The organism is Verrucomicrobiia bacterium (assembly GCA_035495615.1).
Lineage (GTDB): Bacteria > Omnitrophota > Omnitrophia > Omnitrophales > Aquincolibacteriaceae > DATJFP01.
This window is the reverse complement of the sequence record DATJFP010000026.1, coordinates 1-56770: the sequence shown is the minus strand read 5'-3', so window position 1 is coordinate 56770 and position 56770 is coordinate 1. Positions and strand designations below refer to the sequence as shown.

Sequence of the window (56770 nt, the reverse complement as noted above, 5' to 3'; positions counted from 1 at the left end):
CCGAATGCAACCGGTCCGTGCCGTCAATCCGAGCATGGGGAAGCGCGATTCCCGGAGCCACGATCGTCCCGCCGACTTGTTCCCTGCGAAGAACGGCTTCCAAAGCGAACTCCCGGTTTGGTATCGAGAGAGTGCCTATCAAATCCGAGAATACCCTGAGCGCGTTTGTTCCCTCGGGGAAAAAACAAATCTGTTCGGACGTCAGGTAGTCGGAAATTTTTAACGCCGCTTGGCCTAAGCTCTGATTCGCGGCGGCCTGCCCGCGCCTTAATGATGTTTCCTGCCTTTGCTTTCGAAACGACAGCATTTTTGCTCCTCCTAACACGATGAGTGAAACCATGGCGTCCTCCTTGAAAGCCCGTCTGCGCGGAACGCTTCGGCGGTGAAACCAGGGGAAACGGAAAGGATTGAAAAGCGCGGTTCGAAAATGCGGTGCACAGTTCTCTCCGTTTCGCCTACGGGGTTAGCTGTCGGGCTAAGGTCGAGTGGAAACCTTTCACTTTGCAGTGATTCGCCCCGATAGCTAAAAACACCAAGTTTCGAGCTGCTTATCGCCCCGAAGCATCGAGCTCCGGAGCCTTCTCTGGGTCCCCCGATCCGTCATCCGGATTCGGCTTGTTCGATCTATGCAAAAGATAGCCGTGAGGCAAAGGAAGGCCAAGTCAAAAGAGAGTCAAAAGAGGAAATGGGTAAGCGGAAAATCTTTCAAATCAATCTTCGGTATGAAGGCGGTATCCCACGCCCGGCTCGGTGAGAAGATAGGTGGGACGGTCGGGATTGGGCTCGATTTTGTTGCGCAGATTGCTGATGGTGACGCGGAGAAGATGGGAAGCCCCTTCCATTTCTTCGGTTTTGTTCCAGACTTCTTTCAAGATCTGCTTTTGAGTCACGACTTTTCCGGCGTTCATGACCAGCACTTTAACGATGTCGAATTCGGTCGGCGAGAGCTGGAGGGCGCGGCCGTTTAATTCCACCGTGTGCTTGCCGATATCGATCGCTAATTTGCCGGCTTTAAAAAATGTGGTTTCGTTTTGCGGAACTAGGCGGCGGATGACGGCCCGCAGACGCGCCATCAATTCGCCTGCGCTGAAAGGCTTGGTGAGGTAGTCGTCCGCGCCCGCGTCGAGCGCCTGGATTTTGTCCTCTTCGCGGTCGCGCACCGACAAAATGATGATGGGCGTCTTCGTGCGCCGGCGGATCTCGCGCGTGACCTCGATGCCGTCCTTGTCGGGCAGGCCCAGGTCGATGATGATGACGTCGGGATGGCAGGATACGGATTCTTCGAGGGCCTCTAGGCCGTTGCCGGCTTCGAACACTTGATAGCCGTGGGACGACAGTGCGGTCTTGAGAAAACGGCGCAAGGCCTTCTCGTCATCGACAATCAACGCGCGCAAGGCGTGCTGCTCCTTCATGCGGTCTCCTTGGAGTAAGGCAAAAGCACGACGAATGTCGTCCCTTTTCCCGCGCCGCTTTCCGCCCAGATTTCGCCATGATGCGCCTCCACGATTCCTTTCGCTATCGAGAGCCCAAGCCCGAGACCCTCGACCGTCGACGGATGGGAAGCGCGGTAAAATTTGTCGAAGATAGGTTTCAAGTCTTTGGGGGCAATTCCAATTCCCTCGTCCATGATTTCAATTTTAATCCGGTCGCCCTGCGTTTTGGCGGCAATGCGGATCGGTGTGTCCTCAGACGAATATTTCGCCGCATTATCGATTAAATTCACGAGCACCTTCATGATCAAAGAAAAGTCCGCGCTGATTTCCGGGAGGTCGTGAGGGATCTGGGTTTTAATTCGGCGCTGCTCCAATTTGTCGGCGAGCTCCTGCAAAGCCACGCCGAGCACGTCTCTTAAATCGCAGGATTTAAAAGAAAGATTCAGAGCGCCGGCTTCAAGCCGCGTCATGTCGAGGAGGTTCCCGACCAAGCGATTCAAGCGCAGCGATTCCCCATAGGCGTCCCGGAGCAGCCCCTTTATGGTTTCTTCGGCGAGGGAAGGCTCGTCTTGCAGGAGCATGCTGATGGATCCGATGATCGAAGCCAGCGGCGTGCGCAAGTCGTGCGAGACTGAATTGAGGAGCGCTGTCTGCAGTTTTTTTGTCGCTCGAAGCAGTTCCAATTGCCGCGCTTTGCGCGCCTGCTCCTTTGTTTTTGTCATCAGTTCGCTTGTGATCAGACCTACAATGAGAAAACCCGCGAAGGTAAAGACGTACTGGAAATCTTCGACGCCGAAAGTCAGATAGGGAGGGATGAGAAAAAAATCAAAGGCAAGCACGCTCAGAACGGAAGTCAGGACAGCGGGGCCGTGGCCCCAGCGGATGCCCGCGACGATCACGGCCAAAAGATAGAACATGATAAGGTTGATGGGCTCGATCGTGCGCTTGAGTAGTTCCCCGCCAAGCGTGACCAGAACCACCATGAGAAGGCTCTGGGCATAACCGTGCCAGATAAAATGATATTTGATCGGCGAGTCTTGTCTCTGCATGTGCGTTTACCGACAGTTCACGGTCCGGTGATGGGCCATTTTAGCAAAAGGACTTCTCAGCAACATCCCCATTTTTAATATTTTGCGCCGGGTTTTGCGGATTTGATCAAATTTTGATATTTTCTTTCCCTGACGTTCGATACAATTATCGATCCGTAGGGGCTCTCATGACCATGAAGTGGGGTGGAAAAAAAACCGATCGCGTCATGCCATATATCCTGAGCCTGATGTTGGTGGCAGCGGCTTTTCTTGCGGGTTGGATTGCCTATGCCAAAGCCTTTCTGATCACAACCGACCTCATTATTTTTTATCTCTTAGGGGTCGTAATTATTGCGCTCAAATGGGGCCGTGGCCCCGCAATCGCCTCTTCGATCGCCAGCGTGCTGGCTTTTGATTACCTTTTCATCCCGCCGCAATTCAGCTTCGCCACATTCAGTCAGCACGATTTCGTCACCCTGGCCGGATTCTTGATTGTAGGAATCACGATCAGCACTTTGACGACGCGCCTCCGACGCAGCCTCATGAAAACTCAGCAGATGGAGCTTTTGCGGGAGAAGGAGAAACTGTATTCAACTTTGTTGAACTCGATCTCTCATGATCTAAAAACGCCGTTGTCCTCGATCACTGCGGCCCTGGGGAATCTGATGCACCACAACATGGACCTGGATGAATCCTCCCGCCGGCAGCTCATTACGACAGCCAACGCGGAGGCGGGGAGACTCAGTCAGCTCGTTGAAAATTTATTGGACATGACCAAGGTCGAGGGAGGCATTTTAGAGCTGACCCGGAAACCATGCGACTTAAGCGATCTCATCGGAGTGGCATTGCAGCAGTTATCCCGGGGGGAGGAAGGATATCGTGTGCGCGTCCTTCTTCCGGATGAGCTCCCGGAAGCCTGCGTCGACTACGACCTGATGCTGAAAGTCTTAGTCAATGTGATCGACAATGCCCTGAAGTATTCGCCCAGGGGTTCTTTGGTTTTGCTCGAGATCAAAACCTCGATGCAAAGCGTCCGTATTGAAATTTCTGACGAGGGCCCGGGCATTCCGGAACGGGAATTGCATCGTATCTTTGATAAGTTCTACCGCGGTGAACGAACGCAGAAAATTCCGGGTACAGGTCTCGGCCTCTCGATTTGCCAAGGAATTGTTGAGGCGCACCAAGGAAAAATCTGGGCCGAAAATCTGCCGGAAAAGGGGACGAAAATGATTGTGGAATTGCCTTTTTGCATCGAGAAGCCCCATGCTTAGGCCTAAAAAAGACGGGGTGCGTATTTTGATCGTGGATGACGAACGTCCGCTGAGGCGCGTTCTCAAAAGAATGCTCCAATCCCAGGGGTACCGCACCTTTGAAGCGGCTAACGGCCGCGCGGCTTTGAAAGCCGCGGTAAAAGCGCATCCTGATGCGATTATTCTGGATTTGAAACTGCCCGATATCAGCGGAGTCGAGGTGGCCAGAGAGATACGCCAGCGCGCGGCTACACCCATCATGATTCTCTCGGTCCGCGGAGACGAAGCGGATAAAGTGGCGGCGCTTGACGCAGGCGCCGACGACTATGTCACCAAGCCCTTCAGCCCTTCGGAGTTTCTAGCCCGCGTTCGAGCGCTCATGCGCCGCTGGCTGCCGAAAGGCGGAACTCCGATTTTCAAGACCGGCGAACTTGTTTTCGATGGCGAGCAGCGTATCGTCAAAGTCGGGGACCGCACGCAGCATCTCACGCCGACGGAATACGATGTGCTGAAGGCCCTGGTTTTGAGCGCGGGTAAAATCGTCAGAACGGAGCAGCTCTACAAACAAGTTTGGAATAATGATCAGAGTGTCCATCGGATGGACCATCTTTTGCGTGTCGTTATTTATAACCTGCGCAAGAAACTCGAGCCCGACCCGGCGCGTCCTATTTATATTCTCACGGAGCCCGCCGTGGGATATCGTCTTCGTATTGATCCTCCGTCCATTTCCGTCCCCGCCTAAGCAGTCAATTTTGTGTTTGTCTTCATTTTTGTAAGCCCGCCCGATTTTCGTGACATAAAAGCATTGCTTCTAAAAAGAAAGTTTCAAGCATTGATATCAATATGGCATCAATAAAAAAGTCGATGGCATGAACCTTGATTAAGACCTCGTCAAATTCACAGATTTGTCTCGCAAACAGAAGGAGCCAACGAAATGCAAAAGAAATTAGTGAGTCTTTTTTTCCTAGGGCTATTCGCTTTCGGGCTGATAGTGCCGGTCCTGGCTTTCGCCAAGGATGCCGATCCGAGCGGCGCACTGACCGGAACTGCTGCTGACGTTACGGCTGCCACGGCGGGCGCGCCGACTCTCCAAGAACTCGCGACCGCAGTGGGCCATAACAAGGTCTCGATTAACTTTGTATGGACGCTAATCACCGGATTTCTCGTGATGTTCATGCAAGCGGGTTTTGCCATGGTGGAAACCGGGCTTTGCCGCGCAAAAAACGCGGCGCATACGATGTCCATGAACTTCATGATCTATCCCTTGGGCATGCTGGGTTTCTACGTGTGCGGGTTTGCGTTAATGTTCGGAGGCATCGGAGCGTTTGGCACGCTGGGAGGCGTGGATGTCCTGAACCATGAGTTTACGCTGCACCTTTTCGGAAAAAGTTTCGGCCTTTTCGGCATGAAAGGCTTTTTCCTGACGGGACAATCCTATGACGCCGCGATCTTCGCGATGTTCCTTTTCCAGATGGTGTTCATGGACACGACCGCAACGATTCCTACGGGATCCATGGCCGAGCGTTGGAAATTTTCGGCGTTTGTCGTGTACGGCCTTTTCGTGGGCAGCATCATCTATCCGATTTATGGCAACTGGACCTGGGGCGGCGGCTGGCTGGCCATGCTCGGCCAGAATTTCGGTCTGGGCCATGGGCATGTGGACTTCGCAGGCTCTTCGGTGGTGCATTTGACGGGCGGCGTCCTGGCTTTCGTGGGCGCGAAACTCATTGGCCCCAGGATCGGGAAGTTCAATGCGGACGGAACTCCCAACGCGATTCCCGGGCATAATATCCCGATGGCCATTGTCGGCACGTTCATTCTCGCCTTCGGATGGTTCGGATTTAATCCCGGCTCCACGCTGGCGGGCACGGACCTGCGTATTTCCGTCGTGGCTACGAACACGATGCTGGCCTCCATGACCGGCGCGCTCGTCGCAACGCTTTGGATGTGGCTAGTCCGCACCAAGAAGCCGGATCCCAGCATGATGTGCAACGGTATGCTCGCGGGCCTTGTCGCCATCACGGCGCCCTGCGCTTTCGTGAATTCGGTGAACGCCTGCATCATCGGCGCGGTTTCGGGCCTGCTCGTCGTCGAAGCCGTGTATTTCTTTGAAGGCGTGCTTAAGATCGATGATCCCGTCGGCGCCGTAGCGGTTCATGGCGTGAACGGCGCATGGGGCATTCTGGCCACGGGCCTTTTCGCCGACGGAACGTACGGCGACGGCTGGAACGGCGTTGCGGGAACGGTTCGCGGACTTTTTTATGGCGATCCCAGTCAGTTTGTGGCTTCCTGCATCGGCGTTCTTGCAAACGTGGTTTACGTGGGCGTCATCGGCTACATTGTGCTTAAGGCGATCGATGTCACGATCGGGCTGCGTGTCCGGCCGGATGACGAAGTCGAAGGTTTGGACATTCCCGAAATGGGCGTTCCGGGTTATGTGGGCGTGAAGCTGGACAAGTTTTCAGAGACACCGCTGTCTACACGCAAGAACGGCCCCGGCCCGAAGAGCAATTACGTTTATAACGAGCCGGCTAGTGTCGGGAAAGGGAGATAATCAAATGAAGATGATTCAAGCTATCATTCGCAGGGAAAGACTCGGCGATGTGAAGCAGGCGCTTGACGGCATCAGCTGCCCAGGCATGCAAGTGTGGGAAATCGTCGGGCACGGCAAGCAGGCCGGGATCACGGAGCAATTCCGCGGCAGAGAATTCAAAGTCGACCTCCTGCCGAAAACCAAGATCGAAATCGTTGCGCGCGATACGCAGGTGAAAAAAATCGTTGAGGCCATCGTGCGCACCGCAAGCACCAACTCGGTCGGAGACGGCAAGATCTTCATCACGACGATTGATGACGCGATCCGCATCCGCACGGGTGAAAACGGGGAAGTGGCGGTCGACTGACCTGTACCTACGCTTTCTGCGCCGCTGCAGGGGCCGCATGGGTCTTCATGGCCTCGGCTCCTGCAGCGGCACTTTTTGTCAGGCTTCCTGTGTCTATTCCTTCTTATCCCGCCTTCGAACGAATGATTTCTCGGGTTCCCGCAGCTCCAAAAGGCTGATGCCAAAAGCCGCGATTTGATATAAAATCCCACTCATGAAACCGCCCTTTAAAACTTTCGCCGGGTGCGTCACAATCGCCCTGTTCGGCGCGCTTCAACAAACGCCTGCGAATGCCCAAGCACCGTTGAATCCTGCCGGATCCTATTCGATCAGCCACGGCATGGGCCCGGGGGGCTCTGAATACTCCGGCGAAGTCGAGATTGAAGATCTCGGGGATGAGGTTTTTTCCGTGGGTTGGAATACAGGCGGCGGAACCGCCTATCACGGCATTGGGCTTCATGATCAGAACGGGCTCGCGGCCGCCTGGAGCGATGCGGATTCCTACGGCCTTGTGATCTATAAAGTGGAAGGCGGGAAGCTCTATGGTGATTGGATCTCGAACACGACGGAATTCGACTTGGGCACGGAATCGCTCGAGGGGCCGTCCGGCCTGAATGGCGTCTATCAGATCGTCGATGCCGCCGGGGAGGATGGAGGAGCCGCTTATTCCGGCACGGTGGAGATCCGTCCGAGCGGCCAGATTTACCGACTGACATGGCACATCAATAATATTGTGTATACTGGAGTCGGCCTCTTACGGGGTGATTTCCTGTTCGTGGGATGGGGAATCGGTGCCGGTGTTATTTATTATGAGATTAAGGGCGATGAATTAATCGGGCGGTGGGCTAGCCAGTCTTCCGACCAGGTCGGTTCTGAAACGCTGGTCCGCGATCGAGGGATACAATGAGCGAGCAGAAGTTAAAAGTTTCGATCAAGACGTTCGGCTGTCAGATGAACATGTATGACAGCGAAGTGGCCGGAGGTCTTTTGTCCGCGAAGGGCTTCGAGATCATTCCCGAAGAATGGGAACGCTCCGGGGACGGCCGCAAGCTGCTTCCTGCGGCGGACGTGGTGCTCATGAACACGTGTTCGGTGCGCGAGCACGCGGAAGACCGCGTTTATGGGCGGCTTGGAATGCTCGGCAAGGCCAAGGAAACGAATCCGGAGCTCATCGTCGGCCTCATGGGCTGCATGGTGGAAGAGCACAAAGAGAAATTGTTCCGGCGTTTTCCCCAGCTCGACCTCATGGTCGGCACGCGCAACATCGCGGACCTTCCCGCGCTGGTCGAAGAAGTCCGCAGGACCCGCCGCCAGGTTTCCAAGATCAAGCAGGATGGCGTTTCCATTGAATATACGGACCAAATCCAGCGCCAGGGCCATCATCACGCCTGGCTGCCCATCATGACCGGATGCAACAAGGTCTGCACGTTTTGCATCGTGCCCATCACGCGCGGCAGCGAAGTTTCCATGCCGGCTCGGGAAGTCTACCGCGAGGCCGGCCGTCTCGCGGGCGAGGGCGTCAAATGGATCACGCTTCTCGGGCAGAACGTCAATTCATACACGGGCAGCGGGAGAGACGCGGACGCCAAGCAGACGGGATTTCCCGAACTCCTGGAAATGCTGTGCGAGATCCCGGGTGTCGAGCGGATTTCTTTTACCACATCGCATCCGCACGATGCCACGCCGGAACTGTACCGGGTCATCGCGCGCAATCCGAAGTTGTCTCGCCGTTTTCATCTTCCGCTTCAATCCGGTTCCGACAGGATGCTGAAGCGCATGAAGCGCCTTCACACATATGCGGAGTACCTGGAAAAGATCCGGGCCATGCGCGCCATGATTCCGGATGTCTCGGTGACCACCGACATCATCGCCGGTTTTTCGGGTGAAACGCCGGAGGACCACGAAGCCACGATGCGTGCGCTGGAAGAAATCCGTTACGACGGCGCCTACATATATAAGTATTCCGTGCGTCCCGGCACTCCGGCCGCGAAGCTCGAAGACGACGTCCCGCTCGAAACCAAGGAAACCCGCAACCAGGAACTTCTGCAGCTGCAGAAAAAAATTACGGAAGAAAGCAACCGGCAATGGCTCGGCCGTGAATTGGAAGTTTTCGCCGAAGCCCCGGGAGCGAAGGATGCCGCCCAGCTGACCGGGCGGTCGCACCAGGAGAAGAAAGTCGTATTCGAGGGTCCCCGCGAATTGCTTGGGAGTTTTGTGAAAGTCCGCGTCGTCGGCTTGGCGCACGACACGCTGATCGCAGAACGTCTTTAGGCCTCCCCCTGTTCCGCCTCTCATGATATTTTCGGGAAAGCCGTATTTTAGTGAAAAGGTTTTCCATTATGCTCCCGTTTACATTCATCTTACTCGCAGTCGTTGCCGCCGCCGGTTTCTGGGCCGGCACGCATACCGGCGTTTTGTCCGATCCCTGGCTCGAAAAAATCGGCTATGCCCCGGCCGATTTGGGGGCAGGGCGCCTGGGCCGGATGTTCGTGTCGACTTTTTTTACGGATGGCCCGAAATCCCTCGTCCTGGCCATGGCCGTGACGCTGCTGGCTGTCGGCGGCCTGGAACGCGTGGCCGGTACGGCACGCGCCGTACTGACCTTCTGGGGTGCCCATACTCTGACTCTTCTGTTCTTGTCTGTCCTGATGCTTCTTCCGCTGCGCCCGCTTACAGATTTCTTTGGCGAGGAGCTCAAACTTGTCCGCGACGTCGGCCCATCCGCAGGGTATTTCGGCTGTCTGGGCGCTCTGATGCTCGGACTGGGGGCCTGGCGGTGGCCGGCGATTGCGGCTGTATTCGCGGGCCTCATCGTGGTTTTTTGCAGGCCCGCGGCCGCAGGCGAAAATCCGCTGGTCAAAAAACACGCGGATCTCGCGCATCTGACTGCTTTCTTTTTCGGCGTACTGAGCGGCATGTGCTGGCCGCTGGGAAAAACCTGATCCTATGAAAAAATTCCTTCTTCGCGTTTTTCATTCCCTCGGATTCGTTTTTTTTATCGGGGGATTGTGGGTGCTTTACCGCGAGCTTGGCGGCCACCACTTTAACGACGTCACGCATAACTTTGCCGATTTCCCCAAGCGTCCGCTGCTGGCGGCGGCGCTGTTTACGGCCTTCAATTACGCGGCGCTGACGTCCTACGAATGGCTGGGTCTGCGCTACATCCGCAAGCCCATGAAGTACGCCAAGATTTTTCCGGCCTCGTTTATCGCCAGCGCGCTGGGAAATAATTTCGGCGCGGTCGCGCTTTCCGGAGCTGCCGTACGCTACCGCATGTACTCCACGTGGGGACTCTCGGCGCTGGAAACCGCCCAAGTTATCCTGTTTTACAGCGTGAGTTTTTTTCTGGGCCTTATCGCGCTCCTCGGTTTTTCTTTCGTGACCGCTCCCGGCCGTCTTTTGCCGGGCCTGCAATTTCTGAGTCCCGAAATGGTGCGCATGCTGGGCATTGCCTTTCTCGCTGCAGTCCTGAGTTATCTTTTGGCCTGCGGCTTCGTTCGCCGCTCCTTTAAGATCAAAGACTGGGAGCTGCGTTTGCCGGAAGGGCGGCTTGCTCTCGGCCAGGCTTTTTTTTCGCTTGCCGATTGGCTGCTGGCCGCGGCCGTCCTTTACGTCTTGCTGCCGCAGGGACATGGGCTGTCCTATCTTTTCTTCGTGGGGCTTTTCATCACCGGGCATTTGCTGGGCATGGTCAGCCAGGTTCCCGGCGGCCTCGGTGTTTTCGAAGCGACGCTTCTGGCCGCGCTCTCCGACCGAGTCCCTTCGGACCAGCTTTTCGTTTCCCTTCTTTATTACCGGCTTATCTATTATCTTCTCCCGCTTTTCGTGTCGCTGCTGTTTCTGGCCGTTCTCGAATTCAAGAATCTGCGGAAATACGCCAAGGCCGGCGCGGCCTTCAATCAGATTCTGACGCCGTTCGTGCCGCCGCTGCTTTCTGTGACCACGTTCATTGCAGGCACGGTGCTGCTGCTTTCCGGATCCACGCCCGCGGTCGGTTCCCGTCTTGCCATGCTGGAGCGCTTCCTGCCTCTTCCGGCCATCGAACTTTCGCATTTTCTCGGAAGCCTCGCGGGCGTCCTGCTTTTATTCCTCGCGCGGGGCATCCAGCGGCGCCTCGATGCGGCTTATTATTTCGCGCTCATCCTTCTGGGCTTCGGCATGGTGTTTTCCCTGATGAAAGGTTTTGACTATGAAGAAGCCGTGATCCTGTTTGCCATGTTCCTGCTGATCGTTCCGAGCCGGCCCTTTTTTTACCGGAAGGCGTCGCTCTTCGGCGAAGCGCTTTCGCCGGCATGGCTTCTTTCGGTCCTGACCGTCATCAGTGTGTCCGTATGGCTGGGGCTTTTTGCGTTCAAGCACGTCAATTATTCAGGCGACCTCTGGTGGCACTTCAGCCTGCGCGGGGATGCGGCGCGCTCCATGCGCGCCGTGGTAGGCGTCATGGCCTTTGCCGGCATCCTTTCCGCCGCCAATCTCATGCGAACGACCACGATCAAAGTGCATCCGCCTTCACCGGAAGAACTTTCCCGCGCCCTCGACATCATTGTGCGCTCGTCCAATACCACCTCTTATCTCGCCCTGAGCGGCGATAAGAATTTTCTTTTCAGCCGGGACGGCCTGGCGTTCATCATGTACGGCGTCCAGGGCAAGAGCTGGGTGTCGCTCGGCGACCCGATTGGTGACAGCAATGCCTGGCTGGACCTGATCACGTCTTTCCGCATGCTTGTCGACCGTCACGACGGCATGCCCGTTTTCTACGAAGTGAATCCGCAGTATTTGCCGCTTTATCTCGACGCGGGATTTGCCCTGATCAAGATGGGTGAGGAAGGCCGCGTTTTCCTTCCCGCGTTTTCACTGGAAGGCGGCGGGCGCAAAGAAATGCGCTACACCCTCCGGCGCATGGAAAAAGAGGGCGCTTCCTTCGAGTGGGTGGATAAAGAGGCGGTGCCCGGCCGCGCGGCGGAGCTGAAGACGATTTCCGACGCATGGCTCGCCAAGAAAAACACCAAGGAAAAAGGCTTCTCGCTCGGATTTTTCGACGTGTCGTATCTGCGTCATTTTCCCATGGCAGTCATGCGGTATGGAGGCAAGCCCGTGGCGTTTGCCAATGTCATGCTGGGCGCGGAGAAAAGCGAACTGTCCGTGGACTTGATGCGCTATGACCCGGATCTCGCGCCGGCCGGATCCATGGATTATCTTTTCCTGAATCTTTTCCTCTGGGGAAAAGAGCAGGGCTATCAGTGGTTCAACGTGGGCATGGCGCCTCTTGCGGGGCTCGAGAACCGCGAGTTCGCACCGTTGTGGAACAAGCTGGGCGCTTTCATTTTCTCGCGCGGCGAATATTTCTACAACTTCGAAGGCCTTCGCGATTACAAAGAAAAGTTCGGGCCGCAGTGGCGTCCGAAATACATTGCCCTTCCCGGCGGCTTTTCCGTGCCGCGCGCGCTGGCCGACATCGCGTCGCTCAATTCCCGCGGCCTCAAAGGGATCTTCTCGAAATAAGCTGCCGGCTCTCGCTTTCCGCGAATACGACCACGCGGTTTCTCCCGCCGTTCTTGGCCTGATAAAGGGCGCGATCGGCTTCGGCAATCAGGGACGCAGTGCTGCGGGTTTGGGGAGTCAGAAATGTCAATCCAATGCTTATGGTGAGGGGGATTTCGTATTGAAGGCACGTCACGGGGCGGGCGTTCACTTTTTGCCGAAGCCGGTCGGCTGCGAGGATGATGTCGTTTTGAAATTCATCATCCGAGATGATGCGGTCAGGATTTCTCGCGTTCTTCTTGAATAAGACCAGAAACTCTTCGCCGCCGTAGCGGAAGGCCGTGTCTGTTTTGCGGATGCCGGAGCGGATGAAATCCGCCACGCAGCGAATGACCTGGTCGCCGGCAAGATGGCCGTACCGGTCATTGACCGACTTAAAATGGTCGATGTCGATCATGGCCGCGGCGAAGTCGTTGTGCCGTTCTTTTTCGAAAATGGCCCCCAACGTTTCCTGCAGCGTGGCGCGGTTATACAGTCCGGTGATGGGATCGTGGCGGGCATGATGAAGGTATTCTTCCTTTTCGATTTCGATACCGATGTCGTTGGCCAGGATCTGAAAAAACGTGAGGTCCTCTTTGCTGTACGGCTGCTGGGTTTCACGCGGCCCGATGAGGAGATAGCCGGCAAGGCGCTCACGCGTCTCGATCCTGACGCAGGCCTCGACGTGATGGCGGACGAGCTCTTCGTAAATTTCGTGTTCCCGCGGCCCTTCTTTTTGCGCCATGCAGCTCGACGTGACGACGCGGCGCGAACGGCGGATGTGGCTGGCCTCGCCGCGGTTCAAAAACCATTGGATCAGCGGGCTGTTTGTGTTTAGACTGATCAGGCGCGAGGGAACCTTCGGATGCCCTTCGGAAACCTGGATGCAGAAGGATTGCAGCGTGGCATCATAGAGCGCGACCGAAACCTGCGTGGGGCGGAGATGGAGGATCAGGTAGCGGCATACCCAGCGCATGAATTTTTCGCTGTGCGCGTACCGGATCATCCGTTTGCTGGCGTATTCGAGGAATCCTTCGTGGTTTAAGCTGCTTGCCATGCAAACCCCCTGGAAAAGAACATACCTAACAAAACATTCAATAGCAACAGCTTCGGGCTCATTATTATTCGCGGCCGGACGCTCTTTTTTTATCGCTAAAAGCGATTCCATTTGCCGACTCGGACAGGAGTTAAGGACGGCGCTATCGCGTAGAAATCTCATCCCGCAGGACAAAAATGAAGGCTGTTTCTGTTCAAGAAATGCAGGCCGCTGACCGGAAAGCCGCTGAAATTTACGGAATTCCCACGCTGCTGCTCATGGAAAACGCGGGGCGCGGTATCGCGGACATGGCCGCTGAAAAAATTCGTCCCGGCCGCATCACAGTGGTCTGCGGCAAGGGGAATAACGGCGGCGACGGCTTTGTGGCCGCGCGCCATTTGAAGAACCGCTCCCTCGAAGTGGAGATCGTCATGGCCGCGGCGCCCGCGGCGCTGAAAGGCGATGCGGCCGTGAATTTCCAGATCTGCGGCGCCCTGAAGATTCCTGTTCGGGTGTTCCGCGGCGAGGCCGGACTTTTCGCGGGAACCGGCACGATCGTCGATGCGATTTTCGGCGTGGGATTAAACGCGCCCGTGGCCGGAATCCCCGCCGAATTAATCGGTCTGATCAACCGGGCCGGCGCCTCAGGCGCGCATGTCCTTGCCGTGGACATTCCCTCGGGCATTCACGGTGATACCGGCGCGGTCATGGGGACTGCCGTCAAGGCGCACGAAACCGGGACTTTGGCCGCGGTCAAGAAAGGCCTGCTCTCGGGTGCCGGGCCTTCCCACGCCGGAAAAATACGCGTGATCGATATTGGCATTCCCCGAGAGCTTTTGCCTTAAGGGCGGAGGCCTTCTCTTGACACCCGGCTGGCTTTTTGTTAAAAACACGCGTTTAAATTTTTGTAACTCGACGGCTGTAATTTATTTAGGATATCACCCGACAATGGAAACCGCCGTTCCATGGCGGTCAATCTCCGCGGAATAATTAAATGGCAACCCAGATTTCAAGAACACGGCTTCCGGAATGGTTAAGGCGCCCGCTTCCCGCGCGCTCGGCGGAAAAAACACATGACGTATTAGCCAAAAACCGGCTGAACACGGTCTGCGAATCCGCGGTGTGCCCCAATCGCGCCGAATGCTATTCGAATCGCACCGCGACGTTTATGATCCTGGGCGATGTTTGCACGCGAAGCTGCGGGTTTTGCGCGATCAAAACCGGCCGCGGCCTCGAAGTGGAATCGGATGAGCCGCAGCGAGTGGCCGAAGCCGCCCGCGAAATGGGGCTTCATTATATTGTCGTGACATCGGTCGCGCGTGACGATCTGAAGGACGAAGGCGCGGGCCATTTCCGCCGGACCATTGAAGCATTGAAGGCGGGAATTCCGGGCTGCAAAGTGGAAGTGCTGACACCGGATTTTCACGCGCGCGTCGAGCTCATCCAGGAAGTGCTGGCCGGCGGGCCGGATGTCTTCAATCATAATATCGAGACCGTGCGCCGCCTGCAGGGCCAGATCCGTCCTCAGGCGCGTTACGAACGCTCGCTGGAAGTGCTGCGGCTCGCGAAGTCCTTAAGGCCGGACGTCATGGCCAAAAGCGGCATCATGCTGGGGCTGGGTGAAACAAGGACTGAAGTCTTGGAGACGGCGGCCGATTTAAAGAGGGCGGGCTGCGACATTCTGACGATCGGGCAGTACCTGCCTCCGTCGAAGGATCATCTGCAGCTGGTCGAATACATACGCCCCGAGGCGTTCGAGTCGCTGGCTGCGGAGATCAGGCCCTACGGGTTCCGGGAAGTGTTTGCCGGGCCGTACGTGCGGAGTTCTTATCACGCGGGCGAGACTTTTCTGAAATCATTTTAACTGTTCGCGGTAAAGGAGAGGACCATCATGAAAGAAGTTGCGTTGGAAGGAGTTTCGAGCCGGGTGGAAGAAGCCACTGTCCAGGTTTGGTTTTCGGAAGAAGGGGACGTGATCCAGGAAGGCGATGATCTCGTCGAACTCTCGACCGAAGACGGTACCCTTCTGATTCCCGCGCCCGCCTCCGGAGTCCTCGTCGAGGTGTATTACGACGAAGGCGAAGTGGTCGCGAAAGGCGAAGTTCTCTGCGTCATCGACGACGAAGACGATTCTGAAGAGGAAGACGACGAATAATCCCATCAGGTCCGTGGAAACCACCCTTGAGGACAAAGCGATTTCCGTCAAGCGCCCTAAAACCGAGACGCATCTTTTTTCCCGCAATGATCCCATCGGTGTTTTCGATTCGGGGCTCGGCGGCCTGACGATCGTCCGCGAACTCCGCAACCGCCTTCCGCTCGAAGCCGTTACTTATTTCGGCGACATCGCGCGCCTGCCGTACGGCACGAAATCGCGCGAGCAGATCAAGCGTTTTTCCCGCGAGAATTCAGATTTCCTGCTGCGCAAAGGCATCAAGGCGCTGGTCATCGCCTGTAATTCGTCTTCCAGCGCGGCGTATGCTTTCCTGAAAAGTTACTGCCCCGTGCCGGTGCTCGACGTGATCTCGCCCGCGGTCGAAGCCGCCCTGCATGAAACCAGGACCGGACGCGTCGGCGTGATCGGCACGTCCGCCACGGTCGAAAGCGGCGCTTACGAGCGCGCGCTGGAAAAAAGAAGCCCCGGCGTGAAAGTGACGAGCCTTGCGTGCCCGCTTTTCGTGCCCATCGTCGAAGAGGGGATGATGCAGGAAAAGGTCGCAGGCGAAATGGTGGCGTATTATCTGGCGCCGCTCAAAAAGCGAGATATCGACGTGCTCATCCTCGGGTGCACCCATTATCCCATGCTCAAAGCCTCCATCGCGCGGTACATGGGCGCCGGCGTGCGGCTCATTGATTCGGCGGGTCCCTGCGTGGCCAATCTTTCGCGCATCCTTGCGGGCCGCGAGATGGACGCTTCCCGGAAAATCCGGGGAAAGCTGAAGATTTTTGTCAGCGACCTGCCGCGCAACTTCGTCCGCGTCGGTGAAAACTTTTTGCGCGAGAAGCTTTCGCATCTCAAAGTCGTGCGCGAATCCGTCATCGTCTGACCCCAAGAAGCCCTTTGCCGCCCCGCGGAAAATCCTGTAAAATAACCCATTCTTTTGTGCCGGAGGCCGTCATGGAAAAACCCGATTCAGCAAGTTTGCCCAGGAAAGCCGTCTGCCTTTTGTCAGGGGGACTGGATTCGGCGACCGCGCTTTACGTGGCCGTGCGCCAGGGTTATGAAGTGACGGCGCTTACCGTTTTTTACGGCCAGTCGCATGTCCGCGAAATCCAGTCGGCCAAGGCCCTTGCCGCGCGGCTCGGCCTCGAGCACCACACCGTTAATTTCGCTCTGCCGTGGGGCGGAAGCTCCTTGATCGACAAGAAGATGCCCATTCCGCAGGGACGCGACGAAGCCGCCATGTCGCGGGATATTCCTTCCACGTACGTGCCCGCGCGCAATTCCATTTTTCTGGCCTTTGCGGCCTCGCTGGCCGAAGCGCGCGGGGCCGAGGCCATCTTCATCGGCGCCAACGCAATCGATTACAGCGGCTATCCGGATTGCCGTCCGGAATTTTTGAACGCGTTCTGCGAAGCTATCCGCCGCGGGACCAAAGCGGGCGTGAACGGAAAGAATATTCGCATCGAAGCGCCGCTCGTGAAGCTCAGCAAAAAGGCGATCGTCCGCCTGGGCGAGTCCCTGCAGGTTCCGTTTGAAATCACCTGGTCGTGCTACGTCGGCGGCGACATCCCGTGCGGGGAATGCGATTCGTGCATCCTGCGCAAGAAAGGTTTTGAAGAGGCGGGAATTCCCGATCCTCTTTCTCATTATGCAATTTCCTCCCACCGCTGAAAAAGCGCGCATTTCCGAAATTTTTTCCTCACTTCAGGGCGAAGGCGTCCACGTGGGGGAGCGGCACATCTTCATCCGCTTCGAGGAATGTCACATCCACTGCCGCTACTGCGATGAGCTCGGAAAGCCTGCCATGGAATGGGAAATCGGGCGCGTGATGGCGGAAGTGAAGCGCCTGGAAAAAGAGGAAGGCCCGCACACGTTCGTAAGCCTGACGGGCGGGGAGCCGCTGCTCTACCTTCGCTTTGTGCGGCCGCTCATGGAACGTTTGAAGCGGGAAGGCTTTCGCGTTTACCTCGAGACGGACGGCATCCTCTGGCCCGCGCTCGAGCAGGTGGCCGGCCTTTGCGACTGCATCGCCATGGACCTGAAGCCTTCCAGCGTGACCGGCGAAAAGAATTTTGACACCGAGCACGAAGAATTTTTGAAAACCGCGCTGTCCAGCGGCAAAGAAACCTTCATCAAAATCGTCCTCTCGAAAGAGATCAAGATTTCCGAATTCGAAAATCAGGTCAACCTGGTTGCTCGGCTCGCGCCCGCCATGCCCGTCATCCTGCAGCCGATTTCGGCCGAGATCGAAGGGCACGAGGACGCCGATCTCATGAAGCTCCTGGGCGAGCTCCAGACGCTGGCGTCCCGCAAACTTTCTTCCGTTAGAATCGTTCCGCGCCTTCATCGAATACTCAACATCCGCTAGGAGGTTCCTTTGCGCATCGATGGCCGTAAAAAAGATGAACTGAGAAAAACAAAATTCACGCGCAATTATTTAAAATTCGCTTCGGGTTCCTGCCTGATCGAAATGGGAAACACCAAAGTTCTTTGCACCGCCAGCGTGCAGGAGGGCGTGCCCCCGTTTCTGCGGGGGGCGGGGAAAGGCTGGGTGACGGCGGAATACGGCATGCTTCCTGCGTCGTGCACGGAGCGCATCGCGCGCGAGTCTTCGAAGGGCAAGCCGTCGGGCCGCACTCAGGAAATCCAGCGTCTGATCGGCCGCAGTCTGCGGTCGGTCATCGACCTCACCAAACTCGGCGAGCGCACAATCTGGATCGACGCGGACGTGATCCAGGGCGACGGCGGCACGCGCACGGCGGCCATCACGGGCAGCTATGTGGCAGTTTCCGACGCGGTGCGCAAGCTCATGAAGGGCGGGCTTCTGATCGAGAATCCCTTCGTGAATTCCGTGGCGGCGGTCAGCGTGGGCATCGTGGGCGGCAGCACGGTCCTTGATTTGTGCTACCAGGAAGATTCCAAGGCCGAAGTCGACATGAACGTCGTCATGACGGGCACCGGCGAATTCATCGAGCTGCAGGGGACGGCCGAAGGCAAGCCTTTTTCCAAAAAAGACATGGACTCCCTGCTGCTTCTGGCTAAAAAGGGAATCAACGAATTGATCGAAGCGCAGCGGAAATCACTCAAGAAATGAACTCCTCTCAGAAACTCCTGGTCGCGAGCACGAATAAGAAAAAACTGGAAGAGCTCCGCGAGCTCCTCAAGGACATGCCGTTCCAGCTTCTCGGCCTGAAGGATCTGCCGAGTTATCAGGAGGTGCCGGAAACCGGCCGCACGTTCGAGGAAAATGCGGCGCTGAAAGCGCTAGGATATGCAGCGCAGTCCGGGCTCATGACGCTCGCCGAGGATTCGGGTTTGTGCTGCGACGCGCTCGAGGGCGCGCCCGGCGTTTATTCCGCGCGCTTTGCAGGCGAGGGGAAAAGTGACGAGGATAACAACGACAAGCTTCTCCGGCTGCTCCACAATCTTCCCGATAACTGCAGGAGCGCCTACTATGTTTCCGCGGTCGTTATCGTAGAAAACGGCAAGGTGCTGAACACCGTGCGAGGTGAGGTGCACGGTGTCATCGCGCGCGAGCGCGCAGGCACGGGCGGTTTCGGTTACGATCCCATTTTTTATTTTCCGCCTTATCAGAAAACATTCGGGCAGGTTTCTCCGGAAATGAAGCATCGGGTTTCGCACAGGGCCAAGGCTTTGGAGGGGGTCCGGCAGTTTTTCGCGGAATGGCAGAAAAGCCGCTGAGCCGCGTTCTTGCTTTTTCCCGTTTTGCGATTTACCCTTAGGGGAGAGGAAAAAAATCATGATTACCTGGATCGGCCTTTGTGCCGGCGAAGTCTGGAGATACCTCGAAAGCCACAACGGTGAGGCGAAATTCAAAGCCATCGTTTCCGGCATCAAGGCGCCCAAGGAAACCATCCACATGGCGCTCGGCTGGCTGGCCCGTGAAAACAACATCATCATCGGGGATGAACTCCCGAATCCCACCGTACGGCTCGTCGACTATCACCAGAAGTAGCCTGGCCCGGTTCCCGCTATGAAAAAAGAAAAAGAAGAATTCTATCTCATTTACGAAGACGGCGACCCGCTGCGAGCGGAGCTCGTCAAATCCGTTTTGGACGAAGCGGGCATTGCCTGCTACATCAAAAACGCGGACGTCCAAAATCTCTTCGGCATGGGCAGCATCGGAGGCATCAATCCGCTGCTGGGGACCGTCAAGGTCTTCGTCCGTCTCGAGGACCGCGTTCTCGCGGAATCCACCCTGGCGCGCAGCCAGATGCCCGAGCAAACCCACCCCGAACTTGTCCCCGAAGATGCCGCTGAAGATCCGGCCGAGGAACCCGCGCCGCAAGGTAAAGGGTTTCTGGCCCTTTTGCGCAAATGGATTTTAGGCTGACCTTCCTGTAAAGAGGAACCCTTCTCAAGCCGATCTTTGTTTGTCGTTCCTTTTCCGATACAATAGCCCTAATTTATTCGAGGAATTTTATGACGCAGATACTCAAATTAAAAAGTCCGGCCGATTTCATTGGCAAGCAAGGCAACGGCGTGATCAGCTTCGGCTCCGGCCAGCCGGATCTGCCGCCGCCGAAAGAAGCCTTCGAAAACATTGACCCGCGCAAAGACCTCCGCTATGGATTGATCCAGGGCGAGGTGAAGCTGCGCGAGGCGCTCAGCAAAGAATATCCCGGATCGAGCGCGGACAATTTCGTGATCACCAACGGCGCGTCCGAAGCGCTCGACCTGATTTTCCGCGGCTGGGGGAAGGGCGGGAAAGTGCTGCTGCCGCGGCCTTACTATTATTCTTATCCGCCCATTATCGAGCTGGCGAACATGGAGCCCGTCTACACGGACTTGATCGACGGCCGCATCGACCTCGACGACTTCAAAAAGAAGGTCCACGGCTGCCGCGCGGTGCTGATCAACTCGCCGTCGAATCCCACGGGGCGCGTCGAAGACATCGAGACGCTGAAAGAGATCGAAAAAATCACGGCGAAACTCGGCGTGTACGTGGTCTCGGACGAAGTCTACAAAGACCTCATCTACGAACGTGAAAATTATCATCTGCAGGGCGATCACGTCATCACGGTCAATTCGTTTTCCAAAACGTATGCCATGTGCGGCGTGCGTGTCGGCTATCTTTGGAGCGCGGACAAATCCATCGTGGAAAACGTCTGCGAGATGAAGACGCACACCTCGATGAACACCAACCTCACGGGCCAGGACATGGCCTTGTCCGCGATGAAAGCGCCGAAGGAATACATTCTCAAGCAGCAGCAGGTGTGGCGCGAACGGCGCGATTTCATTTACAAAGGTTTCTGCGATCTGGGATTTGACCTCTGGCGGCCGGAAGGCGCTTTTTACATCCTGCCCAAATGCAAAAACGCGCGTGAGTTTCTCAGTATTCTTTATCAGGAGTACAAAGTGATTACGTATCTTGGCGAATGGTTCGGTGCGCCGGACCGCATCCGCTTGAGCTATGCGCTCGACGTGAAGCAGATCGAGGAAGGGCTTGGACGCATCAAGGACGCCATGAAAAAAGTCCGGGTCTTATGAACGGTTTGGCCGAAAATTTGATTGAAAAATAAAAGCGTAAAGCTTATAGTGGGTGTTCTTTCCGAAGAGCCTCGGTTTTATTTCCTACCGTTTTTGGGCGGTTAGCTCAGTTGGTTAGAGCATCACCTTGACATGGTGGGGGTCACAGGTTCGAGTCCTGTACCGCCCAAATTTTTTCCAAAGACCAGGCCTCGAAGGGAGCCCTGTTTTGCGACATGACAGAGGTCATGTCGCTGGGGCGGGCGGTTACCGGCCGCGCAGCGGACGGAACCGAGTCCTGTACCGCCCAAATTTTTTTGCCTATCCTGAAGCAGTTTCTAACGTTACAAAGGAGAATTCATGGGACGCGACCACAAAGTTCGGATCAAACGTCAGAGACGTAAGGCCCGCATTAAGCGCAAACGGAAGGTTGCCCGCTCTGCGAAATAACCGCAACCGGCGGCTCCCGAAGAAAAGACTTGCCTATTCCCGTGGTTTTAGATAGGATATTCGCTCTAACTTTTTACGCGGGAGCCACTTAAGTCAATTGTAAATCCTTGGAATGAAAAAATCCGATTCAGAAGCACTTGTCCGCCTGCGACACTCCGCTGCTCATATCCTGGCACAAGCTGTTCAGAAATTATTCCCCGAATCAAAATTGACGATCGGTCCTGCCATCAAGGACGGATTCTATTACGATTTTGACCGGGCCGAGCCGTTCACCGACGATGACCTGAAACGTCTTGAAGTCGAAATGGCGAGGATTGTCAGGGAAAGCCAGGCCTTTGAGCAGAATCCCATCTCCAAAAAAGATGCGGAAGTGTATTTCAAAGAGCGGCAGGAGCCTTACAAACTGGAAATCCTGAAGGACCTCAATGACGGCGAAATCACGCTCGTCAAGAACGGACCGTTCACGGATTTGTGCCGTGGCAATCACATCCACAATACGAATGAGCTGAAGGCCTTCAAGCTGCTTTCCGTAGCCGGCGCGTACTGGCGCGGCAGCGAGCAGAACAAGATGCTGCAGCGGATTTATGGGACTGCGTTTTTTTCGGAAAAAGAACTGAACGAGCACCTGCAGCGTCTGGAAGAAGCGCAGAAGCGTGACCACCGCAAGCTCGGCCGGGAACTGGACCTTTTCAGTTTCCACGACGAATCGCCGGCCATGGTGTTCTTTCACGACAAAGGTTTTTTTCTTTTCAACGCTTTGATCGGATTCATGCGCGAGAAGCTGCGCGTGCGGGGCTACAACGAAGTCCAGGCCCCGATGGTCCTCTCGGACGATCTTTGGAAAAAAAGCGGGCATTACGACAATTTCCACGACGCCATGTATTTCACCAAGGCGGAGAACCGGGAATATGCTGTGAAGCCGATGAACTGCCCGGGGCATGCGCTCATTTATAAAAGCCGTCAGCATTCGTACCGCGAACTGCCGCTGCGGATCGCGGAATTCGGCAAGGTGCACCGTTTTGAGCGTTCGGGGGTTACGCACGGTCTCATGCGTGTGCGGGCATTCACGCAGGACGACGCGCATCACTTTTGCACCGAAGACCAGCTTCAAAGCGAAATCGGCGCGCTGATCGAATTCATCCGTGAAGTCTATACCGCGTTCGGTTTCAACGAATACGAAGTCGCGGTCTCGACCCGGCCGGCAAAAGCCATTGGATCTTCCGAGATTTGGGAAAAGGCGACGCAGGCCTTGAAGAGCGCTCTGGAACAGCGCGAGATCCCGTATGAAGTGCACGACGGGGAAGGCGCGTTCTACGGACCGAAAATCGAGTTCGTGATTTACGACAGCCTGGGACGCTCGTGGCAGTGCGGCACGATCCAGGTGGATTTTTCCATGCCGGAACGTTTCGACCTGGAGTACGTGGCCGAAGATGCGTCGCGCAAGCGGCCGGTCATGGTGCACCGCGCGATTTATGGCTCGATCGAGCGTTTCCTGGGAATCCTGATCGAACATTTTGGCGGAGCATTTCCGCTGTGGCTTGCGCCCGTGCAGGTACGCATCCTGACGATTTCAGAAAAACAGGAACAGGCGGCCAAGGATGCCGCGGCGAGATTGCGCGCCGCGGGTTTTCGCGTCGAAGAAGACCTGCGGCCGGAAAAAATCGGCTACAAGATCCGCGAGGCGGAAACGTCGAAGATTCCGTATGCCGCGGTGATCGGCGACAAGGAAGCCGCTTCCGGTGGCGTCGCTGTGCGAGGCCGCGGCCGGCGCGACCTGGGCGTCAAAAGCCTCGACGAGTTTATCGAGCTCTTGAAACAAGAGTCGGCGCCCCCTGCATAAACCCTTGATTCTACGGGGGATTATGATAGGATTTTGCAACCTTTTAACCATGATGGAGGTTCATTGAACACCAATTCCAAGACAAGAATCAGGGCTAATAATCAAATCCGCGTTCCGGAAGTGCGCCTCATCGGCTCCGACGGTTCGCAGCTCGGCATTGTTGCCACGCGGGACGCCCTGCTCAAGGCGGAAGAAGAAGGCCTGGATCTGGTGGAAGTGGCACCTAACGTGAAGCCTCCGGTTTGCCGTCTCATGGACCTGGGCAAATACGTGTACTCGCTCGATAAGAAGGAAAAAGAGGCGCGGAAGAAGCAAAAAGTCATCCACATCAAAGAAGTGAAGATGACGCCCAAGATCGAGGAGCATGATTACCAGACCAAGCTCCGCAACAGCCGTAAGTTCATCGAGAACGGCGACAAGGTGAAATTGACCCTGATCTTCCGCGGAAGAGAAATTACGCACAAGGAATTGGGCGATCGGATCATTCAAAAATTCATTCAGGACATCTCCGATATCGCTGATGTCGAGCGTAACGAAGGTCTGGAAGGTAACGCCTTTCTGATTTACTTCGCGGCGAAACCCGCGACGGGCAAAAAGGCCGCGGCAAATCAAGATGCCAATGCCGGTACAAATTCACAAGAATAGAGGAAACGACAATGCCAAAGATGAAGACGTGCAAAGCTGTTAAAAAACGGTTCCGGGTTACCAAAAACGGAAAAGTGTTGATGTCGAAAGCCTTGAAGCGGCATCTTCTTGGGGACCGCACATCCAAGAAAAAACGCCAGAACAGAGGATGGCACGCCGTCGATAAGTCGGACGCGCACCGTGTGAAATGGTCCATGCCTTACGGCCTTAAGGGCCAGTGAAATTTATCATTCCATGAAAGGAGTTTTGAATGCCAAGAGCTACTAATAATCCCGCGTCGAGAAGGCGCCGGAACAAAATTCTGAAGAGGGCCAAAGGTTTCTGGGGCGGACGCAGGAAGCTTATCCGTTCGGCCAAAGAAACCGTCATGCGCGCCATCCGTTTTTCGGCGCGTGACCGCCGCGTGCGCAAACGTGAATTCCGCAGGCTCTGGACGGTCCGCATCAACGCGGCCTGCCGGGAGTTCGGCGTGAGCTATTCGCGTTTTATCGCAGGCTTGAAGAAGGCGAACATCGCTCTCGACCGGAAAAGCCTGGCCGAAATCGCGGTTCGCGACGAAGAAGCCTTCCGTACCATCATGGAGCTCGCCGTCGGTAAAGAAAAGATGACCGCGGGCGCCGCTTCCAAATAGGATCCGGTCCTCTCCGAGGTCCCTCCACGCGGAAGAAACTTGATGCTTCAGGACATGCCGATGAAGGAACTCGTATCCACGCTCGAAGACCAGGCGAAGACCGATCTCGGGAAGATCAAAAGCCGCGAAGAGCTTGAGCAATTCCGGATTGCCTATCTGGGCAAAAAGGGAAGGCTCACGGATCTGATGCAGCGCATGAAGGATCTCCCGCCCGAAGAGCGCAAAGAGTTCGGGCGCGAGATCAACCGCGTCAAAGATTTTCTCGAGAACGCCTTCAGTACGCGCCAGGACTCTCTGGTCGACGCGCCTAAAATCGGAGCCAATGAACCGGCATTCGATCCGTCGCTTCCGGGGTTAAGGCCCGCGCTCGGCAGGATCCATCCGATTTCCCAGACCATTGCCGAGATCACAGCCATCTTCAAACGGCTCGGTTTCGAAATTGTCTGCGGCCCGGAAGTGGAAACCGAATTCCACAATTTCACGGCCCTCAACATCCCGCTCGAGCACGCGTCCCGCGATTCTTTCGATACCTTTTATACCGAGAGCGGCCATTTGCTCCGTTCCCAGACTTCGACCGTGCAGATCCGCGTCATGGAGTCGCGCAAGCCTCCGCTCAAGATCATCGCACCCGGCCGCGTTTACCGGCCCGACACCGTGGATGCCAGCCACTCCTTCATGTTCCATCAGATCGAAGGCCTGATGGTCGACACGCAGACGACCTTCAGCGATTTGAAAGGCGTGCTCTACCTTTTTCTGCAGGAGCTTTTTGGCAAGAAAACCAAGATCCGGTTCCGTCCGCACTTTTTTCCTTTCACCGAGCCGAGTGTAGAAATCGACATCAGCTGGTCCAAAAAAGGATGGCTGGAAATCCTCGGCGCAGGCAGCGTGAATCCCAAAGTTTTTGAGGCCGTGGGCTACGATCCCAAGCAGGTCCAAGGTTTCGCCTTTGGCCTGGGCGTGGAGCGCATCGCCATGCTTCGCCACGGCATCGACGACATCCGCCATTTCTATGAAAACGACGTCCGTTTCCTGAGGCAATTCTGATGAAGGTCAGCACCGTTTGGCTCAAAGACTATGTCGGCTACAAGCCGCCGCTCGAAAGCGTGGCGGACAAGCTCACCATGGGCGGACTGGAAGTGAAGGGGATTCATCCGGCCGCGAACAAAAAAGACTCGCTGTTCGAAATTGAAATCACGTCAAACCGTCCGGATTGGCTTTCGCATATCGGCGTTGCGCGGGAAATCGCGGCGGTCGAAAACCTGCCGCTGAAGCTTCCGGAAATCGAGACGCACGACACGCACCAGCTTTCGGGCTGGAAGGTCAATCTCAAAGATCCCGAGGGCTGCCCTTATTATTCCGGAGTTGTCATCGAAGGCATTGAAATGGCAGAAACGCCGGACTTTATCCGGGAAAGGCTCGAGGCCTGCGGCGTCCGCCTGATCAACGTCATTGTCGACATCACCAATTATGTGCTGCTGGAAACCGGCCAGCCTCTGCATGCCTTCGACGCCGATCTGCTGAAGGGCAAGGAAATCCAGGCGCGCCGCGCCAAGCCCGGAGAAAAATTCACGGCCATCGACGGTAAAGTGCTGGCGCTGACGCCGCAGGACGTCGTCATCGCGGATGCCAACGTGCCCGTGGCTCTCGCCGGCATCATGGGCGGCAAGGATTCCGAAGTCAACGAGCGCACCCGCAATATTTTTCTCGAATCCGCTTACTTCAACCCGCGCTTTGTCCGCCAGAGCGCGCGGGCCCACAAGATTTCGAGCGAATCGTCCTACCGCTTCGAGCGCCGTGTGGATCCGGCCGGCGTGGACTACGCGCGCCAGCGCGCGCTGCTGCTCATCAAGCGGTATGCGAAGCCGCGTTTCGTCAGCACAATTCTGAAAATGGGAACGCTTCCCAAAATGACCGGCACCAAGGTGCATTTGGCCGCGCAGGATTTGACCCGGATTCTCGGCATGGAAATCAAATCGCATGCGGTCACGGCCATTTTTGCCCGGCTCGGATTTGAAGTCAAATCCACGTTGCAGTCTTGGGAGGTGACAGTGCCGAGCTTCAGGTCGGACATCCTGACGCCTGTGGATCTTGTCGAGGAATTCGCCCGCATTTACGGATACGACCAGATCCCTTCGACGCTGCCGGTGCGCGCGCCGCTTACGTTCGAAGAAAATCCTTTGCCGTCTTTCGAACACTGCACGCGGGAAGTCCTGGCGGCCAGCGGTCTCTATGAAAGCGTGACGTTCAGCTTGATCTCCAATCGCGGATTTCCAGAAGAAGAGCTCAAAAATGCCGTGGTGGTCGAAAATCCGCAGCATAAAGAACTGCGCTGGCTCAGGCCTTCCATGCTGACGAGCCTGCTCACGGTGATCCGCCGCAATTACGATCACTCCGCGCTTGGCGCGGCTTTTTTCGAGATCGCTAATACCTATCAGCTGAGCGGTCCCAAAAAAGTGAAAGAAGAAAGGCACCTGGCGCTCGCGCTTTCGGGCGTTTTTAAGGAAAAGAATTGGCGCGACCCGGAATGCGAAGCGGGTTTCTATGATCTTAAAGGGATTCTGCAGGTTTATTTCGAACGCCTTGGCATCGGAGGCGTCAGTTTTGCGCCGCGGCCTTGGCCTTTTTTTGCCGCGGAGACTTCGGAAGAGATAATGGCAGGCGGGAAGACCCTGGGGCGCCTGGGAAAAGCGGCACCGTTTCTCATTCGTGAATGGGGCCTTGAAAAGGGCGTCTATTTCGCGGAGATCTCGCTGGAAAAAATCCTGGAATGCCGGACGCACGCCGTGGCTTCTTTCAAGCCGCTGCCGCGTTTCCCGGCGATCCGGCGCGACTTGGCTGTCGTTGTGGCGGAAAGCGTGCATGCCGGCGAAGTCATCGAGGAAATTCGTTCGCACGGAGAAGGGCTGATCGTGGATGTCGGCGTCTTCGATATTTTCCGCGGCGGAAGGATTCCTGCCGGCTCCAAAAACATGGCGTTTCGGGTCACCTACCAGTCCGACCAGAAAACCCTCGTTTCCGAAGACATTCAAGAGCTTCACGCGCAGATCGCTTCGAACGTGGCCCAAAAGTTTCAGGCCACTTTTCAATAGCCCCCGGAAAACGGAGATTCCTCCATGGATTCGGAAGACCTCTTCGGCGAGGACAAGCCGTCTGCTTCCTCCGAGCTTTCGCCCAATGCTCCTTTGGCCGCCCGCATGCGTCCGCGGACGCTGGACGAAGTCGTCGGACAAGCCCACCTTTTAGGCGAGGGGAAACTGCTGCGCCGTACGCTTCAAGCCGACCGTCTCGTTTCCGCTATTTTTTACGGTCCTCCCGGATGCGGAAAAACAACGCTCGCGCGTCTCATTTCACGGCTCAGCAATGCCCATTTCGTCGCCGTCAATGCCGTGACCTCCAATGTCGCGGAATTGAGAAAGGCCATCGAGGATGCGCGGCGGCGGGCTTCGAAGCAGAGGACCGTGCTTTTTGTCGACGAAATCCACCGCTTCAACAAAGCCCAGCAGGACGTTCTCATGCCGGACGTGGAGAATGGAACGATCATTCTTGTCGGCGCCACGACGCACAATCCCTCCTTTTCCGTGAACGGCCCGCTTTTGTCGCGTTCGCTTCTTTTTGAATTAAGGCCCCTTGAAGAAGCGGATCTCATTAAACTTTTGAAACGCGCGATTGCCGATCCCGAAAGAGGCTATGGCCATTTGAAGATTCGAGCGGACGAAGACGCGCTGAGGCATCTGGTCGGCATGGCTTCCGGCGATGCGCGCCGGGCTCTGAATTCTCTGGAAGTGGCGGTCCTGACTACGCCGAAGAACGAAGCGGGCGTCATCGTCATCGATCTTGGCGCGGCGGAGGAGAGCTGCCAGCGCAAAGTCGTGTATTACGATCACGACGAGGATTATCATTACGATACGATCAGCGCATTCATCAAAAGCGTCCGGGGCTCGGATCCCGACGCGGCGGTTTACTGGCTGGCCAAGATGCTTTATGCGGGCGAAGACCCGCGTTTTATTGTGCGCCGTCTGCTCATTCTGGCCAGTGAGGACATTGGCAATGCCGATCCGCAGGCCTTGGTCCTTGCATCCGCGGGAATGCATGCCGTCGAATTCGTCGGCATGCCCGAAGCGCAAATCATCCTGGGCCAGCTTGTCACCTACCTTGCCTCGTGTCCCAAGAGTAATGCCAGTTACATGGCCATCGGTAATGCCTTGGAGGATGTCAAAAAAGAACCGGCCCAAGAAGTGCCGCAGCATTTGCGTGACACTCATTATAAAGGCGCGGCCCGCCTCGGACACGGCGAAGGCTACCTTTATCCCCATGATTATCCAGGGAACGTGGTCAAGCAATCCTACATGCCGCAGTCCAAACAATATTATTTCCCTACCGAAAATGGATTTGAAAAAAAATTCCACGATCTGTTAAATCGTCTTCGCCCTCAGAAACCCGCAAAATAATCGGCCCTTTTGGAAACTAGCAGTTTTTTCACAAGGGAAAATAACCTTCCTAAATACGCTTCAAATTGACAGGGGATGCTATGAAATTACTTAGGTTTTATGCTTAGAATTTCTTTGTAACTCTAGATGCTATAAATAATTAAAAAAAAGTGATATTTGATTTGCATAATTACAACACGTAAGCTATCTTTCTAACAGTTAGAGAAAAGTCCTGCACAGTATCGCGACAAGGAGGCTTCCCGAAAGGGAAGACCAGCACATGGCAAAGCTGAGAGTCACGACTCGGGAAATCGGAAGCGTTTGTGTGTTTGATATAGAAGGCGAGCCCACCCAGGAAACCGTCCAGGAAGTGGCTGAAAAAATCCAGCGCAATATCCGGCGCCATCGCCTGCAGCGCATTATCATCAATCTCCAGTACGTGGACTTCCTTGATTCGCTGGGCCTCCGTAAACTTTTGGCAGCCTGCATCCGTCCTCAAAAAAGTCTTATTTATGGCGCTTCCGACGGCCTTTTGCACAGCCTTGAAGACACGTACGTTCCGCGCAATGTCAGGATTTGCGCCTCAGAAAAAGAAGTGGCGGAAGACTTCGGACCTTTCCTTCTCGAGAAAGAGAAGGACAAGGAATTCCTTCTCGACACCAAAGACGAGCCGGCGCTCGGCACCGAGATGGAACGCCGCCGCAGCAAACGTATGCATGTGGCCATTCCCGTGGAATTAAAGCTCAAATTCAAAGACGGGAAAACCGTCATGACCCGGGCCATCGCGACCAACATCAGCGAAGGCGGCATGTTCACCGAATATCTGGACCTGGAGATCGGCAACAACCTTGCCACCCTGGTCGATGACATGAAAGGCATGGATGTCGAGGTCCATATCTATCCTAGCGCCAACTTTCCGGAAGAATACAATCTCAAGGGGATCATTACCCGCAAAGAATTGCGCAAGAAGCAGTTAGGTCTTGGTGTCGAGTTCAAGGCCGATAACGAAGTCAAGCTCTAGCCTTTTGCCGTCCCTCCGGTCATAAATCTTTTCGATTGACACTTTCTGCTTGCCCGTGATAAATCTGTTGGTCCATAGAGACCCCCTGGTCTCTTCTCACCTGTAGAGGTTCCTAGCCCACCGATCCCCACTGGCTAGGAACCTCTTTTTTTACGTCATGTGCAGCAATTACGGGAGAGAGTAAATGGAATACCCAAAAGACGTCCGGTTTTCGGAAAAGAAAGTGGACGAAAGCTGGAAGGATCAGGTTGCCAAGGACAGAGGGGAAGAAGTCCCACCCCCGCCTTCGCAATCCAAACCCGCCGCATCTGCGCCGCCTAAACCGGCATCGCGCCCCCAGACGCAGTCCCAAGTCCAGACATCGCCCGCTTTCATGGGGCTTTTGAACTCGCTGGCTTATCAGGTGATGTTCCATCTCGGTGAAATCCAGGGACCGCCGGGAGCGCCCGCGAACGTGGACCTTGCCGCGGCGCGTGAGATCATCGAGCTTCTTCTTGCCCTCAAACAAAAGACTGAAAGCCACCTAAGCGCTCAGGAAGCGGATTTTTTCAATGCCGTGCTCCCGGAGCTTCAACTCAAATTCGTCCAGCATTCATGAAGCGACTCCTTACCGGTCCGCTGCTTCGCATCGCCGTGAGCCTCGGGGCCCTTGCCGTCATTTGTTATTTCCTCCGAGGCAAATTGAACGAGTCCTTTGCCATTCTCCGCGGGGACGTGGATTGGAAATGGCTAGGCGTGGCAGCCTTGGGCTATTGGATCGTGCAGGTCATCATGGCCTACCGGCTGTACCGAATCTTCCGAATCCAGGATGTCATCCTGACTTACGGGCAAACCTTTTATCTATGCGTCGTCGGCCTTTTTTTCAATCTCTTCCTGCCGTCGGCATTGGGCGGAGATGTGGCCAAGCTTTACTATGCGTACAGGCACTCAGGAAAAAAAATCGAAACCGCGACCGCCATTCTCGTCGACCGGCTTGTCGGGCTAACCGCGATCAGCTTGATTGCGCTGGTGGCCATCTTACGCCTCCAATTGAAAGGGGAACTGCCTGACCCACGAATCGGCTATGTAGCCTTCGTGTTCCTGGGCGTGATCGCAGTTATGCTGTTTTGTTTCGCGAACGAGCGGCTGGCCTTTTTCTTCAAACGATTCGCTTTTCTCGTGCCGTCGCATAAAATTCGCGACATTCTCGGCAAGCTTTATTCCGCGATCCACGGCTGTCATGCTCATGGCAAGGTTCTGGCGTTCTGCGTAGGGATCTCGATCGCAGGGCAGTTTGTGCTCATCATGCTGTATTATTGGGTGGCCAGGGCGCTGAAACTGGATTTGAGCCCCATCGTCTTCTTCATGCTGGTTCCCATGGTGAACGTGGCCAGCATGGCGCCGTCGCTGGGCGGCCTTGGCGTGCGTGAGGCGGGCGCGATCGCCTTTTTTTCCATGTACATGCCGTCGGAAATGGCCTTGGCGCATTCGCTGCTGATGAACATCCTGATTTACGGGTCAGGCATCGCGTCAGGCCTTGTTTTTGCCATGAGGGGCGGGCTGAAGCCGGGGACCATTTCCCGCATGGGAGCTGCGGTCCAGGAACCGCCCCTGGCCTAACCGTGTGTTTCCGTTTGACGTAAGAGAGGAAACTGTCTAATATAACTAGCTATTGCGTAACGACTTGGACTCTCCACCGCAACCGTAGGGAAGCAGATGAATATTAAAGAGATCAAAGAAATACTCGGCCTTATGCGTGAACACGATCTTTGCGAAATCGAGCTCGAGAAAGAAGGCATGAAACTCAAGCTCAGAAAGAACATTGCCGGCCAGATCGTGATGGAGCGGCCCATGGCGATGCCGCAGGGGGGATTCGCGCCCCGTCACGAAGGAGGCGCTGCCCAGGTTCATGACGTTCCTTCCGCCGAAGTGCCGATGGGAGGCACTCTCGTGCGTTCGCCCATGGTTGGGACTTTTTACTCGGCGCCGGCGCCGGACCAGCCCCCGTATGCTTCGGTCGGTCAGACTATTAAGGAAGGGGACGTTCTGTGCATCGTCGAGGCGATGAAGCTGATGAATGAAATCAAGTCCGACGTGTCGGGAGTAATCGAAGAAATTCTCGTCGACAATGGCGACCCGATCGAATTCGACCAGCCTCTTTTCAGGATCAAAAAAGCGTGATCCTCACAAAACATCCGTCCAACGGAATGACCGTTTATGTTTCATAAAATCATGATCGCCAACCGCGGCGAGGTCGCGGTGCGCATCATCCGCGCTTGCCGCGACATGGGCATTTATTCGGTGGCCGTTTTTTCCAAAGCCGACCGGGATTCTCTCCACGTCAAGCTAGCGGACGAGGCCATCTGCATCGGAGAAGCGCCTTCTTCGGAAAGCTACCTGAACATCCCCGCGCTGATCTCTGCGGCGGAAATCGCCGACGTCGAGGCCATCCATCCCGGCTATGGCTTTTTGGCTGAGAACGCGCATTTTGCCGAGATCTGCGAATCCTGCCAGATCAAATTTATCGGGCCGAAGCCGGAAAGCATCCGCATGGCCGGAGACAAGTCTGTGGCCCGCGAGGAAATGCGCAAGGCCGGCGTTCCGATCATTCCCGGCAGCCGCGGCACGATCAAAGACCAGGAAGAGGCGCTTCGGCTGGCGAAGAAAATGGGCTACCCGGTCATCCTCAAGGCATCCGCCGGCGGCGGCGGGAAAGGCATTAAGCCCGCGCACAATGACGGCAAACTGATCAGCGCATTTCTGACGGCGCAGGCCGAGGCGGAAGCTGCGTTCGGCAACCGCGAAGTTTACATCGAAAAGCTGGTGAAGGACCCGCGGCACATTGAAATTCAGATCATGGCGGACAGCCGTGGTAACATCATTCACCTGGGGGAGCGCGATTGCTCGGTGCAGCGCCGTCACCAGAAACTGATCGAAGAGTCTCCGGCGCCCGGCATGACTCAGAAATTGCGGCGTAAGATCGGCGAAGCTGCGATTAAGGCGGCCAAGACGTTCAAGTATGAGAATGCCGGGACCATTGAATTCCTCGTCGATTCGGAAGATAATTTTTATTTCATGGAAATGAACACGAGGCTCCAGGTGGAGCATCCGGTGACGGAAATGGTGACGGGCGTCGACATTGTCAAGGAGCAGATCCACATCGCGGCGGGAGAGAAATTGAGCCTGACGCAGGACAAGGTCGAGATCAACGGCCATGCGATCGAGTGCCGCATCAATGCCGAAGATCCGGACAACGATTTCCGGCCTTCGCCGGGCAAGATCACCACGTGGATGGTGCCGGGCGGCCCGCATTTCCGCGTCGACAGCCAGGGCTATGCCGGCTATGCGATTCCGCCGTATTACGATTCCATGATCGCGAAATTCATCGCGCACGGCAAAAACCGCCATGACGCGATTCAGATCATGCTCCGCGCCCTGAAAGAAACGCAGATCGGGCCGATCAAAACCACGGTTTCGCTCCACGAGAAAATCCTCAATCGGCCGCGCTTCCGCCAGGGCGCCGTGACGACCAACTTTATCGATACCTATCTGACTCCCGCGGCGAAGGCGCCTGCCGCCGAAGGAAAAGCTGCCGCGGCAGCGGGGTGATCCCATGAAAGTCATCAATGTCTTTGCCCAGATTTTCGCTATTTTTTCCTTCCTGACGCTGGGAAGCCTTCTTATTATTGTGGCCCTTCACGTGCTTTCCGTGGAAGACGCGATCTACAAGATCCGCGAGCTTTACGACAGCCCGTTGAAATCGGTGCAAACCGGAATTGTCGGGCTTTTTTTCATCGTCGTGGGGCTTATTTTTTCCAAGATGCTCGTGAAGAAGGGCCGCGAGTCGGACGCCATCATTTTCCAGAGCGAGATCGGGCCCATGATCGTATCCGTGACCGCCGTCGAAGACATTGCCAAGAAGGCGCTCAAGCGTTTTCACATGGTCAAGGAAGGGAAAATCAAGACCATGATTCACGGCAAGGATCTCGAGATCAAAATCCGTCTCGTACTCTGGTCCGGCGCCGGAGTGCCCAAGCTCATGGCGGAAATCCAGGACGAAGTCGGCCAGCGCGTGCGGAAAATTCTCGGGCCCGATAACCGGCTCGAAGTGATTTGCGACGTTATCAGAATAGAAGACCATGAAGGTGAACTTCCGAACACTGAAGCCAGCAATGACCAGGTGATCTCGGCTTAATTATTTCAAGGAGGAGTTTTGAAAATGAAGCAGATCGGAGTTTTGACAGGCGGCGGGGATTGCCCCGGATTGAACGCAGTAATCCGCGCGGTGGTGAAGGCGGCCCAGCGCGACGAGTGGAAGACGCTCGGATTCCGTTACGGCTGGAGGGGCATGCTCGAGAGCGATTTCATCGTCCTGGACGACAACTCCGTTTCCGGCATTCTTCCCAAAGGCGGCACGATCCTCGGGACCTCGCGTACGAACCCCTGCAAAAAGCCCGAAGACATTGCCAAGGTCAAGGCGACCATGGAAAAGAACAATCTCCATGCCCTGATCGCGATCGGCGGCGAAGACACGCTCGGCGCGGCCTTCAGGCTTCATAAGGAAGGCGTGCGCGTCGTAGGCGTTCCGAAGACCATCGATAACGACCTGAACGCCACCGACTACACGTTCGGCTTCGATACGGCGCTCAACATCGCCACAGAATGCATCGACCGTCTTCATACGACGGCGGAATCGCACAACCGCGTCATGGTGGTCGAGATCATGGGCCGTCATGCCGGCTGGATCACCCTGGAAGCCGGCCTTGCCGGAGGGGCGGACGTGATTCTGATTCCCGAAGTTGCGATCGACATCGAAAAAGTCTGCGACCTCATCAAGCGCCGCCACGCCCGCGGCAAGACGTTCAGCATCGTGGCTGTCGCCGAAGGCGCACACATGAAGAACCAGAACGTGGTCGCGGAAGAAAAACTCGATCAGTTCGGCCACGTGCGTCTCGGCGGGGTGGGCAATCTGCTGGGCGACCTCATCGAAAAGAAGACCGGTTTCGAAACGCGCGTCACCGTGCTCGGCCACATCCAGCGCGGCGGCACACCGACCGCGTTTGACCGCGTGCTCGGCACCCGTTTCGGCGTCAAGGCCGTGGAGCTGGTGAAGCTCGAGAAGTTCGGCCACATGGTCAGCCTTCAGGGCCGCAACATCGGCGACGTTTCCCTGCAGGAAGCCGTGGGCAAGCTGAAAACCGTGCCGCCTGATTTTTACGAAATGGCGAGCATCTTCTTCGGATAATCATGATCAAGCCCCTTGGACAAATTCTTGACGATCACCGGGACGCCGTTGAAAAGACGTTCGTTCCCGAGCATGTGGCCGTGCTGGAAAAAGTCGCGAAAGAAATTCTGCGCGCCTTCCGTTCCGGGAACAAGCTGCTGCTTTGCGGTAACGGCGGAAGCGCGGCGGATTCCCAGCACATTGCCGCGGAGTTCATCGCGCGCTTCAAGCTGGAAAGACGGAGCCTGCCCGCGATCGCGCTCACCACGGATTCGTCCATCCTGACCGCGCTGGCAAACGACTATAATTATGAAGTCGTTTTTGCCCGCCAGGTGGAAGGCCTCGGCCAGAAAGGCGACATCCTGATCGGGATTTCCACGAGTGGCAATTCCAAAAACGTGCTTCTGGCGATGGAAAAGGCCAAAGCTCAGGGGCTGGTCACGATTGCGTTCACGGGCCGGAGCGGCGGGCAAATGAAAAAGTTCGCCGACATCTGCTTCTGCGCCCAATCCGACAAAACCCCGCACATCCAGGAAATGCACATTACCTGCCTGCATGCCGTTTCGGAAGTGGTCGAAGCGACGCTTTTCGGTTCGTGAGTTCATGAAAGCCGGGCCGAAGATCCTCACCGAGACCTCGCTCGCCCGCACCGTCGCCAAGTACCGCGCCAAACGCAAAAAGATCGTGTTCACCAACGGTACGTTCGACATCCTTCACGCCGGACATGTCCGGTACCTGGCCAAAGCCCGCACGCTGGGTGACGTGCTCATCATCGGCGTGAACAACGACGCTTCCGTGCGCGCTTACAAAGGCCCGACCCGTCCCGTGAATCCCCAGGAAGACCGGCTCGAAGTCCTCTCCGCGCTTGCCTGTGTCGACAACGTCATCCTTTTCGGCGAACCCACGCCTATCAACCTTATCCTCAAAATCCGTCCCGATGTCCTGGTGAAAGGCGCGGATTGGAAAACGGGGGACATTGTCGGCGGACCTGAAGTCAAAAGCTGGGGCGGCAAAGTGAAACGCATCACGTTTTTGAAGGGGCGTTCCACGACGAACGTGATCACCAAGATCCTGGAAAAAAGCGGCCAATGACCATGACCGGTTGGAAAAGCGAAGTGTTCCGGAATTTCCGGCTTTACGCGGTGACGGACATCAAAGCGGGGGATGTTTCTTTTTTCAAAAAGGTGGAAGCGGCTTATGCCGGCGGCGCGGACATCGTGCAGCTGCGTTCCAAGGCTCTCTCTGACGGCGAGCTTGTCGCCTGCGGGCGCCGGATCCGCGAAATCGCGGACCGCTGCCGGAAACTTTATTTTGTGAATGACCGCCTGGACATTGCCCTTGCCACGTCGGCCGACGGCCTTCACATCGGCCAGGACGACATGCCGGTCGCGGATGTGAGCGCTTTGATGCGGAGGGCAGGCGCCGAAATGTTTCTCGGCAAGTCCACGCACAGTTACGAGCAGGCGCTTCGTACGGCGGCGGAAGAAGTGGATTACATCGGCGTCGGTCCCGTTTTTTCGACGCCGACGAAACCCGCGTACGAGCCGGTCGGTATGAGCCTTGTCCGGGAAGTTTCGCGTGCGATTTCGCGGCCTTTTGTCGCCATTGGGGGCATCGACGCATCCAATCTTTCATCGGTTTATTCCTGCGGGGCGCGGCGTTTTGCCGTGGTCCGCGCCATCTTCGACGCGGAGGACGTTTATGCAGCCACAAAAAAGCTTTGCGAACAAATCGACGCTTGCCGTGAAAACACCGCGGTCGCCTAATTCTCTCGCAGTCATCGGCACGGTCGCGATCGATAACATCAAGACGCCGTTCGGCGTCCGCGAAAAAGTCTTCGGCGGCTCCGCGGCTTATTTCTCCTATGCCGCCAGTTTTTTTACTTCCGTCGCGCTTGTCGGCGTGGTCGGCAAGGATTTCCCCGACGAATATCGCGCCGTGCTCAAGGAGCATCCGATCGACCTCAGCCATTTGCAGGTCGTCGAAGGAAAGACGTTTTCCTGGAAAGGCTTTTACGAGCATGACATGAACTCGGCCAAAACGCTCGAGACCCATTTGAACGTGCTCACGGGTTTCGATCCGGTGCTCAAATTCGAAAATAAGCCGCCGTTTATTTTTCTTGCGAACATCGATCCGCATCTGCAGGCAAAAGTCCTGGACCAGCTGGAAAAACCCCGGCTCAAATTCGTGGCCATGGACACGATGAATTACTGGATCGACAGCCAGCGCGATGCGCTTCTTAAGGTGATGGCCCGCGTCGATGCGATGGTATTGAATGACGGCGAGGCGCGCCAGCTGACAGGCGAGGCGAACCTGATCAAGGCCGCGCGGAAGATCCGGGAATGGGGGCCGCAGTACGTCATTATCAAGAAAGGCGAGCACGGGGTCCTGATATTGGGGGACAATCTTTTCTTTGCCCTTCCGGCGTATCCGCTGGACGGCGTCTTTGATCCCACGGGAGCGGGCGACAGTTTTGCCGGCGGTCTCATGGGATATCTCGCGTCTCAGGGCGAAGTCAGCTTCGAAGCCATCAAAAAAGCCGCGGCTTACGGAAGCATGGTCGCTTCCTTTGCCGTCGAAGATTTCGGGCTTGAAAAGCTGCGCCGCATCAAGCGCTCCGACATTGAAGAGCGCCTCGATCTTTTCCGCAAGCTGTCCGTCTTTTGATCCTGAAAAAAGCCTTTATTTTCCTGCCGCCCGGCATAAAATAGGCTCGCAGCATGCCTTCGCAGTTCAAGCGGGATTAGTACAATGGTAGTACAATAGCTTCCCAAGCTATGGACACGGGTTCGATTCCCGTATCCCGCTCCAAATTTACCATGCAAAAGGGTGTCTTCACTCCTTATCCCTCCCGGCCGATAACCATAGGCAAGGTCATCATGAAAATTATCGAACTGACAGACGCTTTGCGCCGCCGCGTGGTGGAAATTTCCGAACAAGCGGGAAGAGCCATCAAAGCGATTTACGAAGGCGGCGATTTTGGCACGACTTTTAAGGAAGATCACTCGCCGTTGACCAAGGCCGACCAGGCCGCGCACGAGCTGATCCAAGGCGAATTGATCAGGATTTCTCCGGACATTCCCGTGATTTCGGAGGAGTCCGCGGTTCCTCCGTACGAAAAAAGGCGGGGCTGGAGCCAGTGCTGGCTCGTGGATCCTCTGGACGGCACCAAGGAATTCATCAAGCGCAACGGCGAATTTACAGTGAACATCGCGCTGGTGCGCGGCGGCGATCCGGTCCTCGGTGTCGTTCACGCGCCGGTGCTTGGAATGACGTACAGCGGGGCCCAAGGCTTGGGCGCTTACAAGAAAGCAAACGGCGGCGAAACGCGCCTTTTTGTTTCCGACTACCGCAAGGACGGACTCATTGTCGTGGCCAGCCGGTCGCATACGAACGAACGGCTCAAGGCCTTTTTGGCCCGGCTGCCGGACGCGTCCATGATCAGCATGGGAAGCGCGCTCAAGATTTGCCTCGTGGCCGAGGGGAAGGCAAATTTTTATCCCCGGCTCAGTCCGACCATGGAGTGGGATACGGCGGCCGCGCATTGCGTGGTCAACGAGGCGGGAGGAAGCCTGGCCACGGCGGAAGGCGGCCTCTTGCGTTACAACCGGGAAGACATGGTCAACCCGGAGTTCGTGGTCTGCGGCGCTCCGCCGTTCGCATGGCGCGATTACAAGGAGCTGCTGTAGAAAAGTCAGGGAGGTGCGTATGGCGGTGGCAGGGGATCTCAGAGTCGGCAATGTCCTGAATCTGGAAGGCAAAATCTGCAAGGTGATTTCGCAGGAAATGAAAGGCAGCGGCAAGGTCGGCAAGACCATGCACATGAAGCTCAAATCGCTGGAAGACGGCCACATGATGGAGAAAAGCCTGCGGGCCGAAGAAAAAATCGAGACGCTGGAGTCGCATCGGGTCAAAATGCAGTACTCGTACAAAGACGCGAACCAGTACGTGTTCATGAACATGGAAACGTACGAGCAATTTTCCCTCCCGGAGAAGGCCGTCGGGAAGCAGTCGGTTTTCCTCAAAGAGAATTCGGAGATCGGCGTGGATTTCGTCGAGGGAAAGGCGGTCGGCGTGGATTTCCCTAAGATCGTGGAATTGCAGGTGACGAGCACGCCTGCTCCCATGGGCGGCGGCGCAACCTCCAAAGAGGCGGAGCTCGAGAACGGCCTCAAAATCCTGGTACCGCAGTTCGTCAAAACAGGCGAGTTTGTGCGCATTGACACCGATGATTTTGCGTACCTGGACCGCGTCACCACGAAAAGCATGAAAACCGAAATGGCCAAACCGGAAGAATAATCCGCGGCTTTGCCGCAGCGTGCGCATGGCAGCAGCGAACAAAAAAACATCCGCCCATCTGGTCCGTTTTTTTCAGGCCCAGACCACCGTCAACGACGAAGTGAAGTCGTTCTTCGAGATGGAAACCGAACGGCTTGCCGTGCCCCGTTTCCGTCTTTGCGTCGTTTTTCTGTTCCTGCTTTACATGATTTCGTTCATCACGGAATGGAACACGAACGCCGCGCCGAACATCAATCCTTCCGTCCGGATCGAGTTCGTTTCGAGCGCGCTGCTGCTGTGCTTCGGCGTCTTCAGCTTCGTGCCGCCGTTCCGGAAGAGCTGCTACGCATTTACGATCATGCTTGCGATCTTCGTCGGCGCCACCACCATGCTCCAGCGCATTCTCAACGTCCAGACGGGCTTCGACCAGATGGTGACGTTCACGCTGTTTTTTATTCTTATGGGATTTTTGATGCCGTGGGGCGCGGCGGCGACGGCCAGCGTATGCGTGCCGCTCTACATTTTCTATCCCCTCGGCATCGTGCTCGGGCGCCAGGAAGTGGAATGGGCCTGGTTCATCAAGTCCAACAGCTACCTGCTATTCTTCATCTTCGTTTCCATGGTCGCGTCGCGCATGAACGAGACCATGCGCTTCAAAGAATTCACGCTGAAAAGCGAGACCGAGAGGGAAAACCGCGTCTTGCAGGATTACCAGGTCCGCCTGAAGCGCGCCTATGAGAGGGTGGAGACGCTCGCGCTCGTGGATACGCTGACCGGCGCTTACAACCGCAGCTACATGACCCGCTGGCTGACCAACGAGATTTACAAAGACAAAGAATGCCTGCAGGTTTTCTCCTTGATCATGTTCGACGTGGACGGCTTCAAGACCATCAACGACCTGGCCGGCCATCAGCAGGGCGACCGCATCCTCCAGCTGGTGGCGCACAAGGTCAAGAACACGCTTTCCGAACGCAATCTCATCTTCCGCTACGGCGGCGACGAATTCTGCATCATCCTGCCGGGGCAGAGGCTTCCCGAAGCCGTGCGCGCCGCGGAGCAGCTGCGCCAGAGCGTGGAGCAAGACCCTGACCTCGTCGTCGTGATGCCGTCGCGCGATTCTTTCCACATTACGATCAGCCTGGGTGTCACGACGGAAATTCCTCAGTCGACGATCGACACCGACTTTCTCATCAAGTGGGTGGACGCGGCGCTTCTGGAATCCAAACGTCAGGGCCGCAACTGCATCCACGTCTTTGATTCCGTGGAAAGGAAAATCGTCCACGCTTCGGAATGGCTGAGAAAAACGGAATGAGGCCCCGCCCGCGGGCGCGGACCATCGCGCTTTTGACCGATTTCGGAACGCGCGACCCCTATGCCGCATCCATGAAAGGCGTGCTCCGGCTGCGCGCGCCGCAGGCTGTGATCACGGACCTCTCTCACGAAATCACGCCGCTGGATGTTCGCGGGGCCGGTTATTTTCTCGAGGCTTGCTTCAAATATTATCCCCAGGGCACGGTTTTCGTGGCCGTGGTCGATCCCGGCGTAGGCACGGCGAGAAAGATCGTGGCCGTGGACACCGGCCGTTACGTTTTTATCGCGCCCGACAACGGACTTCTCGGATTTCTCGCGGGCCTTTTCCCGAAGCTGCAAGCCCATACGGTTTCCCGCGCTTTCGCGGCCAAAATCTCGAACACGTTTCACGGCCGGGACATCATGGCCCCGGCCGCGGCCTATCTTGCCAGCGGCGGACGCGTCGCGAGCCTCGGCCCGCGGCTGAAAACGCTGCGGCGGTTTCCGGAAGAAAAACCCACGCGCCGGGGAAACAAAATCCGTGGTAAGATTGTGCGCTGGGACAGTTATGGAAACGCAATTACGAACCTCCGCGAGTCGGACCTCAAGTCCTGGAGCGGCTGCGTCGTGCGCGCGGGAAAAATCGTCCTGCGCGGACTCGTGCCCAGTTACGGACACAGCCGCAGCCGCTTTTGCGCGCTGATCAACAGCGAAGGGCGGCTGGAAATCGCGAGCCCCATGGGTTCCGCGCAAAAAATATCCGGCCTCAAGGTGGGGGCCGTGATCGAGGTGACAGGCCATGCCGGTTAAAGCAAAATTTACGGTCAAGACCAGGAAGGTTGTTTTTTCCAAGGGCCCGGTCCATTTGGTGGACTGCCTGGTGCGCGCGGGCAAGGGGAAATGGCTGTCGCGGCAAATCCTCGAGCATCCAGGTTCGGTGGTCATGATCCCGAAAATCTCCAAGCAGCGCTACCTGCTCGTGCGACAATTCCGTTTCGCGGCGCGCGGCTGGCTCTGGGAGTTTCCCGCGGGCGGCATCGAGCCGGGCGAAAACCTGAACGAAGCTGCGAAGCGGGAACTGTGCGAAGAGATCGGCGCCTGCCCGAAAAAAATGCGCAAGCTCGTGTCATTTTATCCGTCGCCGGGCATTTCCAGCGAAGTCATGCACCTGTTTCTCGCAGAAAAGCTTTATCCGGCCTGGGGCGAAAAAGACGAGGATGAAGAGATCGAGATCGGGGTTTTTACGGGGCCGCAGATCGAGGCCATGATCCGCAGCGGGAAAATCACGGACGCGAAAACGATCCTGGGTTTTTATTACCTCACGCGGCGGCGCTAGAGCTCTGGAAGAATAGGCTTTCGGAAAAGGGCGGTTTTGACTATAATGTCACCCCGTTTTCATCTACCCCTTCACGCTGGTGTAGCTCAGTCGGTAGAGCAACTGTTTCGTAAACAGTAGGTCGTCAGTTCGATTCTGACCACCAGCTTGTTTTTCTTCCCAGCGCGGTTCAGCGCTTTCTCCGGAGATGCGAAGGCAGGATGCGGAGCAGGTCGCGGTATTTCGCGACGGTACGCCGCGCAATGACGACGCCGTCTTTTTTGAGGATGGCGACCAGCTCCTGGTCGCTCAGCGGGTGGGCCGCGTCTTCCCCGGAAATCAGCTTCTTGAGTTTTTCCATGATGCTCTTCTGCGATTCCGCCTCGCCGCTTGTCGTTTCGAGCTTCGAAGAGAAAAAACTCCGGAAGGGGATCGTGCCCTGCGGGGTCTGGATGTATTTGCCGTGGATCGCGCGGCTCACGGTCGATTCGTGAATCCCGAGGTTCGCGGCAATGTCTTTCAGGCGCAGCGGCTTCAAGTGGGAAAAGCCTTTGTCGAAAAATTCCAGCTGCTCTTTCAGGATCTGGTCCGTGATCTCGTAAAGCGTGGAGCGCCGCTGCTGGATGGCTTTGAGAAAGTTCAGGGCCGACTGCATTTTTTCTTTGAGGAATTCTTTGGTCTTGTCATCGAGGTCTTTGGTGCGCAGGAGCTTGCGGTAATAGGCGTTGATGCGCAGCTCCGGGATCCTTTCGTTCACGACTTCGATTTTGTACGGCGGCGTGCTGTTTTCGTTGTAAGTGACCACAGCGTCCGGCGTGACCGCGATGTTGTCTTCGGAATTGAATCTCCGGCCGGGCCGCGGCTCGAGGCGCATGATAATCTCGGCGGCTTCCTTGATTTCCTCGTCGCCGGCATCCAGCACGCGCGCCAGCTGAGGCCAGTCCCTTTTTTCCAACAGCGGAAGCTGCTCCTGCACAATCTGCCGGGCAAGCTCGGCTTCGGGATGGAGCCGTTTCAGCTGCAGCAAGAGCGCCTCCTGCAGGTTCCGCGCGCCGATTCCCGCGGGCTCGAGCTGCTGGACTTTTTCGAGGGCTGCGGCGACTTTTTCGGGTGTTACGTTCAAGGCTGCGGCCATTTCCTCGATCGTAGCTTTCAAATAGCCCTGATCGTCGATGTTGCCGACGATGACTTCCACGATTTTCTTTTCCTCCGCGCTTAGTTCCAGGAAGCGGGACTGAGACAAAAGGTAGTCGGAAAGGCCTTCGCGCTGGGTCAGGAGGCTGTCCTTGAAATCTTTCTGCTTTTGCAAGTCCGCGGACGAGCGATAGGACGAGTCATGATCGAAAGAATTGTCGTCGAAATCGCGGCCCCATTCGCTCAGATTGTCGAAAGACTCGCCGAGCTGGAGCTCCTTGGAAGCGGGCGCGGGGACCTCGGGCAGGGAGCCGTCGGCTTCGACCGCCGGCGTCTCTATGACCCCGTCTTCGTCGGGGGTGCCGTTTTTTTCCTCCAGCATGGGGTTTTCGGTCATTTCCACATCAACGGCCTGGGCAAGCTCCATGATGGGCATCTGAAGGAGGCGTAAGTATTGCCGGATCTGGGGGGATAAGATCAGCTTCTGGGATTGGTTCTGTATGAGCCGGGTATCCATGCAAGAACAATACCATGAAAGTGAATTTCTGTAAAGTAAGGTGCCTCCTGAATTTAGAAAGCGATTGACAGGGGCTCCCCTACGTTTTATAATCCGTGAAATTTTGCCGTAAGCTCTTGCCGTGCCGTAAGGTATAAAAATTGCAATCAACCCGCCTCCAAGGTGACAGGGACATGATCGCGAGCGACGAAAATCCGTCTTCCCAGAATGCCGCGGAAATGCCGTCCGGCCCCATTGTCAGCGGCCTCAAAAAGAAAAGCGTTCCCGCCGGGCTTTGGACCAAGTGCCCCAGCTGCCAGTACGTGATGTTCAATAAGTCCCTCAAGGACAATCTCTACGTCTGCCTCAAATGCGATTATCATTTTATCATGCGGGCTCAGGACCGCATCCAGCACCTCCTGGATCCCAAGAGCTTCGAAGAACACGACACGGATCTCGTGACGCAGGACCCGCTGGGCTTTTCCGGCGTGAAGCCGTATCTGGAGAAACTCAAGCAGGACCAAAAAAAAACCGGTCTCAAAGAGGCCTGTGTGACCGGGGAAGGCAAGATGGGCGGCAAGGCCGTGGCATTCGGCGTTACAGATTCACGCTTCATCATGGGTTCGATGGGTTCGGTGGTGGGCGAGAAAATCACGCGCCTGGTCGAATTCGCGACCGAACGTAAAATTCCTCTGATCATCATTTCGGGCTCAGGCGGCGGCGCCCGCATGTACGAAGGCGCGCTCAGCCTCATGCAGATGGCCAAGACCTCCATGGCCCTGTCCCGTTACCAGGCGGGCAGCAAGCCTTTCATTTCCGTTCTGACCAATCCCACGATGGGCGGCGTCATGGCCAGCTTTTCGTCGCTGGGCGACATCATCATCGCCGAGCCCAAGGCGCTCATCGGCTTCGCGGGCCCGCGCGTGATCGAGCAGACGATCCGTCAAAAACTTCCGAACGATTTCCAGACTTCCGAATTTCTTCTCGAACACGGCATGATCGACATGGTCGTCGACCGGCGCTCCCTGCGCGAGCGGTTGAGCCTTGTTCTGGAGTATGCTTCTTAACTTTTAACTTTCAAAGGAGTTTGCTTTGGCCACGGTAAGCGTGAGAAATCTTTGCAAGGTGTACAGCAATAAAGTCCTCGCGGTGAACAACGTCAGCCTGGACATCGAGGACAAGGAATTCGTCGTCTTCGTCGGGCCTTCGGGCTGCGGCAAATCCACCACGCTGCGCATGATCGCGGGCTTGGAAGAAATCAGCTCGGGCCAGATCCTGATCGATAATCAGATCGTCAACGACACGCCTGCGAAAAACCGCGACATCGCGATGGTGTTTCAGAACTACGCCCTTTACCCGCACATGACCGTGTACGAGAACCTCGAGTTCGCGCTGAAGCTTCGCAAGTACCCCAAAAAGGAAATCGAGCGCCGCGTGATGGAAGCCGCGGAAATCCTCGGTCTCACGGAAATGCTCAAGCGCAAGCCGAAGGAACTCTCGGGCGGCGAGCGCCAGCGCGTGGCCGTCGGGCGCGCCATCGTCCGCAAGCCGAAAGTCTTCCTCTTCGACGAACCTCTTTCCAACCTGGACGCGAAGCTCCGCATCCAGATGCGCAAGGAAATCCACAAACTCCACAACCGCCTCCAGTGCACCATGATTTACGTGACGCACGACCAGGTGGAAGCTTTGACGCTCGGCGATCGCATCGTGGTCATGAAAGGCGGCAGCATCCTCCAGGTCGCGGACCCGGTCAACCTGTACGAGATGCCGCAGAACCGTTTCGTGGCCGGCTTCATCGGATCGCCTCCGATGAACTTCCTGAGCGGCAAACTGCAGCGCGACAGCGGCGATTTTTATTTCCAGGACAAGGGCATCAAACTGCGCCTTCTGCCGCAGTCGTATTCCAAGGTCGAGCCTTACATGAACAAAGAAGTCGTGCTCGGCATCCGTCCGGAAGACGTCTACGACAAGATCTTTGCGCAGGACGCGCGCCAGGAGTTCACCATTACCGCGACCGTCGACGTGGTCGAGCCCATGGGTTCCGAGATTTACCTTTACCTGAACGCGGGCCGGAACAACTTCGTCGCGCGGGTTTCCAACCAGGACACGGCGTCCGTCAACCAGGACCTTCAGGTGGTCTTCGACATGAGCAAGGCTCACTTTTTCGATCCCGTAACTGAAAAAGCGATTGTCTGATCGCTTATGGGTTATACGACCCGTAAACAGATAAGCTTCGTTGTTTCGCTCCTCGCCGCTTTTTTCTTCACTCACCAGATTATCTATTCGCTTTCCTTCCTCGGCACCACGGTCTATCCGGAAATCTACCTGAGGCGCAGCATCCTGAGCCTCGTGGGTTTCCTTTTTCCCATCATCGGCGGATGGATCGCGTTCCAGCTGATCGGGGGGGTGCTGTTCGCGTGCTTTGCGCTAATCATGGTGATCTTCGTTTACAGCGTGGCCCAGACCGCGGTCGTGGTCTGGCTGCCTGTCCTGTACGCGGGCTTCTGCCTGCTGCTGTACCGCATCGACGAATACTTCGACAACCAGATCGCCGGGCTTCTCGTCGACCGCGAGAAATACCAGAACGAAAAGAATGACCTGGACGTAGCGTACAAGACCAAAGGCGAGGGCATCAGCATCCTGTTCGAGAAATATTCCACGTACTACAACCTCCGCAAGCTGGCCGAGGAACTCGCCACGACACTGTCCGTGTCGCAGCTCAGCAAGATCGTGGTGGACCGCGCCGCGGAATTTATCCCGCGCGGCGACATCGTGATCCTGGTGCTGGCCGACGCCGAGGGTAAGAACCTCTCGGTGATGGCGTCGAAAGCGCTCCGCAAAACCGCGAACGTCGCGGACAAACAGGGGGATCTGTTCGACCAATGGTCGATCCGGAACCGGAAACGTTTCATCGTGATGGATTCGCACCAGGATTTCCGCTTCGACGTGAGCCAGACCTCGCGCCAGCAGAACATCCGAAGCATCGTGATCGCCCCGATTTTCTATGAAGGCAAGGTGATCGGCGCGCTGCGCATCAACTCGCGCCAGCCGGAAACTTTTTCCAACGACGACCTGCGGCTGCTCGATGCCATTGCCGTGCTCTCGTCGTCCGCCATCTCGAACGCCATGCTCTACGAAAAAACCGAAGAGCTCGCGATCCGCGACTCGCTGACCGGCTTGTACCTGCGCCGCTATCTTTATGACCGCCTGAAGCAGGAGCATTCGCGCGCGCTGCTCACCAACCGTCCGCTCTCGATCCTGATGTGCGACATCGACCACTTCAAGGATTGCAATGACAAATACGGGCACGGGGGAGGCGACCTCATGCTCATCCGTTTTGCGGACATTCTCCGCGAAATCTGCGAGAACGCGGTCGTGGGCCGCTACGGGGGGGAAGAGTTCCTCGTGATCCTGCCGGAATATTCCCAGGACGAGGCGGCCAAGCTTGCGGAAAAAATCCGCGCGCAGGTCGAAGCCCAGCCGTTTGTCCTGCGCCGCGAGCAGCTTCAAATGACCGTTTCGGTCGGCGTTTCCAATATGCCCCTTGATACGCTGGACTGGGAAATGCTCATCCAAAAGGCCGACAAGGCGCTTTACGCGGCCAAAAAAGCGGGAAGAAATCGGATATGTTTAAGCGCATCCTGATCTTCATCATCTTTCTGATGGCGCTCCCGGTCCTTTATTTCAAGGCCGAAGAGCTGAGCCTCGCGTATTACGCGCTGTCGTCCTTCATGCTGCTCCCGATGTTTTATCTTTATTCGGAGCGCGCGATCTTCCTTTTCCGTTCCAGTGTCGCCATTTTCGTGATCTGCGAACTGTATTTCCTGGCGCGCTTCACGGAATTCGAAATGCTTTTCCTGCTGGTGGGGCATCTGGGCGCGCTCGGCGCGCTCATCGTTTACCGGCGCACCTGGCTTTATCAGCTCAAACTGGAAACAGACCGGAATGAGGAACTCCTTCGCAGCTGGGAAATGCTCAAGCACAAGCACCAGAACCGCCTCGAGAACCTGCAGCATCTCGAAAAGCAGGCGGCCAGCCTCATGGACCTTTTCGAAATGGCCCGCGATTTCAGCGAGTCGCTGAATTACGACGTGCTGGCTGAACTCATCTACAAGCGCGTGCGCCCGGAACTTCCGTTCCAGGAGATGTCGCTCATCCTGAACGCGGAAGAATCCAAAGAAGCGCTGAAGCCGTTCCGGCGTTACGCGATCACGGAAAAAGGCGTGGCGTTCGACGACTTCGAGCCGCCCGAGCCGGAAAGAAACCTGATGCAGAAGGCTCTGGAGGAAAAGCGCCTGCAGCTGGTCGATTCCAAATGGCTGTTTCCTCTGGCGATCGAGAACGACGTGCTGGCGTATCTGAGCGTGGCCGGGGCCGATCAGGGCGATCTGGCAAAATTTGAAGTGCTGGTTTCGCACCTCGTGCTGCAGATCAAAAAAATCCGTCTTTACGAAACCGTCCGCGAGCTTTCCATCGTCGACAGCCTCACGCAGGTCTTTGTCCGGCGGCACTGCATGGACCTGTTCGAGAGCGAGTTGAAGCGGAGCATGAAACATGGCTTCTCATTGGCATTATTAATGTTAGACATTGATCACTTCAAAAGATATAATGACGACTTCGGTCACCTGGTCGGAGACGCGACGCTCCGGGAAGTGGCCGCGGTGCTGCGGTCGAACTTGAGAAAAGTCGACATCGTGGCGCGTTACGGCGGGGAAGAATTTTTAGTGATCATTCCGGAAACAGGCGCGCGCGGCGCGCTGGAAGCTGCCGAGCGTATCCGTTCGAGCATTGCGCGGCATACCTTTAAAGTCTATGATGTCGTGACCAAAGTAACCGTGAGCGCGGGCGTGGCTGTTTACCCGCAGGGGACCGAAAAAATGCCGGTAAATTCCGAGCCGGGGACCCTGATGCGGGAATTGATCCACCAGTCGGATCTGGCGCTTTACCGCGCCAAAGAAGAAGGCCGGAACCGGGTTGTCCGTTACCAGGATTTATAACAGCGGGAGCAGTATGATTCGCCGATTCGTCCAAATGCCTGTCGCCTTTCTTCTGGCAGGTCTTCTCGTCGCAGCGCCTCGTGCCCGTTCCGCAGAACCCCAGCAGCCCGCGTCCCGTTCGCTTCCCATCGAGAACATTTACGACGACCGCGATACTCAGGTCGAAACTGTCGCCGACTCCCTCGAATACCAGAAAGAACAGAAGAAGGTCATTGCCAAGGGCAATGTCGTCATTACCCACGGCAGCGAAAAAATCACCGCGGATTATGCCGAGGTCGACCGCGAAACCAAGCTGGCCTTTGCCAAGGGCCACGTTATCGTTTTCCAGGGCGAATCGGCCGTGGCCAAAGGCGAAGAGATTTATTACGACTTCGGCAAACACAGCGGCAATTTCCCCCAGGGCTCCCTCATCAGCTATCCCTGGCATTGCACGGGCAGCGATCTCAAAAAAGTAAATCAGGACACGGCCACGGCCGTCGACGCCGTCTTCACGACCTGCAAAGGCGACAAGCCTCCGTACGAAGTCCACGCCAAAAAAGTCACGATCCACGACAACGATAAAATGGTGGCGCGCAACGTCACGATTTATTCCATGGGCCGGCCGATTTTCTGGTGGCCTTATCTCGTGGTCCCGCTCCAGAACCGCAGCATGCCCTTCAGCGTGGTCGCCGGCTACAACGACAAATTCGGCGCCTACGTCGAAACGAAAAAAGGGTACAGCATCAACCGCTACCTCTGGGGGCATCTGCTCGCGGATGTGCACGGCAAACGCGGCTTCGGCGGCGGCTCGGACCTTTCCTACGATTTCGGGCAGTACGCGCACGGCGAAATCCGCGGCTATTGGACGCAGGACAAAGAAGCTCCGGTGCCGGGCGGGGAGAATCCCTTCTCGCAGACGGAAAACCGCGACCGCGGCCGCCTTTCGTGGTGGCACCGCACCGACTTCGACGAGTATTCCAACATCCAGCTCCGCTACCACCGTCTCGCCGACGAAGTTTTCCTGCAGGACTTTTTCGAGAAAGAGTTTCGCTCCGAAATCGAACCTCAATCCTTCGTGACGCTGACTAAAAATTCCCCGAACTACGGATTCTTGGTCCACGCGACCAAGAAGATGAACACCTTCGAAACCCTGGTTGAAAAACTTCCCGAGGTTCGCTTCGACTGGAAGAACCAGCCGCTGGGCATCGTGCCCAACGTTTATTATCAGAACCAGACGAGCTACGCGAATCTGGCCAAGCGCTATTCCCGCGCTTCGCACAACGAGGACGTGCAGCGCTTCGATCATTTCAGCGAATGGTCCATGCCCATGAAAGTCAAAGACATCAAAGTCACGCCGTTCCTCAACGCGCGCGGCACGTATTACAGCCGCGAAGCGCAGTCGGACGACGATCATTTCCGCACCGTGGGCGGGTGGGGCCTGGATGTCCGCAACCAGTATTACAAGACCTTTGAAACGCAGTTCGACGTGGCAGGCATCGAAGTCAACCGCCTGCGCCACGTGATCGAGCCGTACGTCACCTACGAGGCGTTCCGCTCCTCGGTGAGCGACGAGAAGCTCGACCATTTCGACCAGATCGACACGATCGACGACCAGGACGTGGTCACGCTCGGCTTTGAAAACCGCCTCCAGACCAAGCGCGTGGTCCGCGGCCGGATGCAGCGCGTGGACCTGGTCAGCTATAACACCTACCTCAGCATGTCGCCCAATCCGGGCAACGTCGAAAAAGGCGCGTCGCTCATCACGCTCGGCCAGGAAATCGTCCTGCGCCCCTACGACTGGCTGCAGTACGAACTGCGCTACGAGCACGATTTCATCCGCAGCGAGCCGCATGCCTTCACGCAGGATTTCATCCTGCGCAAGGGCGAGAAAATCAGGCTGCTCTTCGGCGAGCGCCTGGCCGCGGACACGGTAGAGAGCGAAGGCACGCATCAATTCGTCTTCGAGGGTCTTTACACGCTCAACGACCGCTGGAAAGTCGGCGGCTACATCCGCTGGGAAGCCGTGGAAATGGATCTCGAGGAATGGCAGGTCACGGCAACCCGCGATTTCGACTGCCTTCTCCTGGACTTCGGCTACAACGTCCGGAATTCTTCCATCCGCAGCGGCAATAAAGAGCTGTTTTTCAATCTTCGTTTGAAGCATTATCCCAACTACGCGCTTCGGGGCGGCAGTAACCGCGCCTCATTTTCCGAACCGCGTATCGGCGAGACCGTGAACGGCGCCAATCAATTCGGGCGCAGCATGTATGCGCAGGACAGCCTGGGTCCCCCCTAAGGCCCTTCCGGCTTGAGCTCTGCGTGGACGGGTTGCCTGCATCAATCATGATTTGAGAAATTTCAGGAGGACTGGAATGCAAAAAGTGGCCATTATCGGAGCGGGCTACGTCGGCTTGGTGACGGGCGCCTGCTTTGCTCATCTCGGAAACAAAGTCGTCTGCGTCGACAACGACCTCAAAAAAATCAAGATGCTGAATGCCGGAAAAATCCCGATTTACGAGCCCGGCCTCGACCGCATCGTCCGCCAGGCCCGCAAGAAAAAGAAGATCACCTTCACCTCGAACATCGGCCCGGCCGTGCAGAACTCCGACATCGTCTTCATCTGCGTGAACACGCCGCCGAAAGACGACGGGGGCGCGGACCTTTCCTACGTGGAAAACGTTTCGCGCGAGATCGCCAAGAACCTGAAGCGTTACTGCCTGATCGTCGAAAAGAGCACCGTGCCCGTGCAGACGGGTGAGCGCGTCTACCAGACTATCCTCGACCACGTGCGCGGCGTGGAGTTCGACGTCGCGTCCAACCCGGAATTCCTCCGCGAAGGCTCGGCCATCGAGGATTTTCTCGCTCCGGACCGCGTCGTGATTGGCGTCTCGAGCGCGCGCGCGGAGAAACTGCTGCGCCAGCTGTACGCGCCGTTGAAGGCGCGCATGGTGGTGACCGACATCAAAAGCGCGGAAATCATCAAGCACGCCTCGAATTCGTTCCTCGCGACAAAAATTTCTTTCATCAATTCCGTGGCGCGCGTCTGCGACGCCGTGGGCGCGGACGTCGAAAAAGTCGCCGAAGGCATGGGGCTCGACCCGCGCATCGGCGCAAGTTTTCTGAAAGCGGGCATCGGCTTCGGCGGTTTCTGCTTTCCCAAAGACCTGGCCGCGTTTCTCCACATGTCGCATGCGCTGGGCGTGCCGTTCAACCTTCTGAAGGAAGTGCTGGAGATCAACGAGACGCAGAAGCAGTACTACGTGAAACTCATCGAAAAGGTGCTGTGGAACCTGCGCGGCAAGAAAGTCGCGATGCTCGGCCTGGCCTTCAAAGGCAATACGGACGACATGCGGTTCGCGCCTTCCATTGATATTATCGAGGCGCTGCAGAAAGAGGGCGTGACCATCCAGGCCTATGATCCTCAGGCCATGGAACGGGCCAAGCCGGTGCTGCGCGGCGTCAAGTACGCCAAAGACGCTTACGAGGCCTGCAAAGGCGCGGACGCCGTGGCGCTCGTGACGGATTGGAAAGAGTTCAAAGATCTGGACTGGAAGCGGATCAAAAAGTCCCTGCACCAGCCCGTCATCCTCGACGGCCGCAACTTCCTTTCGCCGCAGGAAATGAAAAAGCTCGGTTTCAATTACCACGCCATCGGCCGCAAAGCCTTTTAAGGGCGGGAAAAAGAAAGGGAATCATGACAGAGAAAGTCGTTTTGATCACGGGCGGCGCGGGGTTCATCGGCTCCCATTTGTCCGACCATTTTCTGGGCAAGGGATACCGGGTCGTCTGCGTGGACAATTTCATCACGGGCAGCAGGAATAACATCCAGCACCTGGCCGGCAATAAGAACTTCAAGCTGCTCGAGCAGAACATCAGCGATTACATCGAATATCCGGACGCGGTGGATTACATCCTGCATTTTGCCTCGCCGGCCAGCCCCATCGATTATCTCCAGCACCCGATCCCGACGCTGAAAGTCGGCGCGCTCGGCACGCATAATGCGCTCGGCCTTGCCAAGGCCAAGAAAGCGACGCTGCTGCTGGCGTCCACTTCGGAAGTCTACGGCGATCCGCTCGTTCATCCGCAAAAGGAAGACTATTGGGGCAACGTCAATCCGGTGGGTCCGCGCGGCGTGTACGATGAAGCCAAGCGCTTCGCGGAAGCCATCACCATGGCCTACCACAACGCGCACGGCCTGAACACGAAGATCATCCGCATTTTCAACACGTACGGCCCGCGGATGCGTCTGCGCGACGGACGCGCCATTCCGGAATTCATCAATGCCGCGCTGTCCGGCCAGTCGATACCCGTTTTCGGCAACGGCAGCCAGACGCGCAGCTTCTGCTACGTGAGCGATCTCGTGGCGGGCATCGAAAAAGTCCTGCTCTCGGATTTGAACACCCCGGTCAATCTCGGCAATCCGAACGAGATGACGATCCTCCAGCTCGCGGAAACGATTATCCGCATGATCGGCAGCGCAAGCAAGATCGAGTACAAGCCTCTTCCGGTGGACGATCCGAAGATCCGCCAGCCCGACATCACCCGCGCCAAGGAAAAGCTCGGATGGTCGCCGAAAGTGCCTCTCGAAGAAGGCTTGAAGACGACGATCGAATATTTCCGCCAGAGCCTGCAGCAGACCACGAAGCGCTGACCCGGAGACCCGATGGCTGAAAAAAGAAAGGCGTTGATCACGGGGATTACCGGGCAGGACGGCTCATACCTCGCGGAGTTTCTCCTTTCCAAAGGTTACCGTGTTTACGGCGTTGTCCGCCGCTCCAGCACCGAGACCTTTGAGCGCATCCAGCACCTCATGGGGCGCATCGAAATCGTGCAGGCCGACCTGCTCGACCAGCTCTCGCTCATCAACACGCTGCGCAAGATCAAGCCGAGGGAAGTCTACAACCTCGCGGCCCAGTCGTTTGTTCCGACGTCCTTCGAGCAGCCCGTTCTCACCGGCGAATTCACGGCCATGGGCGTGACGCGCATGCTCGAAGCCATCAAGTTGACGGACCCGAAGCGCATCCGCTTTTACCAGGCCTCTTCCAGCGAAATGTTCGGCCTGACGGACCATTCCCCGCAGCACATGACGACGCCGTTTCATCCGCGCAGCCCTTACGGCGTGGCCAAGCTTTACGGGCATTGGATCACGATCAATTACCGCGAAAGCTACGGCATCTACGCCGCCTCCGGCATCCTGTTCAACCACGAATCCCCGCGTCGCGGAAAAGAATTCGTCACGCGCAAGATCACCTACGGTGTCGCGCGCATCAAGCACGGCCTGGCCCGGCATCTGGATCTCGGCAACCTGAAGGCCAAGCGCGACTGGGGCTTTGCGGGCGATTACGTGCGCGCCATGTGGCTGATGCTCCAGCAGCCGAAGCCGGAAGATTTTCTCGTGGCGACCGGGGAAACGCATACGGTCGAGGAATTCGTGCGCCTTGCCTTTGAGCACGCGGGCCTCAACTGGAAAGAGCACGTTCGCATTCGGCCTTCGCTTTACCGTCCCGCGGAAGTCCACGTCCTGTGCGGCGACGCCCGGGAATCCCGCCGCAAGCTCAAGTGGAAGCCCGAGGTGAGCTTCTCGCAGCTCATCCGCATGATGGTGGACCATGACATGCGCGTCGTCGAAGAGGAGAAAGGAGCGGGTTAAGTGATCCGCGTCCTGATCACCGGTGCAAGCGGTTTCGCGGGGCACTATCTGCTCGGCCTTCTCAAGTGCTCTCCGAAGACCGAAGTTTTTGCCGCCTATTGCACGCACCGCGTTCCCGATTGGCCGGCCCGGCGCCAGGTGCGCCTCGACCTGACGCGGCGCGAAAGCGCGCGCGAGGCCGTGCGGAAAATCCGTCCCCATGAAATCTACCATCTCTCGGCGCAAAGCATCCCGCGCCTTTCCTGGCAAATGCAGGCGCAGACCACCGCGGTGAACACCGCCGGCACGGTCCATCTCCTCGAAGCCGTGCGCGAGCATGCGCCCCGGGCCCGCATTATGTTCGCCTCGACGAACCAGGTCTACGGCCGCACGTTCCGCACGAAGCCGTGCCTGAAGGAAGACGACCTGCAATGGCCGGAAAATCCTTACGCGGCCACAAAGTCCATGGCCGAGCTGGCCTGCTTCAATTTCGCGGCGGTCCATGATCTTGACGTCGTGATCGCGCGGCCTTTCAATCACCTCGGCGCAGGGCAGTCGGACAAGCTCGTTTTTTCCGATTGGTGCCGCCAGGTGGCGATGGCGGAAGCGGGCCGGCAGCCGCCGGTCCTGGGTGTCGGGAACCTTGACGCCACGCGCGATTTTCTTCATGTCGAAGACGTGGTTCGGGCCTACGTGCTGCTCATGAAAAAAGGAAAAGCCGGAGAGGCCTACAACATCTGCACGGGGCGGGGGCGCCTGCTCAAGCAGTACGTGCACTATCTTTTGTCGCGCGCGCGCGTGCCCATGAAGTTCAAAGTGGAAAAATCACGGCTGCGCAAAGACGACCCGCGCGTCATGGCCGCGGATCCGCGGAAGATCCGGCGGCTTGGCTGGAAACCGCGCAAAACCGCCCTGAACGCTCTGGACGACATGCTGGAATACTGGCGGGGGAAGGTGCGCGCATGAAAGCCAAGAGCGTCAATCTTGCCCTCGCAGGAATTCTCGCCGCCGGGTTCGCGCTGCGCTTGTGGGGCATAAACTTTGGTCTGCCTCATCTTTATCATGCGGACGAACCCATTGTCGTGAACCACGCGCTGGCCTACGGAACCGGGGACATGAACCCGCACTTTTTCAACATCCCGCCGCTCGTCAGCTACCTGCTTTTCATCGTCTACGGCTTTTATTACGTCGCGGGAAAACTTGCCGGGGGTTTTCATTCGCCCGCGGATTTCGAGCAGCTCTTTTACGGCGATCCCGCCTCGTTTTATCTTATCGCGCGCTTCCTGTTCGGCGTGCTTTGCGGCACCGCGGGCATTTTCGCCCTGCACCGCGTGGCCAGCCGTCACCTGACAAAGCAGGAAGCACTGACCTCGTCTCTTTTCTTCGCCCTCTGCTTCCTGCATGTCACGGATTCGCATTATGTGTATGCCGACATCCCGCTCGTCGCCGTGATGATCCTGGCGATGGGCGCCATTTTTGCGGCCGCGGACCATCATGGACGCGTGCGCGAACACGTCCTCGCGGGCGCACTCATCGGCCTGGCTTGCGCGGTCAAATACAACGGGATTTTTCTCCTGGTGCCGTACTTTTATATTACGGGCTGCTTCACGCCCCGCAGCCGCTGGCCCGCGTGCGCGGGTGCGGCCCTGGGCGCGGCCGCGCTGGTTTTTTTTCTCCTGAATCCATTCGCTCTGCTGGATGGTCGGTTTTTCCTCTCGGAGATGCGGGAGCAGTCCCTGTCAAATACCGGCACAGGACCGTGGCATCACTTCTTTTATTCGCTTGCCGGGGGGATGGGATGGCCGGTCCTGCTTCTTGCGTTTTACGGCGGCCTCTCGGTTTTTTTTGAAGAGCAGCATGCGTTGACCTGGCTCCCTCGGATGAAGCGCCGTGCCGTTTTCATTTTCACCGCGGCCTACTACGCGGTGCTGGCGCTGAAAGGGCAGCCGTACAGCCGCTATGCTCTGCCTCTTACGCCGTTTATTTGCCTGCTTGCCGCTTCCGGCGTGCGCAAACTTTTCGCGGCCTTTCCGGCCGGCCGCCATGCCTGGCTTTGCGCCGCGGTCCTGGCCGCCGCCGTTTTTCATCCGCTCCGCATGGACCTGCGCTGGGACCTGCTCATGAGCCGTCCCGACACGCGGACGCTTGCCGGGGAATGGATCGAAAAGAATTTAGCGCCAGGCTCCAAGATCGCGCTGGACGTCAAATTCTACGCGCCGCCGCTCCGGTTTTCGCGGGCCCAGCTCGAAGAAAAGAAGCAAGGCCTCGACGGCCGCCTTCACGGCGACGCGCAGGCAAGGAGGCTTGATTTTCTCATCCGCCGGGAGCAGGAGCAGCCGGGAGGGTTCGAGCTTTATTTTCTTTCCCGCAAGCCCGGCCAGGAAAGCCCTTTTTTGTTCTGGAGTCCGCTTGTTCCGTACGATCTTTCCGAGCTGCGGGCCAAGGGAATCGAGTACGTTCTCCTGGCCGGAACCCGGCCGCCGGCCTGGACCGAAGTCTTTTTCGACGATTTGCAAAAAAACGCAACCCTTGTCCATGCCTGGTCGCCTTATGACGATCCGGCGCTGATGACGGCGCTTGATCCGCGCCCGCTGACGGGCGGTCCCTTTTTGCCCCGCGACGTGCTGCGGCGCAAGCG

At 56.8% G+C, this 56770-nt stretch carries 57 protein-coding genes, 3 tRNA genes and 1 riboswitch (1 of these 61 cut by a window edge); of the genes, 55 read left to right on the top strand and 5 right to left on the bottom strand.

Annotated features, from left to right (window positions below; genetic code table 11):
* From VL688_03255 to VL688_03245, 3 genes are all read right to left on the bottom strand, one after another.
* Positions 1-340: the 5' portion of a PTS sugar transporter subunit IIA gene (locus VL688_03255; GenBank protein HTL47061.1), read on the bottom strand. 245 nt of this gene lie to the left of the window's left edge; the window shows 340 of its 585 coding nt (coding positions 1-340); the start codon lies at positions 338-340; its stop codon lies beyond the left edge, outside the window.
* Between the two features lie 97 nt (positions 341-437).
* Positions 438-626: riboswitch (cyclic di-AMP (ydaO/yuaA leader) on the bottom strand.
* Between the two features lie 84 nt (positions 627-710).
* On the bottom strand, positions 711-1412 hold the full coding sequence (locus tag VL688_03250; protein ID HTL47060.1) for a response regulator transcription factor: 702 nt from the start codon (positions 1410-1412) through the stop codon (positions 711-713).
* Entirely contained in the window at positions 1409-2482 is a 1074-nt protein-coding gene (locus VL688_03245; GenBank protein ID HTL47059.1) for a DUF4118 domain-containing protein, read from the bottom strand. Before VL688_03245 ends, VL688_03250 begins: the two co-directional genes overlap by 4 nt.
* A gap of 167 nt (positions 2483-2649) precedes the next feature.
* Between VL688_03245 and VL688_03240 the strand changes: the two genes are divergently transcribed.
* From VL688_03240 to mprF, 8 genes are all read left to right on the top strand, one after another.
* Positions 2650-3732, top strand: coding sequence for an ATP-binding protein (locus VL688_03240; protein ID HTL47058.1), 1083 nt, complete (start codon positions 2650-2652; stop codon positions 3730-3732).
* Entirely contained in the window at positions 3725-4453 is a 729-nt protein-coding gene (locus VL688_03235) for a response regulator transcription factor (GenBank protein HTL47057.1), read from the top strand. The genes VL688_03240 and VL688_03235 overlap by 8 nt, the downstream gene beginning before the upstream one ends.
* A 192-nt stretch (positions 4454-4645) precedes the next feature.
* A complete protein-coding gene (locus VL688_03230; protein HTL47056.1) occupies positions 4646-6265 on the top strand; it encodes an ammonium transporter in 1620 nt (539 codons plus the stop codon).
* Between the two features lie 4 nt (positions 6266-6269).
* Complete coding sequence (locus VL688_03225) at positions 6270-6611, top strand: P-II family nitrogen regulator (GenBank protein ID HTL47055.1); 342 nt, start codon at positions 6270-6272, stop codon at positions 6609-6611.
* Positions 6612-6804: 193 nt separating this feature from the next.
* Entirely contained in the window at positions 6805-7497 is a 693-nt protein-coding gene (locus tag VL688_03220; protein HTL47054.1) for a hypothetical protein, read from the top strand.
* A complete protein-coding gene (gene miaB / locus VL688_03215; GenBank protein HTL47053.1) occupies positions 7494-8861 on the top strand; it encodes a tRNA (N6-isopentenyl adenosine(37)-C2)-methylthiotransferase MiaB in 1368 nt (455 codons plus the stop codon). The genes VL688_03220 and miaB overlap by 4 nt, the downstream gene beginning before the upstream one ends.
* A 68-nt stretch (positions 8862-8929) precedes the next feature.
* The gene (locus tag VL688_03210; GenBank protein ID HTL47052.1) at positions 8930-9532 is read left to right on the top strand and encodes a hypothetical protein; all 603 of its coding nucleotides are present in this window, start codon (positions 8930-8932) and stop codon (positions 9530-9532) included.
* Positions 9533-9536: 4 nt separating this feature from the next.
* On the top strand, positions 9537-12092 hold the full coding sequence (gene mprF, locus VL688_03205) for a bifunctional lysylphosphatidylglycerol flippase/synthetase MprF (protein HTL47051.1): 2556 nt from the start codon (positions 9537-9539) through the stop codon (positions 12090-12092).
* Here the strand turns inward: mprF and VL688_03200 are convergent.
* Positions 12070-13167 (bottom strand): sensor domain-containing diguanylate cyclase, encoded by a 1098-nt coding sequence (locus VL688_03200; protein ID HTL47050.1) that lies wholly within the window; start codon positions 13165-13167, stop codon positions 12070-12072. The two genes, mprF and VL688_03200, sit on opposite strands and share 23 nt — an antisense overlap.
* 176 nt (positions 13168-13343) lie before the next feature.
* On the opposite strand from VL688_03200, the gene VL688_03195 reads away from it, so the two are divergent.
* The 37 genes from VL688_03195 (at position 13344) to VL688_03015 (ending at position 42066) form a co-directional block, all read left to right on the top strand.
* A complete protein-coding gene (locus VL688_03195) occupies positions 13344-13991 on the top strand; it encodes an NAD(P)H-hydrate epimerase (protein HTL47049.1) in 648 nt (215 codons plus the stop codon).
* 149 nt (positions 13992-14140) lie between these two features.
* On the top strand, positions 14141-15010 hold the full coding sequence (gene lipA / locus VL688_03190) for a lipoyl synthase (GenBank protein ID HTL47048.1): 870 nt from the start codon (positions 14141-14143) through the stop codon (positions 15008-15010).
* A gap of 27 nt (positions 15011-15037) precedes the next feature.
* Positions 15038-15301 (top strand): biotin/lipoyl-binding protein, encoded by a 264-nt coding sequence (locus VL688_03185; GenBank protein ID HTL47047.1) that lies wholly within the window; start codon positions 15038-15040, stop codon positions 15299-15301.
* 13 nt (positions 15302-15314) lie between these two features.
* Positions 15315-16190, top strand: coding sequence for a glutamate racemase (gene murI, locus VL688_03180; GenBank protein ID HTL47046.1), 876 nt, complete (start codon positions 15315-15317; stop codon positions 16188-16190).
* Between the two features lie 71 nt (positions 16191-16261).
* The gene (gene queC / locus VL688_03175; GenBank protein HTL47045.1) at positions 16262-16978 is read left to right on the top strand and encodes a 7-cyano-7-deazaguanine synthase QueC; all 717 of its coding nucleotides are present in this window, start codon (positions 16262-16264) and stop codon (positions 16976-16978) included.
* Positions 16956-17675: a 7-carboxy-7-deazaguanine synthase QueE gene (locus VL688_03170; GenBank protein ID HTL47044.1), complete on the top strand. Its 720-nt coding sequence runs from the start codon at positions 16956-16958 to the stop codon at positions 17673-17675. The genes queC and VL688_03170 overlap by 23 nt, the downstream gene beginning before the upstream one ends.
* A 9-nt stretch (positions 17676-17684) precedes the next feature.
* Positions 17685-18401, top strand: coding sequence for a ribonuclease PH (gene rph, locus VL688_03165; protein HTL47043.1), 717 nt, complete (start codon positions 17685-17687; stop codon positions 18399-18401).
* A complete protein-coding gene (rdgB, locus tag VL688_03160) occupies positions 18398-19009 on the top strand; it encodes an RdgB/HAM1 family non-canonical purine NTP pyrophosphatase (protein HTL47042.1) in 612 nt (203 codons plus the stop codon). Before rph ends, rdgB begins: the two co-directional genes overlap by 4 nt.
* A 58-nt stretch (positions 19010-19067) precedes the next feature.
* Positions 19068-19283, top strand: a complete 216-nt coding sequence (locus VL688_03155; GenBank protein ID HTL47041.1) for a winged helix-turn-helix domain-containing protein — start codon at positions 19068-19070, stop codon at positions 19281-19283.
* 18 nt (positions 19284-19301) lie between these two features.
* The gene (locus VL688_03150; protein HTL47040.1) at positions 19302-19661 is read left to right on the top strand and encodes a DUF2007 domain-containing protein; all 360 of its coding nucleotides are present in this window, start codon (positions 19302-19304) and stop codon (positions 19659-19661) included.
* An 89-nt stretch (positions 19662-19750) separates the two neighbouring features.
* Positions 19751-20818, top strand: a complete 1068-nt coding sequence (locus VL688_03145; GenBank protein HTL47039.1) for a pyridoxal phosphate-dependent aminotransferase — start codon at positions 19751-19753, stop codon at positions 20816-20818.
* Positions 20819-20913: 95 nt separating this feature from the next.
* Positions 20914-20987, top strand: a tRNA-Val gene (locus tag VL688_03140).
* Between the two features lie 372 nt (positions 20988-21359).
* The gene (thrS, locus tag VL688_03135; GenBank protein ID HTL47038.1) at positions 21360-23087 is read left to right on the top strand and encodes a threonine--tRNA ligase; all 1728 of its coding nucleotides are present in this window, start codon (positions 21360-21362) and stop codon (positions 23085-23087) included.
* A gap of 63 nt (positions 23088-23150) precedes the next feature.
* Positions 23151-23732 (top strand): translation initiation factor IF-3, encoded by a 582-nt coding sequence (gene infC, locus VL688_03130; protein ID HTL47037.1) that lies wholly within the window; start codon positions 23151-23153, stop codon positions 23730-23732.
* An 11-nt stretch (positions 23733-23743) separates the two neighbouring features.
* Complete coding sequence (rpmI, locus tag VL688_03125) at positions 23744-23953, top strand: 50S ribosomal protein L35 (GenBank protein ID HTL47036.1); 210 nt, start codon at positions 23744-23746, stop codon at positions 23951-23953.
* A gap of 29 nt (positions 23954-23982) precedes the next feature.
* A complete protein-coding gene (gene rplT, locus VL688_03120; protein HTL47035.1) occupies positions 23983-24363 on the top strand; it encodes a 50S ribosomal protein L20 in 381 nt (126 codons plus the stop codon).
* Positions 24364-24423: 60 nt separating this feature from the next.
* Positions 24424-25407: a phenylalanine--tRNA ligase subunit alpha gene (gene pheS / locus VL688_03115; protein HTL47034.1), complete on the top strand. Its 984-nt coding sequence runs from the start codon at positions 24424-24426 to the stop codon at positions 25405-25407.
* Positions 25407-27452 carry a phenylalanine--tRNA ligase subunit beta gene (pheT, locus tag VL688_03110; protein HTL47033.1) on the top strand — a complete coding sequence of 682 codons (2046 nt, stop codon included), beginning with the start codon at positions 25407-25409 and terminating at the stop codon, positions 27450-27452. Before pheS ends, pheT begins: the two co-directional genes overlap by 1 nt.
* A gap of 24 nt (positions 27453-27476) precedes the next feature.
* Complete coding sequence (locus VL688_03105) at positions 27477-28811, top strand: replication-associated recombination protein A (GenBank protein ID HTL47032.1); 1335 nt, start codon at positions 27477-27479, stop codon at positions 28809-28811.
* 259 nt (positions 28812-29070) lie between these two features.
* Positions 29071-29811, top strand: a complete 741-nt coding sequence (locus VL688_03100) for an STAS domain-containing protein (protein ID HTL47031.1) — start codon at positions 29071-29073, stop codon at positions 29809-29811.
* Positions 29812-29995: 184 nt separating this feature from the next.
* On the top strand, positions 29996-30409 hold the full coding sequence (locus VL688_03095; protein ID HTL47030.1) for a DUF1844 domain-containing protein: 414 nt from the start codon (positions 29996-29998) through the stop codon (positions 30407-30409).
* Complete coding sequence (locus VL688_03090; GenBank protein ID HTL47029.1) at positions 30406-31410, top strand: lysylphosphatidylglycerol synthase transmembrane domain-containing protein; 1005 nt, start codon at positions 30406-30408, stop codon at positions 31408-31410. The genes VL688_03095 and VL688_03090 overlap by 4 nt, the downstream gene beginning before the upstream one ends.
* Before the next feature lie 96 nt (positions 31411-31506).
* The gene (gene accB / locus VL688_03085; GenBank protein ID HTL47028.1) at positions 31507-31971 is read left to right on the top strand and encodes an acetyl-CoA carboxylase biotin carboxyl carrier protein; all 465 of its coding nucleotides are present in this window, start codon (positions 31507-31509) and stop codon (positions 31969-31971) included.
* Positions 31972-32007: 36 nt separating this feature from the next.
* A complete protein-coding gene (gene accC, locus VL688_03080; GenBank protein HTL47027.1) occupies positions 32008-33399 on the top strand; it encodes an acetyl-CoA carboxylase biotin carboxylase subunit in 1392 nt (463 codons plus the stop codon).
* Between the two features lie 4 nt (positions 33400-33403).
* Entirely contained in the window at positions 33404-33985 is a 582-nt protein-coding gene (locus VL688_03075) for a hypothetical protein (protein ID HTL47026.1), read from the top strand.
* Between the two features lie 24 nt (positions 33986-34009).
* Entirely contained in the window at positions 34010-35035 is a 1026-nt protein-coding gene (locus tag VL688_03070) for an ATP-dependent 6-phosphofructokinase (GenBank protein ID HTL47025.1), read from the top strand.
* Positions 35036-35037: 2 nt separating this feature from the next.
* A complete protein-coding gene (gmhA, locus tag VL688_03065) occupies positions 35038-35613 on the top strand; it encodes a D-sedoheptulose 7-phosphate isomerase (protein ID HTL47024.1) in 576 nt (191 codons plus the stop codon).
* Positions 35614-35617: 4 nt separating this feature from the next.
* Positions 35618-36106: a D-glycero-beta-D-manno-heptose 1-phosphate adenylyltransferase gene (gene rfaE2 / locus VL688_03060; protein HTL47023.1), complete on the top strand. Its 489-nt coding sequence runs from the start codon at positions 35618-35620 to the stop codon at positions 36104-36106.
* Positions 36103-36780 (top strand): thiamine phosphate synthase, encoded by a 678-nt coding sequence (thiE, locus tag VL688_03055; GenBank protein HTL47022.1) that lies wholly within the window; start codon positions 36103-36105, stop codon positions 36778-36780. Before rfaE2 ends, thiE begins: the two co-directional genes overlap by 4 nt.
* Positions 36716-37681 (top strand): PfkB family carbohydrate kinase, encoded by a 966-nt coding sequence (locus VL688_03050; GenBank protein HTL47021.1) that lies wholly within the window; start codon positions 36716-36718, stop codon positions 37679-37681. Before thiE ends, VL688_03050 begins: the two co-directional genes overlap by 65 nt.
* 70 nt (positions 37682-37751) lie before the next feature.
* Positions 37752-37825 (top strand) — tRNA-Gly (locus tag VL688_03045).
* A gap of 68 nt (positions 37826-37893) precedes the next feature.
* Positions 37894-38703 (top strand): 3'(2'),5'-bisphosphate nucleotidase CysQ, encoded by an 810-nt coding sequence (gene cysQ, locus VL688_03040; GenBank protein HTL47020.1) that lies wholly within the window; start codon positions 37894-37896, stop codon positions 38701-38703.
* A 19-nt stretch (positions 38704-38722) separates the two neighbouring features.
* A complete protein-coding gene (locus VL688_03035) occupies positions 38723-39313 on the top strand; it encodes an elongation factor P (protein HTL47019.1) in 591 nt (196 codons plus the stop codon).
* 25 nt (positions 39314-39338) lie between these two features.
* Positions 39339-40604: a GGDEF domain-containing protein gene (locus VL688_03030; protein ID HTL47018.1), complete on the top strand. Its 1266-nt coding sequence runs from the start codon at positions 39339-39341 to the stop codon at positions 40602-40604.
* Positions 40601-41392 (top strand): SAM-dependent chlorinase/fluorinase, encoded by a 792-nt coding sequence (locus tag VL688_03025; GenBank protein HTL47017.1) that lies wholly within the window; start codon positions 40601-40603, stop codon positions 41390-41392. The genes VL688_03030 and VL688_03025 overlap by 4 nt, the downstream gene beginning before the upstream one ends.
* Positions 41382-41918: an NUDIX hydrolase gene (locus tag VL688_03020; GenBank protein HTL47016.1), complete on the top strand. Its 537-nt coding sequence runs from the start codon at positions 41382-41384 to the stop codon at positions 41916-41918. The genes VL688_03025 and VL688_03020 overlap by 11 nt, the downstream gene beginning before the upstream one ends.
* 75 nt (positions 41919-41993) lie before the next feature.
* A tRNA-Thr gene (locus VL688_03015) sits at positions 41994-42066 on the top strand.
* A 21-nt stretch (positions 42067-42087) separates the two neighbouring features.
* On the opposite strand, the gene rpoN is transcribed toward VL688_03015, so the two are convergent.
* Positions 42088-43548, bottom strand: coding sequence for an RNA polymerase factor sigma-54 (rpoN, locus tag VL688_03010; protein HTL47015.1), 1461 nt, complete (start codon positions 43546-43548; stop codon positions 42088-42090).
* A 173-nt stretch (positions 43549-43721) separates the two neighbouring features.
* Between rpoN and accD the strand changes: the two genes are divergently transcribed.
* The 10 genes from accD to VL688_02960 form a co-directional block, all read left to right on the top strand.
* Positions 43722-44594 carry an acetyl-CoA carboxylase, carboxyltransferase subunit beta gene (gene accD, locus VL688_03005; GenBank protein HTL47014.1) on the top strand — a complete coding sequence of 291 codons (873 nt, stop codon included), beginning with the start codon at positions 43722-43724 and terminating at the stop codon, positions 44592-44594.
* A gap of 25 nt (positions 44595-44619) precedes the next feature.
* Positions 44620-45723: a sn-glycerol-3-phosphate ABC transporter ATP-binding protein UgpC gene (gene ugpC / locus VL688_03000; GenBank protein ID HTL47013.1), complete on the top strand. Its 1104-nt coding sequence runs from the start codon at positions 44620-44622 to the stop codon at positions 45721-45723.
* Between the two features lie 6 nt (positions 45724-45729).
* Complete coding sequence (locus VL688_02995) at positions 45730-47172, top strand: sensor domain-containing diguanylate cyclase (protein ID HTL47012.1); 1443 nt, start codon at positions 45730-45732, stop codon at positions 47170-47172.
* Positions 47154-48524 (top strand): GGDEF domain-containing protein, encoded by a 1371-nt coding sequence (locus tag VL688_02990; GenBank protein HTL47011.1) that lies wholly within the window; start codon positions 47154-47156, stop codon positions 48522-48524. The genes VL688_02995 and VL688_02990 overlap by 19 nt, the downstream gene beginning before the upstream one ends.
* Before the next feature lie 13 nt (positions 48525-48537).
* Positions 48538-50799 (top strand): LPS assembly protein LptD, encoded by a 2262-nt coding sequence (gene lptD / locus VL688_02985; protein ID HTL47010.1) that lies wholly within the window; start codon positions 48538-48540, stop codon positions 50797-50799.
* 76 nt (positions 50800-50875) lie between these two features.
* Positions 50876-52174, top strand: a complete 1299-nt coding sequence (locus VL688_02980) for a UDP-glucose/GDP-mannose dehydrogenase family protein (GenBank protein ID HTL47009.1) — start codon at positions 50876-50878, stop codon at positions 52172-52174.
* 23 nt (positions 52175-52197) lie between these two features.
* Positions 52198-53154: a UDP-glucuronic acid decarboxylase family protein gene (locus tag VL688_02975; GenBank protein ID HTL47008.1), complete on the top strand. Its 957-nt coding sequence runs from the start codon at positions 52198-52200 to the stop codon at positions 53152-53154.
* A gap of 12 nt (positions 53155-53166) precedes the next feature.
* Positions 53167-54153, top strand: a complete 987-nt coding sequence (gene gmd / locus VL688_02970) for a GDP-mannose 4,6-dehydratase (protein ID HTL47007.1) — start codon at positions 53167-53169, stop codon at positions 54151-54153.
* Positions 54154-55098, top strand: coding sequence for a GDP-mannose 4,6-dehydratase (locus VL688_02965; GenBank protein ID HTL47006.1), 945 nt, complete (start codon positions 54154-54156; stop codon positions 55096-55098).
* Positions 55095-56770 (top strand): glycosyltransferase family 39 protein (locus VL688_02960; protein ID HTL47005.1); only part of this gene is annotated, 1676 nt, incomplete at its 3' end. The genes VL688_02965 and VL688_02960, both read left to right, overlap by 4 nt.

Coding starts and splice junctions, on each gene's coding strand:
- lipA (HTL47048.1), top strand. CDS start 14,141: ATGGCAACCCAGATTTCAAGAACACGGCTTCCGGAATGGTTAAGGCGC.
- rfaE2 (HTL47023.1), top strand. CDS start 35,618: ATGAAAGCCGGGCCGAAGATCCTCACCGAGACCTCGCTCGCCCGCACC.
- VL688_03020 (HTL47016.1), top strand. CDS start 41,382: ATGCCGGTTAAAGCAAAATTTACGGTCAAGACCAGGAAGGTTGTTTTT.
- mprF (HTL47051.1), top strand. CDS start 9,537: ATGAAAAAATTCCTTCTTCGCGTTTTTCATTCCCTCGGATTCGTTTTT.
- VL688_02980 (HTL47009.1), top strand. CDS start 50,876: ATGCAAAAAGTGGCCATTATCGGAGCGGGCTACGTCGGCTTGGTGACG.
- gmhA (HTL47024.1), top strand. CDS start 35,038: ATGATCAAGCCCCTTGGACAAATTCTTGACGATCACCGGGACGCCGTT.
- cysQ (HTL47020.1), top strand. CDS start 37,894: ATGAAAATTATCGAACTGACAGACGCTTTGCGCCGCCGCGTGGTGGAA.
- VL688_03200 (HTL47050.1), bottom strand. CDS start 13,167: ATGGCAAGCAGCTTAAACCACGAAGGATTCCTCGAATACGCCAGCAAA.
- VL688_03210 (HTL47052.1), top strand. CDS start 8,930: ATGCTCCCGTTTACATTCATCTTACTCGCAGTCGTTGCCGCCGCCGGT.
- VL688_03150 (HTL47040.1), top strand. CDS start 19,302: ATGAAAAAAGAAAAAGAAGAATTCTATCTCATTTACGAAGACGGCGAC.
- thrS (HTL47038.1), top strand. CDS start 21,360: ATGAAAAAATCCGATTCAGAAGCACTTGTCCGCCTGCGACACTCCGCT.
- VL688_03145 (HTL47039.1), top strand. CDS start 19,751: ATGACGCAGATACTCAAATTAAAAAGTCCGGCCGATTTCATTGGCAAG.
- queC (HTL47045.1), top strand. CDS start 16,262: ATGGAAAAACCCGATTCAGCAAGTTTGCCCAGGAAAGCCGTCTGCCTT.
- VL688_03095 (HTL47030.1), top strand. CDS start 29,996: ATGGAATACCCAAAAGACGTCCGGTTTTCGGAAAAGAAAGTGGACGAA.
- rpmI (HTL47036.1), top strand. CDS start 23,744: ATGCCAAAGATGAAGACGTGCAAAGCTGTTAAAAAACGGTTCCGGGTT.
- VL688_02975 (HTL47008.1), top strand. CDS start 52,198: ATGACAGAGAAAGTCGTTTTGATCACGGGCGGCGCGGGGTTCATCGGC.
- VL688_03105 (HTL47032.1), top strand. CDS start 27,477: ATGGATTCGGAAGACCTCTTCGGCGAGGACAAGCCGTCTGCTTCCTCC.
- VL688_03025 (HTL47017.1), top strand. CDS start 40,601: ATGAGGCCCCGCCCGCGGGCGCGGACCATCGCGCTTTTGACCGATTTC.
- pheS (HTL47034.1), top strand. CDS start 24,424: ATGAAGGAACTCGTATCCACGCTCGAAGACCAGGCGAAGACCGATCTC.
- VL688_03195 (HTL47049.1), top strand. CDS start 13,344: ATGAAGGCTGTTTCTGTTCAAGAAATGCAGGCCGCTGACCGGAAAGCC.
- accB (HTL47028.1), top strand. CDS start 31,507: ATGAATATTAAAGAGATCAAAGAAATACTCGGCCTTATGCGTGAACAC.
- VL688_03225 (HTL47055.1), top strand. CDS start 6,270: ATGAAGATGATTCAAGCTATCATTCGCAGGGAAAGACTCGGCGATGTG.
- VL688_03090 (HTL47029.1), top strand. CDS start 30,406: ATGAAGCGACTCCTTACCGGTCCGCTGCTTCGCATCGCCGTGAGCCTC.
- lptD (HTL47010.1), top strand. CDS start 48,538: ATGATTCGCCGATTCGTCCAAATGCCTGTCGCCTTTCTTCTGGCAGGT.
- VL688_03035 (HTL47019.1), top strand. CDS start 38,723: ATGGCGGTGGCAGGGGATCTCAGAGTCGGCAATGTCCTGAATCTGGAA.
- miaB (HTL47053.1), top strand. CDS start 7,494: ATGAGCGAGCAGAAGTTAAAAGTTTCGATCAAGACGTTCGGCTGTCAG.
- VL688_03100 (HTL47031.1), top strand. CDS start 29,071: ATGGCAAAGCTGAGAGTCACGACTCGGGAAATCGGAAGCGTTTGTGTG.
- VL688_03235 (HTL47057.1), top strand. CDS start 3,725: ATGCTTAGGCCTAAAAAAGACGGGGTGCGTATTTTGATCGTGGATGAC.
- VL688_03030 (HTL47018.1), top strand. CDS start 39,339: ATGGCAGCAGCGAACAAAAAAACATCCGCCCATCTGGTCCGTTTTTTT.
- VL688_03075 (HTL47026.1), top strand. CDS start 33,404: ATGAAAGTCATCAATGTCTTTGCCCAGATTTTCGCTATTTTTTCCTTC.
- VL688_03240 (HTL47058.1), top strand. CDS start 2,650: ATGACCATGAAGTGGGGTGGAAAAAAAACCGATCGCGTCATGCCATAT.
- VL688_03155 (HTL47041.1), top strand. CDS start 19,068: ATGATTACCTGGATCGGCCTTTGTGCCGGCGAAGTCTGGAGATACCTC.
- rdgB (HTL47042.1), top strand. CDS start 18,398: ATGAACTCCTCTCAGAAACTCCTGGTCGCGAGCACGAATAAGAAAAAA.
- rpoN (HTL47015.1), bottom strand. CDS start 43,548: ATGGATACCCGGCTCATACAGAACCAATCCCAGAAGCTGATCTTATCC.
- VL688_03245 (HTL47059.1), bottom strand. CDS start 2,482: ATGCAGAGACAAGACTCGCCGATCAAATATCATTTTATCTGGCACGGT.
- VL688_03185 (HTL47047.1), top strand. CDS start 15,038: ATGAAAGAAGTTGCGTTGGAAGGAGTTTCGAGCCGGGTGGAAGAAGCC.
- accC (HTL47027.1), top strand. CDS start 32,008: ATGTTTCATAAAATCATGATCGCCAACCGCGGCGAGGTCGCGGTGCGC.
- VL688_03070 (HTL47025.1), top strand. CDS start 34,010: ATGAAGCAGATCGGAGTTTTGACAGGCGGCGGGGATTGCCCCGGATTG.
- accD (HTL47014.1), top strand. CDS start 43,722: ATGATCGCGAGCGACGAAAATCCGTCTTCCCAGAATGCCGCGGAAATG.
- VL688_02995 (HTL47012.1), top strand. CDS start 45,730: ATGGGTTATACGACCCGTAAACAGATAAGCTTCGTTGTTTCGCTCCTC.
- rplT (HTL47035.1), top strand. CDS start 23,983: ATGCCAAGAGCTACTAATAATCCCGCGTCGAGAAGGCGCCGGAACAAA.
- thiE (HTL47022.1), top strand. CDS start 36,103: ATGACCATGACCGGTTGGAAAAGCGAAGTGTTCCGGAATTTCCGGCTT.
- VL688_03250 (HTL47060.1), bottom strand. CDS start 1,412: ATGAAGGAGCAGCACGCCTTGCGCGCGTTGATTGTCGATGACGAGAAG.
- VL688_03230 (HTL47056.1), top strand. CDS start 4,646: ATGCAAAAGAAATTAGTGAGTCTTTTTTTCCTAGGGCTATTCGCTTTC.
- VL688_02990 (HTL47011.1), top strand. CDS start 47,154: ATGTTTAAGCGCATCCTGATCTTCATCATCTTTCTGATGGCGCTCCCG.
- gmd (HTL47007.1), top strand. CDS start 53,167: ATGGCTGAAAAAAGAAAGGCGTTGATCACGGGGATTACCGGGCAGGAC.
- VL688_03050 (HTL47021.1), top strand. CDS start 36,716: ATGCAGCCACAAAAAAGCTTTGCGAACAAATCGACGCTTGCCGTGAAA.
- VL688_03220 (HTL47054.1), top strand. CDS start 6,805: ATGAAACCGCCCTTTAAAACTTTCGCCGGGTGCGTCACAATCGCCCTG.
- VL688_03170 (HTL47044.1), top strand. CDS start 16,956: ATGCAATTTCCTCCCACCGCTGAAAAAGCGCGCATTTCCGAAATTTTT.
- pheT (HTL47033.1), top strand. CDS start 25,407: ATGAAGGTCAGCACCGTTTGGCTCAAAGACTATGTCGGCTACAAGCCG.